The sequence below is a fragment of the Thermoactinospora rubra genome, assembly GCF_002093975.1.
GTDB lineage: Bacteria > Actinomycetota > Actinomycetes > Streptosporangiales > Streptosporangiaceae > Nonomuraea > Nonomuraea rubra_A.
Genome location: NZ_MSZZ01000034.1, coordinates 109,885 through 165,776 on the forward strand (window position 1 = coordinate 109,885; position 55,892 = coordinate 165,776).

At 73.6% G+C, this 55,892-nt stretch carries 53 protein-coding genes (1 of these 53 running past the window's edge); 31 read left to right on the top strand and 22 right to left on the bottom strand.

All coding sequences use genetic code 11. The features are described 5' to 3' along the window. Positions 1-30 precede the first annotated feature (30 nt). Positions 31-375, top strand: coding sequence for an MmcQ/YjbR family DNA-binding protein (locus tag BSB02_RS27935; protein ID WP_084963529.1), 345 nt, complete (start codon positions 31-33; stop codon positions 373-375). Here the strand turns inward: BSB02_RS27935 and BSB02_RS27940 are convergent. Continuing rightward, a complete protein-coding gene (locus tag BSB02_RS27940; protein WP_084963530.1) occupies positions 357-1,208 on the bottom strand; it encodes a D-alanyl-D-alanine carboxypeptidase family protein in 852 nt (283 codons plus the stop codon). The two genes, BSB02_RS27935 and BSB02_RS27940, sit on opposite strands and share 19 nt — an antisense overlap. 83 nt (positions 1,209-1,291) lie before the next feature. Between BSB02_RS27940 and BSB02_RS27945 the strand changes: the two genes are divergently transcribed. Together BSB02_RS27945 and gndA are read left to right on the top strand one after the other, a co-directional pair. Next, positions 1,292-1,981, top strand: a complete 690-nt coding sequence (locus BSB02_RS27945; RefSeq protein WP_084963531.1) for an HAD family hydrolase — start codon at positions 1,292-1,294, stop codon at positions 1,979-1,981. Positions 1,982-2,025: 44 nt separating this feature from the next. Next, on the top strand, positions 2,026-3,450 hold the full coding sequence (gndA, locus tag BSB02_RS27950) for an NADP-dependent phosphogluconate dehydrogenase (protein WP_084963532.1): 1,425 nt from the start codon (positions 2,026-2,028) through the stop codon (positions 3,448-3,450). Positions 3,451-3,527: 77 nt separating this feature from the next. Here the strand turns inward: gndA and BSB02_RS27955 are convergent, their stop codons facing one another. Continuing rightward, the gene (locus tag BSB02_RS27955) at positions 3,528-5,471 is read right to left on the bottom strand and encodes a sialidase family protein (RefSeq protein ID WP_084963533.1); all 1,944 of its coding nucleotides are present in this window, start codon (positions 5,469-5,471) and stop codon (positions 3,528-3,530) included. Between the two features lie 74 nt (positions 5,472-5,545). Continuing rightward, positions 5,546-5,893, bottom strand: coding sequence for a VOC family protein (locus BSB02_RS27960; RefSeq protein ID WP_084963534.1), 348 nt, complete (start codon positions 5,891-5,893; stop codon positions 5,546-5,548). A gap of 135 nt (positions 5,894-6,028) precedes the next feature. Here BSB02_RS27960 and BSB02_RS27965 point away from each other — a divergent pair, with 135 nt between their 5' ends. The 5 genes from BSB02_RS27965 to BSB02_RS27985 all read left to right on the top strand — a co-directional run bounded on the left by BSB02_RS27965 (position 6,029) and on the right by BSB02_RS27985 (position 10,300). Next, entirely contained in the window at positions 6,029-6,898 is an 870-nt protein-coding gene (locus BSB02_RS27965) for a helix-turn-helix domain-containing protein (protein WP_206184930.1), read from the top strand. A gap of 36 nt (positions 6,899-6,934) precedes the next feature. After that, a complete protein-coding gene (locus tag BSB02_RS27970) occupies positions 6,935-7,366 on the top strand; it encodes a type II toxin-antitoxin system PemK/MazF family toxin (protein ID WP_084963536.1) in 432 nt (143 codons plus the stop codon). A gap of 94 nt (positions 7,367-7,460) precedes the next feature. Then, on the top strand, positions 7,461-8,162 hold the full coding sequence (locus tag BSB02_RS27975) for a DUF3152 domain-containing protein (RefSeq protein WP_240506689.1): 702 nt from the start codon (positions 7,461-7,463) through the stop codon (positions 8,160-8,162). A 36-nt stretch (positions 8,163-8,198) separates the two neighbouring features. Then, a complete protein-coding gene (locus tag BSB02_RS27980; RefSeq protein ID WP_169729446.1) occupies positions 8,199-9,329 on the top strand; it encodes an MBL fold metallo-hydrolase in 1,131 nt (376 codons plus the stop codon). Positions 9,330-9,409: 80 nt separating this feature from the next. Beyond that, positions 9,410-10,300, top strand: coding sequence for a pirin family protein (locus BSB02_RS27985; protein ID WP_084963538.1), 891 nt, complete (start codon positions 9,410-9,412; stop codon positions 10,298-10,300). A 3-nt stretch (positions 10,301-10,303) separates the two neighbouring features. Here BSB02_RS27985 and BSB02_RS27990 read toward each other — a convergent pair whose 3' ends face one another. Both BSB02_RS27990 and BSB02_RS27995 read right to left on the bottom strand, forming a co-directional pair. Continuing rightward, positions 10,304-12,658, bottom strand: coding sequence for a serine/threonine protein kinase (locus BSB02_RS27990; protein WP_084963539.1), 2,355 nt, complete (start codon positions 12,656-12,658; stop codon positions 10,304-10,306). Positions 12,659-12,718: 60 nt separating this feature from the next. Next, positions 12,719-13,687: a coiled-coil domain-containing protein gene (locus BSB02_RS27995; RefSeq protein WP_084963540.1), complete on the bottom strand. Its 969-nt coding sequence runs from the start codon at positions 13,685-13,687 to the stop codon at positions 12,719-12,721. 297 nt (positions 13,688-13,984) lie between these two features. Here BSB02_RS27995 and BSB02_RS28000 point away from each other — a divergent pair, with 297 nt between their 5' ends. Continuing rightward, on the top strand, positions 13,985-14,404 hold the full coding sequence (locus BSB02_RS28000; RefSeq protein WP_240506690.1) for a DUF4396 domain-containing protein: 420 nt from the start codon (positions 13,985-13,987) through the stop codon (positions 14,402-14,404). On the opposite strand, the gene BSB02_RS28005 is transcribed toward BSB02_RS28000, so the two are convergent. After that, the gene (locus tag BSB02_RS28005; protein ID WP_084963542.1) at positions 14,405-15,469 is read right to left on the bottom strand and encodes an NAD(P)-binding domain-containing protein; all 1,065 of its coding nucleotides are present in this window, start codon (positions 15,467-15,469) and stop codon (positions 14,405-14,407) included. A gap of 25 nt (positions 15,470-15,494) precedes the next feature. Then, positions 15,495-16,490, bottom strand: coding sequence for an endonuclease/exonuclease/phosphatase family protein (locus BSB02_RS28010; protein WP_143591233.1), 996 nt, complete (start codon positions 16,488-16,490; stop codon positions 15,495-15,497). 159 nt (positions 16,491-16,649) lie between these two features. Here BSB02_RS28010 and menC point away from each other — a divergent pair, with 159 nt between their 5' ends. Then, positions 16,650-17,750, top strand: coding sequence for an o-succinylbenzoate synthase (gene menC / locus BSB02_RS28015; RefSeq protein ID WP_206184932.1), 1,101 nt, complete (start codon positions 16,650-16,652; stop codon positions 17,748-17,750). 203 nt (positions 17,751-17,953) lie between these two features. Next, positions 17,954-19,120, top strand: a complete 1,167-nt coding sequence (tuf, locus tag BSB02_RS28020) for an elongation factor Tu (protein WP_084963544.1) — start codon at positions 17,954-17,956, stop codon at positions 19,118-19,120. A gap of 52 nt (positions 19,121-19,172) precedes the next feature. On the opposite strand, the gene BSB02_RS28025 is transcribed toward tuf, so the two are convergent. The 3 genes from BSB02_RS28025 to BSB02_RS28035 all read right to left on the bottom strand — a co-directional run bounded on the left by BSB02_RS28025 (position 19,173) and on the right by BSB02_RS28035 (position 27,097). Continuing rightward, positions 19,173-21,206 carry a serine/threonine protein kinase gene (locus BSB02_RS28025; RefSeq protein WP_084963545.1) on the bottom strand — a complete coding sequence of 678 codons (2,034 nt, stop codon included), beginning with the start codon at positions 21,204-21,206 and terminating at the stop codon, positions 19,173-19,175. Positions 21,207-21,294: 88 nt separating this feature from the next. Then, the gene (locus BSB02_RS28030; RefSeq protein ID WP_240506691.1) at positions 21,295-24,639 is read right to left on the bottom strand and encodes a phosphodiester glycosidase family protein; all 3,345 of its coding nucleotides are present in this window, start codon (positions 24,637-24,639) and stop codon (positions 21,295-21,297) included. Between the two features lie 331 nt (positions 24,640-24,970). Further along, positions 24,971-27,097, bottom strand: coding sequence for an alkaline phosphatase family protein (locus BSB02_RS28035; protein WP_084963547.1), 2,127 nt, complete (start codon positions 27,095-27,097; stop codon positions 24,971-24,973). 252 nt (positions 27,098-27,349) lie between these two features. Here BSB02_RS28035 and BSB02_RS28040 point away from each other — a divergent pair, with 252 nt between their 5' ends. Further along, positions 27,350-28,006 (top strand): hypothetical protein, encoded by a 657-nt coding sequence (locus tag BSB02_RS28040; RefSeq protein WP_240506692.1) that lies wholly within the window; start codon positions 27,350-27,352, stop codon positions 28,004-28,006. 107 nt (positions 28,007-28,113) lie between these two features. Next, the gene (locus BSB02_RS28045; protein ID WP_084963548.1) at positions 28,114-29,283 is read left to right on the top strand and encodes a site-2 protease family protein; all 1,170 of its coding nucleotides are present in this window, start codon (positions 28,114-28,116) and stop codon (positions 29,281-29,283) included. On the opposite strand, the gene BSB02_RS28050 is transcribed toward BSB02_RS28045, so the two are convergent. The 3 genes from BSB02_RS28050 to pgi all read right to left on the bottom strand — a co-directional run bounded on the left by BSB02_RS28050 (position 29,261) and on the right by pgi (position 33,435). Further along, positions 29,261-29,599 carry a spore germination protein GerW family protein gene (locus tag BSB02_RS28050; protein WP_084963549.1) on the bottom strand — a complete coding sequence of 113 codons (339 nt, stop codon included), beginning with the start codon at positions 29,597-29,599 and terminating at the stop codon, positions 29,261-29,263. The two genes, BSB02_RS28045 and BSB02_RS28050, sit on opposite strands and share 23 nt — an antisense overlap. A gap of 38 nt (positions 29,600-29,637) precedes the next feature. Then, a complete protein-coding gene (locus BSB02_RS28055) occupies positions 29,638-31,737 on the bottom strand; it encodes an alpha-galactosidase (protein ID WP_084963550.1) in 2,100 nt (699 codons plus the stop codon). Between the two features lie 78 nt (positions 31,738-31,815). Further along, complete coding sequence (gene pgi, locus BSB02_RS28060) at positions 31,816-33,435, bottom strand: glucose-6-phosphate isomerase (protein WP_084963601.1); 1,620 nt, start codon at positions 33,433-33,435, stop codon at positions 31,816-31,818. Between the two features lie 188 nt (positions 33,436-33,623). Between pgi and BSB02_RS28065 the strand changes: the two genes are divergently transcribed. Both BSB02_RS28065 and BSB02_RS28070 read left to right on the top strand, forming a co-directional pair. After that, entirely contained in the window at positions 33,624-33,905 is a 282-nt protein-coding gene (locus tag BSB02_RS28065; protein WP_084963551.1) for a HesB/IscA family protein, read from the top strand. Between the two features lie 146 nt (positions 33,906-34,051). Beyond that, the gene (locus BSB02_RS28070; protein ID WP_084963552.1) at positions 34,052-35,224 is read left to right on the top strand and encodes an alpha/beta fold hydrolase; all 1,173 of its coding nucleotides are present in this window, start codon (positions 34,052-34,054) and stop codon (positions 35,222-35,224) included. Between the two features lie 17 nt (positions 35,225-35,241). On the opposite strand, the gene BSB02_RS28075 is transcribed toward BSB02_RS28070, so the two are convergent. Beyond that, the gene (locus BSB02_RS28075) at positions 35,242-35,838 is read right to left on the bottom strand and encodes a class I SAM-dependent methyltransferase (RefSeq protein ID WP_084963553.1); all 597 of its coding nucleotides are present in this window, start codon (positions 35,836-35,838) and stop codon (positions 35,242-35,244) included. A 46-nt stretch (positions 35,839-35,884) separates the two neighbouring features. Between BSB02_RS28075 and BSB02_RS28080 the strand changes: the two genes are divergently transcribed. Further along, positions 35,885-36,313, top strand: a complete 429-nt coding sequence (locus BSB02_RS28080) for a MerR family transcriptional regulator (RefSeq protein WP_084963554.1) — start codon at positions 35,885-35,887, stop codon at positions 36,311-36,313. Here BSB02_RS28080 and BSB02_RS28085 read toward each other — a convergent pair. Then, entirely contained in the window at positions 36,301-36,807 is a 507-nt protein-coding gene (locus tag BSB02_RS28085; RefSeq protein WP_084963555.1) for a methyltransferase family protein, read from the bottom strand. The two genes, BSB02_RS28080 and BSB02_RS28085, sit on opposite strands and share 13 nt — an antisense overlap. 94 nt (positions 36,808-36,901) lie before the next feature. Between BSB02_RS28085 and BSB02_RS28090 the strand changes: the two genes are divergently transcribed. Genes BSB02_RS28090 through BSB02_RS28105 form a run of 4 tightly spaced genes read left to right on the top strand, consistent with a single transcriptional unit; the run spans position 36,902 to position 40,052 of the window. After that, positions 36,902-37,951 carry an NAD-dependent epimerase/dehydratase family protein gene (locus BSB02_RS28090; RefSeq protein ID WP_084963556.1) on the top strand — a complete coding sequence of 350 codons (1,050 nt, stop codon included), beginning with the start codon at positions 36,902-36,904 and terminating at the stop codon, positions 37,949-37,951. Positions 37,952-37,971: 20 nt separating this feature from the next. Then, positions 37,972-39,018 (top strand): type III polyketide synthase, encoded by a 1,047-nt coding sequence (locus BSB02_RS28095; protein ID WP_084963557.1) that lies wholly within the window; start codon positions 37,972-37,974, stop codon positions 39,016-39,018. Beyond that, a complete protein-coding gene (locus BSB02_RS28100) occupies positions 39,015-39,533 on the top strand; it encodes an isoprenylcysteine carboxyl methyltransferase family protein (RefSeq protein WP_084963558.1) in 519 nt (172 codons plus the stop codon). Before BSB02_RS28095 ends, BSB02_RS28100 begins: the two co-directional genes overlap by 4 nt. Before the next feature lie 24 nt (positions 39,534-39,557). After that, positions 39,558-40,052: a metallophosphoesterase family protein gene (locus BSB02_RS28105; RefSeq protein ID WP_084963559.1), complete on the top strand. Its 495-nt coding sequence runs from the start codon at positions 39,558-39,560 to the stop codon at positions 40,050-40,052. 68 nt (positions 40,053-40,120) lie between these two features. On the opposite strand, the gene BSB02_RS28110 is transcribed toward BSB02_RS28105, so the two are convergent. From BSB02_RS28110 to BSB02_RS28120, 3 genes are all read right to left on the bottom strand, one after another. Further along, positions 40,121-40,732 (bottom strand): hypothetical protein, encoded by a 612-nt coding sequence (locus BSB02_RS28110; protein WP_084963560.1) that lies wholly within the window; start codon positions 40,730-40,732, stop codon positions 40,121-40,123. A 22-nt stretch (positions 40,733-40,754) separates the two neighbouring features. Then, positions 40,755-41,318, bottom strand: a complete 564-nt coding sequence (locus tag BSB02_RS28115) for a DUF5709 domain-containing protein (RefSeq protein WP_084963561.1) — start codon at positions 41,316-41,318, stop codon at positions 40,755-40,757. 67 nt (positions 41,319-41,385) lie between these two features. Next, positions 41,386-42,666: a serine hydrolase domain-containing protein gene (locus tag BSB02_RS28120; RefSeq protein ID WP_084963602.1), complete on the bottom strand. Its 1,281-nt coding sequence runs from the start codon at positions 42,664-42,666 to the stop codon at positions 41,386-41,388. A 93-nt stretch (positions 42,667-42,759) separates the two neighbouring features. Between BSB02_RS28120 and BSB02_RS28125 the strand changes: the two genes are divergently transcribed. Next, a complete protein-coding gene (locus tag BSB02_RS28125) occupies positions 42,760-43,716 on the top strand; it encodes an adenylate/guanylate cyclase domain-containing protein (protein WP_084963562.1) in 957 nt (318 codons plus the stop codon). A gap of 10 nt (positions 43,717-43,726) precedes the next feature. Beyond that, positions 43,727-45,391 carry a DUF885 domain-containing protein gene (locus BSB02_RS28130; RefSeq protein WP_084963563.1) on the top strand — a complete coding sequence of 555 codons (1,665 nt, stop codon included), beginning with the start codon at positions 43,727-43,729 and terminating at the stop codon, positions 45,389-45,391. Here BSB02_RS28130 and BSB02_RS28135 read toward each other — a convergent pair. Further along, positions 45,366-45,854, bottom strand: a complete 489-nt coding sequence (locus BSB02_RS28135) for a class I SAM-dependent methyltransferase (protein ID WP_084963564.1) — start codon at positions 45,852-45,854, stop codon at positions 45,366-45,368. The genes BSB02_RS28130 and BSB02_RS28135 overlap by 26 nt on opposite strands. 209 nt (positions 45,855-46,063) lie before the next feature. After that, positions 46,064-46,309, bottom strand: a complete 246-nt coding sequence (locus BSB02_RS28140) for a hypothetical protein (protein ID WP_143591237.1) — start codon at positions 46,307-46,309, stop codon at positions 46,064-46,066. A gap of 456 nt (positions 46,310-46,765) precedes the next feature. On the opposite strand from BSB02_RS28140, the gene BSB02_RS28145 reads away from it, so the two are divergent. The 5 genes from BSB02_RS28145 to BSB02_RS28165 all read left to right on the top strand — a co-directional run bounded on the left by BSB02_RS28145 (position 46,766) and on the right by BSB02_RS28165 (position 51,659). Further along, positions 46,766-47,725, top strand: coding sequence for a hypothetical protein (locus tag BSB02_RS28145; protein WP_240506693.1), 960 nt, complete (start codon positions 46,766-46,768; stop codon positions 47,723-47,725). Beyond that, a complete protein-coding gene (locus tag BSB02_RS28150; protein WP_143591239.1) occupies positions 47,722-48,858 on the top strand; it encodes a hypothetical protein in 1,137 nt (378 codons plus the stop codon). The genes BSB02_RS28145 and BSB02_RS28150 overlap by 4 nt, the downstream gene beginning before the upstream one ends. Positions 48,859-48,957: 99 nt before the next feature. Further along, positions 48,958-49,470, top strand: coding sequence for a GNAT family N-acetyltransferase (locus BSB02_RS28155; RefSeq protein ID WP_084963568.1), 513 nt, complete (start codon positions 48,958-48,960; stop codon positions 49,468-49,470). A gap of 120 nt (positions 49,471-49,590) precedes the next feature. Next, entirely contained in the window at positions 49,591-50,013 is a 423-nt protein-coding gene (locus tag BSB02_RS28160; protein ID WP_143591241.1) for a DUF485 domain-containing protein, read from the top strand. Further along, positions 50,010-51,659, top strand: coding sequence for a solute symporter family protein (locus tag BSB02_RS28165; RefSeq protein WP_084963570.1), 1,650 nt, complete (start codon positions 50,010-50,012; stop codon positions 51,657-51,659). The genes BSB02_RS28160 and BSB02_RS28165 overlap by 4 nt, the downstream gene beginning before the upstream one ends. On the opposite strand, the gene BSB02_RS28170 is transcribed toward BSB02_RS28165, so the two are convergent. Continuing rightward, complete coding sequence (locus BSB02_RS28170; RefSeq protein ID WP_084963571.1) at positions 51,639-52,493, bottom strand: 3-methyladenine DNA glycosylase; 855 nt, start codon at positions 52,491-52,493, stop codon at positions 51,639-51,641. The two genes, BSB02_RS28165 and BSB02_RS28170, sit on opposite strands and share 21 nt — an antisense overlap. 88 nt (positions 52,494-52,581) lie before the next feature. Between BSB02_RS28170 and BSB02_RS28175 the strand changes: the two genes are divergently transcribed. The 3 genes from BSB02_RS28175 (at position 52,582) to BSB02_RS28185 (ending at position 54,823) form a co-directional block, all read left to right on the top strand. Then, a complete protein-coding gene (locus BSB02_RS28175; RefSeq protein WP_084963572.1) occupies positions 52,582-53,034 on the top strand; it encodes a CBS domain-containing protein in 453 nt (150 codons plus the stop codon). A 63-nt stretch (positions 53,035-53,097) separates the two neighbouring features. Further along, complete coding sequence (locus BSB02_RS28180; protein ID WP_084963573.1) at positions 53,098-53,460, top strand: SPW repeat protein; 363 nt, start codon at positions 53,098-53,100, stop codon at positions 53,458-53,460. Between the two features lie 127 nt (positions 53,461-53,587). After that, on the top strand, positions 53,588-54,823 hold the full coding sequence (locus BSB02_RS28185) for a C39 family peptidase (protein WP_084963574.1): 1,236 nt from the start codon (positions 53,588-53,590) through the stop codon (positions 54,821-54,823). A 20-nt stretch (positions 54,824-54,843) separates the two neighbouring features. Here the strand turns inward: BSB02_RS28185 and BSB02_RS28190 are convergent, their stop codons facing one another. Further along, positions 54,844-55,638, bottom strand: a complete 795-nt coding sequence (locus BSB02_RS28190; RefSeq protein WP_084963575.1) for a helix-turn-helix transcriptional regulator — start codon at positions 55,636-55,638, stop codon at positions 54,844-54,846. Positions 55,639-55,723: 85 nt separating this feature from the next. Here BSB02_RS28190 and BSB02_RS28195 point away from each other — a divergent pair, with 85 nt between their 5' ends. Continuing rightward, on the top strand, positions 55,724-55,892 hold the start of the coding sequence (locus BSB02_RS28195; RefSeq protein WP_084963576.1) for an AMP-binding protein. The gene runs 1,445 nt beyond the window's last position; the window shows 169 of its 1,614 coding nt (coding positions 1-169); its start codon is at positions 55,724-55,726; its stop codon lies off the right edge, out of view.

Genomic DNA, 55,892 nt, shown 5'->3' on the forward strand with positions numbered 1-55,892 from the left:
CCTGTCGGACTCGGGGGCTAGGGTGAGCGCATGGTCACCGTCGAGGACGTGCGGCGGCTGTGCTCCACCCTCCCCCGCTCCTCCGAGCACCTGATCAGGGACAGGGTGAAGTTCCGCGTCGGCCGCATCGTCTATGTCGCCTTCTCCCGTGACGAGACGATCATGGGCTTCGGCTTCCCCAAGGAGGAGCGCGAGGCGCTGGTCGCCGCCGAGCCGGAGAAGTTCCTCATGCCCGGCCAGTCCGACCTGCGCTACAACTGGGTGCTGGCCCGGCTGGCCGCCCTGGAGGAGCCGGAGATGCGCGAGCTCGTGGTCGAGGCCTGGCGGATGTGCGTGCCCAAGAAGGTCTACGCCGACTACGCCAGCCGCCTGTAGAGCGCCGCCGTCAGCCGGTTGATCCGCCGGACCGAGTCGTTCCAGCCGCCGCCCGCGGGGTGGGCGGTCAGCAGCGCCATGATGTAGCGCTCGCCGCGGCCGACCAGCCCCGTGGTGTGCAGCACGGGACGGCCGAGGTCGGGCACGCGCTCCCGGGCGGCCTTGAGCGCCACCTGGCTGATCGATCCGCCGGCTCCCGCCGCGTCGCCGCCGCAGCGGGCGGGCGGCACGGTGCCGAAGCCGGACCAGCCCTGCTTGACGGCCCACGGCCGCGGCACGGCGCTGGGGATGCCGAAGGACTGGTCGAACCCGTCGGTGCCGCACTTCGTGGCCGCCCGCAGGTGGCCGAGGATCGGCTCGCGCACGCGCGGGGCGGCGGCGTCCAGCAGGTAGCGGTAGGTCCGCACCACGTCGGAGGCGCTCAGCGAGCTGTAGCCCCAAAAGCCCGGCTTGGTGGCGGGCGGCGGGGTGGTGTCGGTCAGGCCCAGCTTGCGAGCCATCCGCGTGACGATCCGCCCCTCGCCGCCCCGGTCCCACAAGGCCGAGGCGGCGTCGTCGTCGCTGGAGCGCAGCATGGCCTTCAGCAGCCTGGCGTCCGCGGCGGGCACGGTGGGGTGCCGCTCCAGGTAGTCGACGGCGATGAGGATCTTGATGACGGAGGCGGAGCGGAACCTGCGGTGCGCGTTGCCGTGCGTCACGATCTTGCCGGTCTGGCGGTCGAAGACCACGTACCCGGCCGTGGTGCCCGGCGGTGCGGCCGTCGCCGCGCCGGGCTGGAGTGCGGTCAGCAGGGGTACGGCGGCCGCCGCGGCGGCCCAGGTCGTGCGGCGCATCCCGCTTTCTTACCAGATTTGGCGATCAGTCCGGCAGCACACCCGGTGCCTTCCGGCTCAGGGCCGCGGCCGACAATGGGACGATGAGCGAGTTTCCCGAGGCGCCGTCGCCCGCGTTCCTGTTCGACCTCGACGGCACGCTGATCGACAGCGTCTACCAGCACGTCATCGCCTGGCGCGCCGCGCTGTCCGGGCTGGGCATCGACCTGTCGGTGTGGCGCATCCACCGGCGCATCGGCATGAGCGGCGGGCTGTTCGTCACCGCGCTGCTGCGGGAGACCGGGCTCAAGCTGACCCCCGAGCAGATCGAGGACCTGCAGGCCGCCCACGCCGACGCCTACCTGGAGCAGGCCGGCTCGGTCCGCCCGCTGCCCGGCGCGAGCGAGCTGCTGGCCGAGCTGAGCGACAGGGGCGTGCCGTGGGCGATCGCCACCAGCGGGTATGCGCGGACCGCCCGGCTGGCCCTGGACATGCTGGGCCTGCCGGAGGACACCCCGATGATCACCCGGGACCTGGTCCGGCGGGCCAAGCCCGACCCCGACCTGTTCCTGGCCGGCGCGGCGCTGTTGCGCGTCGATCCGCGTGCGTCCATGGTGGTCGGCGACAGCGTGTGGGACCTGCTGGCCGCCCGCCGCGCCGGGGCGCTGGGCGTCGGCCTGCTGTCGGGCGGCTACGGGCGGGACGAACTCGAACGGTCGGGGGCGTTCCGGGTCTATGCCGACCCGGCCGACATGTTGCGCCGGCTGGACGAGCTGGGCGTGCGTTTCGAGTGACGTTTTGCGTGAACTCCTGACCGACGGACTGCGTAGGAGCAGACATGGACCTTGCTGACATCGGCGTGACCGGCCTGGCCACCATGGGCCGGAACCTGGCGCGCAACCTGGCCAGGCACGGGTACGCCGTGGCGGTGCACAACCGCACGGCCGGCCGTACCGAGGAACTGGTGGCGCAGTTCGGCGGGGAGGGCACCTTCCTGCCCGCCACCGACCTGAAGAGCTTCGTCGCCTCGCTCAAGCGCCCCCGGCGGGCGATCGTCATGGTGAAGGCCGGGCCGGGGACCGACGCGGTGATCGACCAGCTCGCCGAGCTCATGGAGCCGGGCGACATGATCGTCGACGGCGGCAACGCGCTGTTCACCGACACGCGGCGGCGGGAGGCGGCGCTGCGCGAGAAGGGCATCCACTTCGTCGGCACGGGCATCTCCGGCGGCGAGGAGGGGGCGCTGCACGGGCCCTCGATCATGCCGGGCGGGTCGCGTGAGTCCTACGAGGCGCTCGGCCCGATCCTGGAGGACATCGCGGCCAAGGTGGACGGCGTGCCGTGCGCGACCTACGTGGGGCCCGACGGCGCCGGGCACTTCGTGAAGATGGTGCACAACGGCATCGAGTACGCCGACATGCAGCTCATCGCCGAGTCCTACGACCTGCTGCGGCAGGCCCTGGGCGCCACCCCGGCGGAGCTCGCCGAGATCTTCCGCGAGTGGAACGCCGGCGAGCTGGAGTCCTACCTCATCGAGATCACCGCCGAGGTGCTCGCCCACGTGGACGCCGAGACCGGCAAGCCGTTCGTGGACGTGGTGCTGGACCAGGCCGAGCAGAAGGGCACCGGCCGGTGGACCGTGCAGAGCGCGCTCGACCTGGGCGTGCCGGTCACGGGCATCGCGGAGGCGGTGTTCGCGCGCAGCCTGTCGGGGCACCCCGAGCAGCGTGCGGCCGCCCGGGCGCTGGCGGGGCCGGCGGTGAGCGGCGTCGCGGACCGGTCCTTCGTCGAGGACGTACGGCAGGCGCTCTACGCATCCAAGATCGTCGCCTACGCGCAGGGGTTCGACCAGATCACGGCCGCGTCGCAGGAGTTCGGCTGGGACATCGACCGCGGGGCGATGGCGACGATCTGGCGCGGCGGATGCATCATCAGGGCCCGGTTCCTGGACCGCATCCGGCAGGCGTTCGACGCCGACCCGTCGCTGGCGACGCTGCTGGTGGACCGGTACTTCGCCGACGCCCTGGCGCTCGCCCAGGACGCCTGGCGGCGGGTGGTGAGCACGGCGGCGTCGATCGGCGTGCCCACGCCGGGCTTCTCCTCGGCGCTGGCCTACTACGACGCGCTGCGGCGCGACCGGCTGCCTGCCGCGCTCATCCAGGGCCAGCGCGACTTCTTCGGGGCGCACACGTACCGGCGTGTGGACCGGGAGGGCGCCTTCCACACGGACTGGTCGGGCGACCGCGCGGAGCGGCCCGCCTGACGGGGCCCTCGCTCCGGGGCCGGCGGTCCCAGGTCCCTTCTTCCGCCGGCCCCGGCCGTTCCCGCCCCTGCCGGGTCTCAGGGCGAGAGCGTCGCGGTCACCACGCTCCAGCGGATGCGCGCCGCCGCGGCGTTCCCGCCCGGCGTGCCCGTCACCCAATGCGAGGCGTGCGGCTCCTCCCCGCTGTCCTGCACCACCCACGTCGCCCCCGTGTCGCGGCCATCGCGGTACAGCCGCGCCGTGCCCGCGCTGTCCACGGTCACCTTCCAGACGGCCGCGCCGCCCGGATGCGCATGCACCTGCCTCCAGCGGGCCGAACCCTTGACGAGCGCCCACACGGTCCCCCGCTGGACGGTCATCATCAGCCGTTTGGCCCCGTTGGCCGCCTTGACGCCCAGGCTCACCCCGTGGCCTGTGACAGGATTCAGCGCGCTGTCGTCCAGCACCTCCCCCAGGAACTCCACCGTCACGTCGCGCGGCTCGATCGGCAGCCGGATCCCGTCGGGCCGGGCGTCCGCGCTGCGCAGCCGTACCTCCTGGGTCCACGCCGCCAGCAGGTCGCCGACCTCCAGCCGGTCGACCAGCGCCGGGCCGGGGCCGAAGACGCGGATGCGCGGCGGGCCGCCGTCCCGGGGGACGGCCAGGCGGGTCCCGTCGTGCAGGAACGTCGCGCGGCCGTCCGCCGTCACGGCCACCCGCACCGGCCCCCGCACGTCCAGGGTGAGACGCCGCTCCCCCGTCGCCACCTCCAGCGCGTAGCCGCCGCCGGAGGCGGTCACCAGGAACGCCCCGCGCGGCGCCTGGGCCTGCGTCGCCACGCCCGGCAGGCGGATCCCGTTCCCGTCGCACACCGCTCCCTCCGCCGGCTCCCAGCCGCCCGCGTCCGCGCGGGCTCCGGTGAACGACCGCCGGACGTCCAGCGTGGCGACCTTGATGGCCGTCTGGTTGTGCTCCCACACCACGAAGAAGCGGCCGGGCGCGTACTCCTCCGCGCTGGGGTACACGTCCCAGCCCCGCGCCGCCCCGCGCGTCAGCCGTCCTCCGTCGGCGAACAGCCGGCCCGGGCCCCACGGCGAGCCGGGACGCTTGACCTTGTAGTGCAGCACCTCCCGGTACCGGTCGGGGCGCTCGCCCTGGAAGGGACCGCCCAGGGTGTTGTAGATCGCGACGTAGCGGCCTTCGCCGTCCCGGGCGAGGAGCCCCTTGACGTAGTAGTTCGGGATGTCCCGGTCGACGGCCATGGGCGACCAGGTCAGCCCGCCGTCGGCGCTCGTGGCGATCGCCGCGTACACCGCGTGCGTCCGGTAGTACGCGTCCTTCTCCCGCGGTGTCGTGCCGCCGCGCAGGTCGAGGGTCCGCGCCACCATCAGCAGCGTCGCCGGGTCGTCGTGCGAGACGACCACCTGGGGTTCCTCGACGGCCATGCCGCGCGGCGGCCGCGCGAGCCCGCCGCGCCGCCAGGCCCGCAGGTCGGCCGAGCGCAGCACCCCGGCCCCGCCCTGCTGCCAGTACGGCAGGAGCCACACGTCCCCGTGCCTGATCGGCCGGGCGGCCAGCACCACCCCGCGCGAGTTGCGCGGCACGTCGACGGTGATCGGGAAGTCCTCCCAGGTCCGGCCGCGGTCGCGGCTGCGCTTGGCGGTCAGCTCCACGGGGAAGCCGTCGACCTCGCCCTCGGCGTCGCGGTCCTCGGCGACCGTGATCCGCCCCAGGAACGCCAGCAGCGTGCCCGAGTCGTGGAGCAGGATCGCGTAGTGGTACCGGTGGGTCGCCGTCGCCTCGGCCAGCACCCCGGTCAGCCACGTCCGGCCCCCGTCGGCCGAACGGGCGTACAGGATGGACCCGCCGTCGGTCGGCGTGTCGTCGTGGGGGTCGGCCACCCCGGCCCGCCAGGCCACCACCAGCGTGTCCCGGTCGAGGACCGCGATGTCGGGCACCCGGTTGCCCTCGTGCGCCAGCTCGCCGTCCGGCCGCGTGGCCGCCTTCGCGTAGACGGTGACAGGCCTGCCCACCTCGCCCATGCGGCCCAGCGAAGCCGAGGACGATCTCGCGCGGCAAGGCCTGTCACCCGATGTTCACCGCCCGATAACCCAGCTCAACCCTCCATGACGCAGAACAGGTGGCCCTCGGGGTCCCTGAGCACGACCCAGTCGTCGCCGCCCGGCTGCTCGGCGGGCCTGGTGGCGCCGAGGGCGAGCAGTTCCTTGACGGCGGTGTCGAGGTTGTCCACGGCCAGGTCGAGGTGGACCTGCTTGGTGCCGTGGGGCCAGGCGGGCGGCTGGTAGCCGGGCACCCGCTGGAAGCTGAGACCGACGGGGCCGCCGCTGAGGGTGGCGAAGCCGGGGTCGTCGCCCGAGATGTCCCCGCCCAGGGCCTTCTGGTAGAAGGTGGCGAGCTCGGCGGGGTTGGCGCAGTCGATGACGATGCCGGAGATCCTGTTCATGGGCCCAGCCTGGCTCCCCGGCCCCGGGGCGGTCTTGAACATCCTTGCGCGCCGCCGATGTCCGGCCGGCACGAGCCGCGCGTCCCCGTCGCGCCGGCCCGGAACTGTCGGGGGCCTGCCGTACCGTTCGGTGGCGTGCGGACCTCAGTGTGCCTGTCGAGAGGGGCGGGCTTCGCCGTCCACTCGGTGACGTGCCGGGACGACCATCGCGGGTGGTCGTCGGCGGAGGCCGTGCGGGGGTATCAGGTGGTGCTGGTACGGCGCGGCCGCTTCCGGCGGCTGGCCGACGGACGGGCCGACGACCTGGACCCGACGCTGGGCTATGTGAGCGCGCCCGGCATGGAGGAGCGCTTCGCCCATCCGGCGGGCGGCGACGTGTGCACCTCGCTTCAGCTGTCGCCGTCGCTGTGGCGGAGCCTGGCGGGCGAGGCCCGGCCCGGCTCCGGCCTCTACGTCGACGCGCGGCTGGAGCTGGCGCACCGCCGCCTGCTGGCCGCCGCCGCGACGGGCGATTCCGGCTACGCGGTCGCCGAGTCGCTGCTCGGCCTCGTCGCCGCCGCGCTCTCGCGCGCCACCGGCGCCGCCGCGCGCCCGTCGTCCCCCTCGTCCCCACGCTCCCTCTCCTCCCCACGCTTCCCGTCCTCACCGGCTTCCCCGGCGTCCCGGGCCGCCTCGGTGTCGCTGGTGTCCCGGGCCCGGGAGGCGATCGCCGCCCGCCATCCGGCCGCCGACGGGCTGGTGCCGCTGGCCGCCCTGCTGGGCGCCTCGCCGTACCAGCTCAGCCGCGCCTTCACCCGCGAGCTGGGCGTCTCGCTCACCCACTACCGCAACCGGGTGCGGGTCGGGTGGGCGCTGGACCGCCTGGAGGACGGCGAGACGAGCCTGGCGCTGCTCGCCGCCGACCTCGGCTTCGCCGACCAGGCCCACCTCACCAGGACCATGCGCCACCACCTCGGCCACACCCCCACCGCGCTCCGCCGCCTGCTGTCCCGCTCCCCGGCCTGAGCGCCGCGCACGGCGCCGCCTCGCTAGGCTGTCCGCGTGCGTGATCTCGAAGGATGCCCACGGCCCCCGCGCGGCGCGGTGCGGGAGATCTACTCCGTCGACCGGGCCGCCACCCTCGGCTACGCCCCCGATCTGGACGGCCTGGCCGACCCCGGCGAGATCGTCTGGGCCTGGGTGCCGTACGAGGAGGACCCCGGCTGGGGCAAGGACCGCCCGCTGCTGGTCGTCGGCAGGACGGGGCGGCGGCTGCTGGGCATGATGCTGTCCAGCCGCGGCGACGACGGGCCGGAATGGCTCAGGCTGGGCGCGTGGGACCGCGACGGCCGCGTCTCGTTCGTGCGGATGGACCGGGTGTTCGTGCTGGAGGAGGACGACCTGCGCCGGGAGGGCGCGGTGCTGCCCGCCGACCGGTTCGCCGCGGTGGCCGCCCGGCTCAGGAGGACGTACGGCTGGGCCGCCGACGGCTGACAACGGCCCCTGAGCACGTGTAACGGGCCACGCACGGCCGACGGGATCGTTATCATCGTGCCGCTCCCCCGCAGTGATCAACCGGGGGACTCTCGTGCGTGGACTCGTGTCGCCGGGCCTTGCGCTGTGCCTGGCCCTGCTCGCCGGCTGCTCGGCCGTTCCCGCGCCGCCCGTCGCCCGCGCGCCGGAGCCGCCCGCCGTATCGGACCAAGAGAAACAAGACAGACACGAGAAGGCCCCGAAGCCGCGCAAGAAGGTGCCCATGCTCGCCTCCGGCCGCTACAGGGTGGTCGGGGGCCACGCCCCGCCGAGGCCGGGTGCCGGGCCGGTGGTGCGCTACCTGGTGGAGGTGGAGCGCGGGCTGCCCTTCCGCGGCCGGGAGTTCGCCGCCGAGGTGCACCGCATCCTCAACGACCCGCGGGGCTGGGGGCGCTTCCGCCGGGTGGATCACGGGCCGGTACGGCTGAGCGTCGCCCTGTCGAGCCCGCAGCTCACCGACCGGCAGTGCAGCCCCCTGCGCACCGGGGGCGAGCTGTCGTGCTGGAACGGCACCCGGTCGGTGATCAACGCGCTGCGGTGGGCGCGGGGCGTGCGGCAGTACCGCGGCGACCTGGCCGCCTACCGCGAGTACGTGATCAGCCACGAGGTGGGGCACGGGCTGGGCCACTCGCACCGGTACTGCCCCGGCCGCGACCGCCTCGCGCCCGTCATGGCACAGCAGTCCAAGTCGCTCGCGGGCTGCCGCCCCAACCCCTGGCCGCATCCGGGGAACACCCGCGAGCCCTCCGGGAGTTGATCCCGGTGGAGTCCAACAGTCACGAGTGGGGGCCACATGGCGGGGATGCGGACGGTGCGGCGGCTGATCGCGGGTGGCGCAGCGCTGGCGGCCGCGGGCTGGGCGGTGCGGGAGGTCCCGGCGGAGCTGGGCGTGCGGCCCCTCCAGTCAGGACCCGAGCGGGTCAAGAGGGTCATGCGCTCGCCGCAGTTCAGGGACGGGGCGTTCGTCAACCCGATGCCGGAGCCCACGAGCGTCGCCCCGCCGCCGCCCGGCCTGGTGCGTGAGCTGCTGCGCGACCGGGACAGCAGGCGCCCGGCCGGTCCGGTGCCGCTGCGCGTGCCGCCTGCCCGCGACCCCTCGCCCACGGGGGTGGGCGTGGTGTGGTACGGCCATGCGTCCACGCTGGTGGAGATCGAGGGCAGGCGGGTGCTGTTCGACCCGGTGTGGAGCCGCCGCGTCTCGCCCTCCCAGCTGGTCGGCCCCAAGCGGCACCACCCCCTGCCGGTGGCACTCAACGAGCTGCCCCAGGTCGACGCGATCGCCATCTCCCACGACCACTACGACCACCTCGACATGGCGACCGTCAAGACGCTGACCCGCACCCAGAAGGCGCCGTTCGTCGTGCCGCTGGGCATCGGGGCGCACCTGGAGCGCTGGGGCGTGCCGCTGTACCGGATCATCGAGCTGGACTGGGAGGAGGAGGCGGTCGTGGGCGGGCTGCGCTTCGTGTCCACCGCCGCCCGCCACTTCTCCGGCCGCTCGCTGCGGCGCAACGACACGCTGTGGGGGTCCTGGGTGGTCGCGGGACGCCGGCGCAGGGTCTTCTACGCCGGCGACTCCGGCTACTTCGAGGGCTACAAGGGCATCGGCGCCGCGCACGGGCCGTTCGACCTGACGCTCATGCCGGTGGGCGCCTACAGCCCGGCCTGGCCCGACATCCACATGAACCCCGAGGAGGCCGTCACCGCCCACCTCGACCTCGGCGGCAAGCTGCTGTTGCCGGTGCACTGGGCGACCTTCACGCTGGCGCTGCACCCGTGGTCGGAGCCGGTGGACCGGCTGTGGCGGGAGGCCAAGGCGCGCGACGTGGCGATCGTCGTGCCCAGGCCGGGCGAGGCGGTGGACGTGGACGACGCGCCCGCGGTCGACGGGTGGTGGGAGACCCTGGGGTGGGCGCGCCGGTGAAGCCCGCCGGTGAAGCGCCGCTGAGCTCGACCGGTGAGCTCGGCCGGTGGGCTCGCCGCGACGGGCGGTAGTGTCGCCTCGTGAGCAACCTGGAGCGGCATCCGCGTGAGGTCGTCTGCGGCGGCGCGGACCGGCACGCGAGCGAGGTGCTGACCGGCCATCCGGTGGCGCTGGGCGGCCCCCGCGCCATGACCGTCCACCGCCTGCTGCCCGGCCGGCAGCGCCGGATGATCGGCCCGTGGTGCTTCCTGGACGCCTACGGGCCCGAGGTGACCGCCATGCGGGTGCCGCCGCACCCGCACACCGGCCTGCAGACCGTCACCTGGCTGGTCGAGGGCGAGGTGCTGCACCGCGACAGCCTGGGCAGCCAGCAGGCGGTACGGCCCGGCCAGCTCAACCTGATGACGGCCGGGCGGGGCATCTCGCATTCGGAGGAGTCGGCCGAGACGCTGCTGCACGGCGTGCAGCTGTGGGTGGCGCTGCCCGGGGAGCACCGGCACGTCGCCCCGGGTTTCGAGCACCACGCCGGCCTGCCGGAGGAGGGCGGGATCCGGGTGGTCATGGGCTCGCTGGCCGGGATGGCCTCCCCGGCGACGTGCCACAGCCCGCTGGTCTGCGCCGAGATCTCGGTCGCGGGCGGGCTCGAGGTGCCCGTCGACCCGGCGTTCGAGCACGGCGTCCTGTGGCTGTCCTCGGGCGAGGAGCCGTCGGTGGCGTACCTGCCGCCGGGCCGTACCACGATCACCCTGTCCGGCCACGGCCGGGCGCTGCTGATCGGCGGGGAGCCGTTCGGCGAGGAGATCGTCATGTGGTGGAACTTCGTCGGCCGCACCCACGAGGAGATCGCCGCCTACCGCAAGGAGTGGGCCGAGGGCGAGGGCTTCGGCCGCGTCGCGGGCTTCGCCGGGGCGCCCCTGCCCGCCCCGGCGCTGCCCACGGTACGGCTCAAGCCGCGCGGGCGGGTGCGCTAGCTCTCACCGGTGGGTGTAGAAGACGGTCACCCGGTTGTCGCCGGCCGGGACCGTCGCCAGGCGCCGCACCCTCGCCCCGGTGAAGTCGATCACCACGATCTCCGAGGAGTCGCCCTGGCTCAGGCGCGCCCAGCAGATCAGGTGCGCCTCGTCGTACCACCAGGAGTCGCCGGTGCAGGAGGACTCGAAGCGCCTGACCTCCCTGCCGGTGGCGGTGTCGTAGACGCAGTGGTTGCCCGAGTCGAGCCCCGCGCAGGTGGTCTGGAAGAGCCGGCCCGACGGGGAGAACAGGAAGGACGGGATCGCGGCGCCGACGTTCGGGACGCGCCGGACGCGCTCGCCGGTCTCGGTGAAGAAGCGCATCGCCTGCTGGGTGGAGCCGGGGGCGAGCGCGACGACGCCCTTGTCCTCGTGGTCGAAGCCGTAGCGGACGTCGCGCAGCGCGCTCTCCCGCAGGGTGACGACCGAGGCGCGCCGGGCGGCCACGTCCACGATGGCGAACCCGGTGGACTGCCAGCCCTCGCCCGCCGGCTTGCCGACGTTGACCAGGACACGGCTGCTGTCGCGCGACCAGGCCTCGATGTAGGCGCTCAGCGGCTGCCTGCTGGTCTCGATGACGAAGCTCTCGCCGGAGGTCTTGTCGGTGATCCGCACGCTGTCGTAGCCGGTCTCGGTGAAGCGCTTGGCGCGCGCGGCCAGGTACCTGCCGTCGGGCGACAGCAGGCTCTCCCAGAAGTCGTCCTGGCGGGTGAACGAGCCGGTCAGGGAGTCGCGCGGGTAGTAGACCGAGGCCTTCAGGCCCTCGTCCCAGACCGTGTAGGTGGTCAGCCGGACGGCGTCCGTGGGGTGCTCGTAGATCGTGACGCCGGTGTCGGGCAGGCGCACGGTCGCCAGGCCCGTGGTGGCGATGGGCGTGGTGCTGGGGGTGGGCGTGGGCGAGGTCGTCGGGGTGGTCTGGCTGGTCGCGGCCTGGCCGCCGGTCGGGGTGGTGACGGGCGGGGTGCCGGAGGAGCCGCGCAGCGCGACCACGACGGCCACCGCCGTGGCGATGACCGCCAGCCCGGCGGCGATCCCGGCGATCAGGGGGCCGCGTCTCTTCGGCTGGGGGTACGGCTGGGCCGTACCGGGAGCGCCGTGGGGCGGCGCCCAGGGCTGCTGCGAGGCGGCCTGGGGGGTGGCCCACGGCTGCTGGGGCACGGTCCCGCTCTGGCCGGGCACCGGCGGCTGGGCGCCCCACGGCTGGTTCGGCCCGGCGGGGGTCTGGGGCTGCTGCGGGCCCGAGCCGCCCGGGATCCACGGCTGCTGACCCGAGCCGCCCGGCGTCCACGGCTGCTGACCCGAGCCGCCCGGGGTCCACGGCTGCTGGGGGCCCGAGGCGGGAGGGTGCCCGTGGGGTGGCGCGCCGGGGTCGGACCAGGCCTGGCCCTGCGGCGCCTGGAAGCCCGGCGCACCCTGCGGCGCGTGAAACCCGGGCGCACCCTGTGGCGCCTGCCGGCCGCCGGCCGCCGCCGGGCCCTGGCCTCCGGCGACCGAGGCCGCCTCGTGCAGGGGCACGGGCTGGCCGACCAGCCCCATGATCGCCTGCTCGGCCGTCGGCCGCCGGGCCGGGTCCTTCGCCAGGCACGCCGCCACCAGGTCGCGCAGCGGCCCGCCGAGCCCCGACAGGTCCGCCTCGGCGTGCAGGACCCGGTGGATGACGGTCGGCACGGAGTCCCCGGCGAACGGCGGGCGCCCGGTCGCGGCGAAGATCATCGTGCACGCCCACGAGAACATGTCCGCGGGCGGCCCCGCCGGATGGCCGAGGATCTGCTCCGGCGACATGTACGACGGCGTCCCGATCGGCGTGGAGGTGATCGAGGTCATGTCCAGCGCCCTGGCGATGCCGAAGTCGACGACGCGCGGCCCGTCGTCGGCCAGCAGTACGTTGGCCGGGCTGAAGTCGCGGTGGACGATGCCCGCCTGGTGGATGGCCGCCAGGGCGGTGACGGTCCCGATCGCCAGGCGGTGCAGCGCGGCGTCGGCGCGCGGGCCCCGCTCGGTGACCACCTGGTACAGGGACGGGCCGTCGACGTACTCGCTGACGATGAACGGCCGCTCGTCCTGCACGCCCGTCGCCACGCAGCGGGCGGTGCAGAAGGGCGCGACCCGCTGCGCCACCGCCGCCTCCCGGGCGAAGCGCTCGGCCGCCGTGGCGTCTCCGGCCAGGTGAGGGCGCAGCCATTTGATGGCGTACAGCAGGCCCTGCTCGTCGGCGCCGAGGTAGACCACCCCCTGGCCGCCCTCCCCCAAGCGGCCGCGGAGCACGTAGCCCCCGAGACGTTCTGGATCTTCCGGCCTCAGCTGCGCAATCGACGGCATGCGGGGATTATGCCGGTTAATCCTTGCACCTCGCTTACACCCGTGATTGCCGGTGCATCGTCAGTAGACGGAGACGTGCGGGTGGTCGTAGTGGTTGGCGGTGGTGCCGCCGCGGTCGGACATCCACCGCCACGAGCCGGTCCTGACGTGCCAGATCCGCTGGCGGTAGATGACGTACATGATGCCGAGGCGCCGGGCGTTCTTGACCACCCACGCCGCGATCTTGTGGCCGCGTTCCACCTGCTCCCTGGACGGCATGCGCCCGCCGCTGCTCAGCATGAAGTCGCAGGCCCGGCCCAGCGGGTGCTCGCCGCCGTCGTTGATGGGGCGGTAGCACCCGACGCCGAAGCCCTTCCCGAAGCGCTCCACGATCAGGTCGCGGACCAGGCGCATGCGCGGAGTGATGTGGTCGGGGCCGCCGGGCAGCTCGGGCACCCAGGTGCCGTCGGAGCGGCGGAACCCGGGGGCCTCGTGCGCCAGGTCGATCTTGTCCCTGATCCGCTCGATGAGCTTCTCGGCGCGCTTCTTGCGGCGTTCGAGGTCGCCCAGGGTGGTGCGCAGCTCCTCGGCGCGCCGCCCGGCCTCCGCCCGGGCCTGCGCGCGCTGGTCGCGGACGGCGGCGAACCCGCTCAGCCGGGCGCCCTCCTGCTCCACGAGGTACTGGTTGAGGGAGATGCGCCGCAGCAGCGCTTCGGGCTCGAAGCCGCCGTTGAGCATGGTGAGCGTCTGCTCCTCGGCGCCGGTGTAGCGCTCGACGGCCAGCCGCCTGAGCCACTCGGACTCCCTCGCGAACACCGCGTCCGCCTCGGCGAGCCGTTCCCTGGCCGTCTTGTCGGCCTTCTCGGCCTTCTCCAGGGCGATGCGGGAGCTGTAGTACTCGGCGATGACCTTGTCGGACTCCTTCTGGAGCTCGGACAGCTCGCGCCGCAGCTGCTTGAGCGACGGCTTGGGGTCGGCGTGGGCGGGCGCCGCGAGCAGCAGGACCGCCGTGGCCGCCGCGAGGAGGGCTCGGACCGACCCTTGCGCCACGCTCCTCCTTCGCCCGATCCTCCGCGGCGTCGTCCCGCCGGGGACGCTCATCGCCGGCACGTCCGATGGACGATCGTAGCGGTGCGCCGGCCGCCCCATGACCACGATGCCCGAATCGCCCTCCAGCATCGCCATTTGGTCTATACCCTAGTGGGGTATATGGTGGGCAGCACTGGAATTGGCACACATCGGGAGTGAACGGGTATGGCCTCGCACCACGGACATGATGGGCATGGCGGCCACGGGATGGCTCACGGGATGACTCATGGAGCGGCTCGCGGAGCGGCCACGTGGGGCATGGCGGCGTCGGCGACCCTGCACTGCCTCACGGGGTGCGCCATCGGCGAGGTGCTGGGCATGGTCATCGGCACGGCCCTGGGCCTGTCGAACCTGGCCACCATCGCCCTGGCCGTCGCCCTGGCCTTCGTCTTCGGTTACGCCCTCACCATGCGCGGCGTGCTCAAGGCCGGGCTGACCTTCGGCCGGGCGCTCAAGGTGGCGCTGGCGGCCGACACGATCTCCATCACGATCATGGAGATCACCGACAACGCGGTCATGGTGGTCATCCCCGGCGCGATGGACGCGGGCCTGGCCTCGGTGCTGTTCTGGGGCGCGCTGGCGTTCTCGTTCGTCGTCGCCTTCCTCGTCACCTGGCCGATCAACAAGTGGATCATCGGCAGGGGCAAGGGCCACGCCGTCGTCCACTCCTACCACTGATCAAGCCACTGATCGAGCCGCGGCCCGGCCGTCCAGGAGGTCCCTGATCGCCCGTGCGGCCGCGCGCCCGGCCCGGTTGGCGCCCACCGTGCTCGCCGAGGGTCCGTAGCCGACCAGGTGCAGCCGCGGCTCCCGCACCACCAGGGTGCCCTCGACCTTGATGCCCCCGCCGGGTTCGCGCAGCTTCAGCGGCGCGAGGTGGTCCAGCGCCGAGCGGAACCCGGTCGCCCAGACGATCGCGTCGGCCTCGGCCATACGCCCGTCGGCCCAGGCCACGCCGTCCTCCGTGAGCCTGGAGAACATCGGCAGGCGGCGAAGGACGCCCTTGGCCAGCGCCTCCTCCACGACGGCGGTGGCGCGCAGGCCGGTGACCTCGACCACGCTCTGCGGCGGCAGCCCGGCCCGCACCCGGGCCTCGACCATGGCCACCGCGGCCCGCCGTTCCTCCTCGCTGAAGTCGCCGGAGCGGAACACCGGCGGCCTGCGGGTCACCCACAGCACGCCGGCGGCGACGTCGGCCACCTCCGACAGCACGTGCATGGCGGAGGCCCCGCCGCCCACGACGACCACCCGGGCGCCCGCGAACTCGCCCGGCCCGCGATAGCCCGCGTAGTGCAGTTGCCTGCCCCGGAAGCCGGCCGCGCCCGGATAGAAGGGCCAGTGGGGGCGCGTCCAGGTCCCGGTCGCGTTGACCACGGCGCGCGCCGCCCACTCCCCCGCGTCCGAGGCGACCAGCAGCCTGTCCCCCGCGCGGCTGACGCGGGTGACCCTGACCGGCCGCAGCACCTCCAGCCCGGTGCGCCGCTCGTAGTCGGCGTAGTAGGCGGGCACGACCTCGGCGGCGGGCGCGCCGCCGTCGGCGACCGGCTGCCGCCGAAGGCCCGGCAGGTCGAAGATGCCGTGGATCTTGTCCATCGTCAGCGACGGCGACCGCTCCCGCCACGCCCCGCCGGGGCCTTCGGCGGCGTCCAGCACGACGTACGGCACGCCGAGCCGCCCCAGGTGGTAGGCGCTGGACAGGCCCGCCTGCCCGGCCCCGATGACCACGGCGTCGATCCGCTTCACATGCTGCTGAAACCCCGGCGCGGGCTCAGCTCTTCCCCGCCGGCAGCCGCAGGTCGGCGAAGACGGCGCGGTGGTCGGTGCCGGGCACGTCGTAGACCTCCACGCCGGCCACGCCGACCCGGCGGTCGGCGAGCACGTGGTCGATCGTGATGAGCGGCGGCAGGCGGCGGCCGTTCGGCCAGGTGGGGACCAGGCCCTTGCCGGCCTCGGCGGCGGCGTCGAGGTAGCCGCGGCCGAGCAGGTCGCGCAGCGCCCGGTGGTCGAGGCTGGCGTTGAAGTCGCCCGCCAGCACCCGGATGTGGTCGGGCGAGGCCGGCGGCAGCGCGGCCAGCGAGGCGTACCACTCGGCGGTCATCCGGCCCAGCGGCGGGTTGGGGTGGACCGCCACGACCTGGACCGAGCCGCCCCGGGGCAGGGACAGGGTGGCGGCGGGCATGTTGTGCCCGATCGGGGTGAACAGCCCCGTCAGCTCGGTCAGGGGGTGGGCGGCGTACAGGCCGCTGCCCGTCGCGCCGTACTCGGGCTGCAGGACTCGGTACGGCAGCAGCTCGCGCAGCCCGGCCGCGTCGAGCCGTTCCACCGCGCCCGGGGTGAGCTCCAGCACGCTGAGCACGTCCACGTCGTGGCGCCGCACGAGGCCGGCGACGGTCGCCGCGTCGCCGCGGCCGAAGAGGTTGACGGTCAGCACCCGCAGCGGGACCCCGGCCGAGCCACCCGGGGCGGGCAGGGCACGCGGCAGGACCACGGCGCCGAGGAGCACGCAGACCAGCAGCGACGCCGCCGCGACGGGCCAGGCCCGGCGGGCCGCCAGGACCAGCGTCAGCAGCAGGGCGGCCCCGGCCGCGTAGGGCGTCAGCGTCATCAGCTGGGTCGGGAAGGATCCCGTCTCCAGGCCCAGGACGCGGACGAGCGCCCACAGCGCCAGCAGCGCGACCAGCGTCCACGACAGCCACCGGCGGCGGCGCCGTACCGGACGCCGCGCCGCGACGCCGGGCCGGTCCACCTTGGCTGTGACGCTCACCGTGCCATCCCCCCCTGCTCGCATGTCCTCCATGGTCGCGGATCGGTCTGAGAAAAGCGTGAGAAACCCGGCCCGGCATTTGGCCGGCGCGGACGAACACCCACGCGAGCCCTCGTCATAAGGTCGGGGAAAAGGCCGGACGGGAGACGTGGAGTGAGCGTGAAGATCACTGGAGTTGAGCTGCGGCGGATCGCGATGCCCCTGGTGGCGCCGTTCCGCACCTCCTTCGGCACCGAGACGACACGCGACGTGCTGCTGGTCAGGGTGGTGACGCCGGAGGCCGAGGGGTGGGGCGAGTGCGTGGCCATGTCCCAGCCGCTGTACTCCTCCGAGTACGTCGACGGGGCGGCCGAGGTGATCCGCCGCTTCCTGCTGCCCGCGCTGCCCGACGAGGTGGACGCCCAGGCCGTCGCCCGCCACCTGGCGCCGATCAAGGGGCACCGGATGGCCAAGGCGGCGCTGGAGACGGCGATCCTGGACGCCCAGCTGCGGGCCAACGGCGAGTCGTTCGGCCAGTTCCTGGGCGCGGCGGTCGACCGGGTGCCGTGCGGGGTGTCGGTCGGCATCATGGACACCGTCCCGCAGCTGCTGGACGCCGTCGAGGGCTACCTGGAGGAGGGCTACGTCCGGATCAAGCTGAAGATCGAGCCCGGCTGGGACGTCGAGCCCGTCCGCGCGGTCCGCGAGCGCTTCGGCGAGGACCTGCTGCTCCAGGTCGACGCCAACGCCGCCTACACCCTGGCCGACGCCCGGCACCTGGCCAGGCTGGACGCCTTCGGCCTGCTGCTGATCGAGCAGCCGCTGGCCAACGACGACCTCGTCCAGCACGCCCAGCTCGCCGCCCAGCTCCAGACGCCGATCTGCCTGGATGAGTCGATCGAGTCGGCCGAGCACGCCGCCGCCGCGATCTCGCTGGGCGCCTGCTCGATCATCAACATCAAGCCCGGCCGCACGGGCGGGTACCTGGAGGCGCGCCGCATCCACGACCTGTGCCGGGCGCACGGCGTGGCGGTGTGGTGCGGCGGCATGCTGGAGACCGGCCTGGGGCGGGCGGCCAACGTGGCGCTGGCCGCGCTGCCCGGCTTCACGCTGCCGGGCGACACCTCCGCCTCCCGCCGCTACTACGCCACCGACATCACCGAGCCCTTCGAGCTGGCCGAGGGCCACCTGAGCGTCCCGAAGGGGCCGGGCCTGGGTGTGGAGCCGATCCCGTCGATCCTGGAGGAGGTCACCACCTCCAGCGAGTGGATCCCTGCCTGAAAATCCGGTTGCGGTACGGCGCCGCCGTACCCGACCATGAGGGACATGATCCGCCACGCCCAGCTCAGCGCCCCGCGCGGGCTGGCGCGTGCCTTCGACGGCCTGGAGCGCTGACCTCTTCCCGTGCGTCCACGTGACCCGGCGGGGAGAGGTCGACGACCTGCAACGGGTCACGCCCGGGACCGAACCGAAGGAAAGGACCGATGGCCAAGCAGGCCTACGTGCGCGCCAAGCCGCACCTCAACATCGGCACGATGGGGCACGTCGACCACGGCAAGACCACGCTGACCGCGGCGATCACCAAGGTGCTCGCCGAGCGGGGCGGGGCGACCTACACGCCGTTCGAGCGGATCGACCGGGCGCCGGAGGAGGCGGCCCGCGGCATCACGATCAACATCGCGCACGTGGAGTACGAGACCGCCACCCGGCACTACGCCCACGTGGACATGCCGGGGCACGCCGACTACGTGAAGAACATGATCACGGGGGCGGCGCAGCTCGACGGCGCGATCCTCGTGGTCTCCGCCCAGGACGGGATCATGCCGCAGACCCGCGAGCACGTGCTGCTCGCCCGCCGCGTGGGCGTGGAGCACGTCGTCGTCGCGCTCAACAAGGCCGACGGCGCCGACCCCGAGCTGGCCGACCTGGTCGAGCTGGAGCTGGCCGAGCTGCTGGCCGAGCACGGCTACCACGACGTGCCGATGGTGCGGGTGTCCGGGCTGCGGGCGCTGGAGGGCGACCCGGTCTGGGTGGCCTCGATCGAGGCCCTCCTCCAGGCGGTCGACGACCACATCCCCGTGCCGGTGCGCTACGTGGACGCGCCGTTCCTCATGCCGGTGGAGAACGTCCTGACCGTGACCGGCCGCGGCACGGTCGTCACGGGCGCGATCGAGCGCGGCGCGGTCCGCGTCGGCGACTCGGTCGAGGTCGTGGGCTTCCGCGAGCCGTTCACGGCCGTGGTGACCGGGGTGGAGACCTTCGGCAAGACGATGGAGCGGGGCGAGGCCGGGGACAACGCCGCCCTGCTGCTGCGCGGGGTCCGCCGCGAGCAGGTACGGCGGGGACAGGTCCTGGCGGCGCCCGGCACCCAGCGCGCCCACCGGGTCTTCACCGCCCGCCTCTACCTCCTCACCGCCGAGGAGGGCGGGCGGCGCAAGCCTGTCGGGCCGGGCTACCGGCCGCAGTTCTACCTGCGCACCACCGACGTGCCGGGACGGCTGGACCTGGACGGCGAGGCGCAGCCGGGCGACACGGTCGAGGTGCGCGTGGAGCTGGGCAAGCCCGTCGCGCTGGAGCCGGGTCTCGGCTTCGCCGTCAGGGAGGGCGGCCTGACCGTGGGCGCGGGCACGGTCCTCAAGGTCGCCGGCTGACGCCCGTGGCCTTCCCCGGGAGGGAAGGCCACGCCCCGCGTCTCCAGGGGCGTCAGGAGCCGGTTCTGCGCACGTAGTGCAGCAGGAGCCGGTCGCCGACGCTCTTGGAGAACGTGGCCATCCGGCGCACCAGGTTGCCGTCGAAGTCGACGACCCGGTAGTCCAGGTTCGTCCAGCACAGCAGGTGCGACTCGTCGTACCAGCCGTCCTGGAGGGTGCAGGCGGAGGAGAAGCGCCGGATCTCCTGGCCGGAGGCGGTGTCGTAGACGCAGTGGTCGTTGCTGGACATGCCCGGGCAGTCGGTGACGAACAGCCGCCCGGACGGGGAGAACAGCGCGTCCGCCTCGCCCTCCCCCACCTCGGGGACGGTCCGGGTGAGCTTCCCCTCCGGGGTGTAGAAGCGCAGCGGCTGCCGCGAGACCGAGTTGGTCAGGGCCACCACGCCCTTCTGCTCGTGGTCGAAGCCGTAGGAGGCGTCGCGGTGGATCCCCTTGATGGTGTGCGCGCGGAAGGGCGCCTTCAGGTCGCGCACGTCGATGATGCCGAAGCCGCTGGTGTGCCAGTCGTCGCCGACGTGCTTGCCGACGTTGAGCAGCAGGCGGGTGCCGTCGCGGGACCAGCCCTCCATGTAGGCCTCAAGCGGCGACTTGACGGTCTTGACGACGTGGGATTTGCCGGTCTTGGTGTCGTTGATCTGGATCGAGTCGTAGTCGTCGGAGGTGTAGTTGGTGGTCCGCAGGGCCAGGTAGCGGCCGTCGGGCGAGGCGTGGGCGGCCAGGTAGTTGGGGTAGGCGCGGAACGTCCCGCCCGGGAAGGAGGGCGCGTAGTCGACCCAGTCGGCGTCCTTGGCCTTCTTGTAGGAGAAGCCGGCCAGCGTGATCGGGTCGGAGGGGTGGGAGTAGACCTTGGCCCCGGCGTCGGGCAGCACGCTCTCGGTGAGCCCCTCGGCCGGGACGGGGGCGGAGGTGGCCGCGGGCGGCGTGGTGGCCGCGCTCGGGCCGGAGGTGGCGGGCGTGGTCCTGCCGCGGTCGGCCGTCGTGGCCGCCGGGAGGTCGCGCAGCGCCACCACGACGGCGACCACGGTCGCGACCAGCGCGACGGCCGCCGCGACCGCGGCGACCACCCAGGGGCGCGCCCCGCCGCGCCGGGGCGGCGGGTGGGTCGGCGCCGACCACGGACTCGCCTGCCCGTACGGCGTGCCCGCCTGCTGGGGCGGCCCGTACGGCGGGGCGGCGGGCACCCCGGGGCGGGCGGCCCCCGCCCCCTCCGGCAGCGACGCGGCCGGGTTGTGCAGCAGGCGCATGATGACCTGCTGCGCGGTCGGCCGGGCGGCCGGGTCCTTGGCCAGGCAGGCGGCCACCACCTCGCGCAGGTCCCCGTCGATGGCCGACAGGTCCGGCTGGACGTTGAGCACCCGGTTGATCACCGCGGGCACCGAGTCGGCGGCGAAGGGCGCGGTGCCGCTGGAGGCGAAGGCGATCGTGCCGGCCCAGGAGAACATGTCGGCCGCCGGGCTGACCGGGCCGCCCATGATCTGCTCGGGCGACATGTAGGCGGGCGTGCCCATCGGCGTGGAGGTGATCGTCGAGGTGTGCTCCAGCGCCCGGGCGATGCCGAAGTCGATCACGCGCGGCCCGTCGGGGGCCAGCAGCACGTTGGAGGGGCTGAAGTCCCGGTGGACGATGCCCGCCTGGTGGATCGCCGCCAGCGCGGTGGCCGTGCCGATGGCCAGCCTGTGCAGCGCGCTGCCGGTCCGCGGCCCCTCCTCCTTGACCACCTGGTGGAGCGATCGGCCCTCGACGTACTCGCTGGCGATGTACGGCCGGCCGTTGTGCACGCCCGTGCCCAGCACCTTGGCGGTGCAGAACGGCGCCACCCGCTGGGCCACCGCCACCTCGCGGGCGAACCGCTCGGCCGCCACCGCGTCGTCGGTGAGGTGCGGGTGTAACCACTTCAGCGCGACGAGCTCCCCCGAGGGGTCGGCGCCGACGTACACCACTCCCTGGCCGCCCTGACCCAGGCGGCCGCGCAGCTCGTAAGCGCCGATTCGCCGAGGATCATCCGCCCGTAGGTCAGCCCATGCCATGGAAAGATTATTCAGGATACAAAGGCGGGTCCGGCTCACCCGCGCTCGGCGGGTGAGCCGGACATCCGGACATTCTCAAGACACGGCCTCAGGCGGCGGCCTTGGCCCGCAGCGCCACCGTGGCCTGCCGCGTGACGCCGTTGACGGTCACCGCCACCACGACCTGGCCTTCCCGCAGCGCGGTCAGCACGCCGGTCGCGGGATCCAGCCAGGCCGCGTGCCACGGCCTGATCCCGAGCCGGGAGCCGACGTGCAGCGCGGGCGAGCCGGACCAGCGGGCCGACACCGGGTAGGCGACGGGCACGGTGCGGGCGCCCTGCTGGAGCGAGGCGGCGACCTGGCCGGTGGAGCCGACCGCCAGCGAGGCGGGCGCGGTGAGGGTCAGCTCGTCGACGTGCGGGCGCACCTGGGCGCCGATCCAGGCCGGCGCGTCGAGGAACCAGTCGCGCCGCACCTTGGCCGCCTCCTGCTCGGAGACCGGGTCCACGCCCCACAGCGTCCACCCGGTGAACCCGCCCTCGCCCGGCGGCGTGGCGGGGTTCTTGCCGGAGTTGCCGTTGATCAGGTACGGCACCGCGTCCACCCGCGAGGCGTGGAAGGTGCCGACGTGGGCGCCGACGAACGCCGCGCCCTTCCCGGTGGTGCGCTGGAAGTCCGCCAGCCAGCCCTCGACCAGCGCGGCCTCCTTGCGGTCGCCCAGCTGGCTGCCCTTGCCGGGGGTGGGGTCGCGGGGCGGCACGTGGAACACCACGACGACCGACCCGATCTTCGGGTCCTCGGCGGCGGCGTCGAGCCGCTCGCGCAGCATGGCGATCTGGTCGAAGCCCCCGCCGCGCAGCGTCAGCCGGGAGGTGTCGAGCGTGACGAACCTGGTCCCCTTGTGGTCGAAGGAGGCCGCGGTGTCGCCGAAGACCGCCTTGAAGTTGTCGATCTTCCCGCCCATCACCTCGTGGTTGCCCGGGACGTAGCGGTAGGGCAGCTCGCCCTTGAGCTCCTCGTCCAGGATGCGTTTGGCCAGCGCGAAGTCCTCGGGACTGGCCTCGTCCACGAGATCGCCGTTGATGAGGAGGAAGTCGGGCCGGGCGGCCTTGATCTCCTGGAGCGTCCGGCGGGCGTTGCGGACCAGGTCGCTGTCGGGCTCCCGGGCCACGAACTGGGCGTCGGACATGGCCGCGAAGCGCCATTCGGCCTCCTCCACCGACGGCCGGATCACGGGGTCGGCGACCCTGGCGGCGGGCGGGGCCTGGACGGGCGGCGGCACCTTGGCCACCAGGCCGTCGACGACGATCTCGTTGGTGTACCTGGCGTCCGCCCTGGTCTCGGCGACGTAGAAGCGGCGCAGCCGCAGCGGGTAGGCCACGCCCGGCGGCACGGTGAACTCCACCTGGCGCCAGCCGGTCCAGGTCAGGTACGGCCCGCGCAGGATCTGCGACTGGCCGAGGGCGTCGTAGAACTCCAGGCTCGGCCACTCGCCCTTGCCGGTGGAGTGGATCCACAGGCCGAAGCTCTGGGGCTGGCCGGGGATGGTCAGCTGCTGCGGCGGGCTGGCGTAGGCCGCCCGCGTGGCGGTGGACTGGGTGAAGTCGTAGGACAGCTTCAGCCCGGTGCCGCTCTGGCCCGGCGCCGCGGCCAGCGAGCCGGTGGCGCGGGCGGCGGCGAAGGTCCACGAGGCGGCGTCCTCGAAGTCGGCGACCTTGGCCTCCACCGAGCCGACGGTGACCGGGACGGCGACGGAGGCCTTGCCGACGCGGGCGGTGATCAGTCCCGCGCCCGAGGCCTGCTTGGCCTTGACGGTGAAGAAGCCGTGCGCGGAGGGCGTCACCTCCAGCAGCGTCTCGTCGAACTCCAGCCGCACGTCGGCGGGCTCGATGGGGGCGGAGTTGCCGTTGCGGTCGTAGCCGACCACGCCGAAGGTGCCGCTGTGGCCCTGCCCGGTCAGGCTCACCCGGTCGCCGGTGGTGCCGAGGCGCTCCAGCGGCTGCAGCACGGTCAGCTTCAGCTCGCCCTTGGCCTGGCCGCGCGAGGCGGTGACGGTCGTCTGGCCGGGGACCAGCGCGTGGAAGACGCCCTTGGCGTCCATGACGCCGTGGACGGCGGGCGTGGCGCGCCACAGCGGGCTGCCGGCGGCGGGGCCGTAGGTCTCGTCGTAGCCGGCGGCGGTCAGCCGCCGCGTGAGGCCGGGGAAGACGCGGTCGGGGCGGCCGCCCGCGACGGGGCCCACGCCGGGCGCCTTGGCGGGGTCGCCGGCGGTCTCCAACCAGAAGCCCTTGAGCTTGCCGCTGCCCTCGGGGGCGTACAGGGCCAGGCCGTTGGGCACGGGACGCTCGGCGCCGTCGGAGGGGCCGTTCTCCACCTGCGGCGTCGCCGAGCCCGGCTCGCGGGCCAGGAGGGTGGAGGAGCCGCCGCCGTCGAGGTTGAGGGCGTTGTGCGCGCCGAGCTCGACCATCATCGCGGCCAGCTCGTTGTAGGTGACGCCCCGGCTGTCGGCCTGGCGGCCGTCGACGGTGAGCAGGTACATCTTGCGCCCGTCGGCCGAGAAGCCCACCGCGGTGCGCGGGTGGGCGGCGTTGTCGGTGGAGGTCTGCGCCACGCCGTCCTTGACCAGGACGTGGTTGCCGCCGACGGCGGTCTGGACGCCGCCCGGCTTGGGCTCGTACTTGACGTCGACGCGGACGCCGGCCTGGAGGGCGGCCAGCTTGTCGGCCGCGGCGTCGCGGCCGAGCAGGATCGTGGTGCCGGCGGGGATGGGGCCGGCGCCGGCGCTGTGCCGTACCGCGGCGACCACCCCGTCGCGCAGCTCCACCTCGGTCACCTTGGCGGCGCCCTGGACGGCGCGGGCGCGGGTGTACTCGCCCCACAGCGGGGTGAACAGGCCGACGCCGTCGGGCTGGACCATCTGGTTGAACTGGGTGAGCGGGATGGGCTGGCCGCCCTCGGGCGTGGCGGTGCCGTCGAAGCCCGCGGTGATCACGCTGCCGATCCCGTCGGGGCTGATGGCCACGGCCTTGTCCCAGCCCTGGACCGGCGACTGGACGAGCTCGCCGTCGCGCACGCCGATGCCGCGGGCGGCGCCCGACTGGTTGATGTCGAAGAAGTCGCCGTTGACGGCGGCCACCGCCTTGGCGCGGCCGGCCGGTCCCGACAGCGGTTCGGTCTTGGCGACGGCCCCGGGGAACAGGTAGCCGGCCTTGGCGCTGCCCAGGTCGGCCGTCAGGGCGTCGGCGCGCAGCCAGCCGGCGGCGTCGAAGCGGTCGAAGGAGGTCAGGGTGATGCCCGGGGCGACGGGCCGGGTCTTCCTGTCGGTCTCGAGGTGGCGCGGCGCGGGCGCGACGAGCAGCGTCGACGGCTCGTGCGCGGAGGACGCCTCGGGCGCGTCCTCCACGGGCGGCCCTAACGCGAGCGCGGCGACCAGAGCGATGGTGAGGGTCTGCACGACCGAACTCAACATCGGGATGGTTACAACTTTCAAGACCTGACGGTGTACTAAAAGAAAATTTCACCTTTGCGGCCACGGGCAGACGATCGAGATGGAGCCGTGGACGATCCCCACCTCCTGTACCGGGCCGCGCGCCGGGCCTGACCTTCGTGCCGCGGCTGGACCCGCTGCCGGAGCGCGGCGAGGTGGAGTTCGTCTCCTACGGCTCGGCAGGCCGGGACCTGGGCGAGGACTTCGACGTCACCCGGCCGCCGGCGAGGCACCTGTCGTCCCGGGCACGGCGTGCACGGCTGCCCCGGCGCCCGGCTGGCCCGCGAGCAGGCGCGCGTCACGCTGGAGGAGCTGACGCGCCGCCGGCCCGGGCCGCGTCTGGCACGGCCACAGGCGCCGATGACGGCGACCTTCCACCGCCGCGGCCCGGCGCGGCTGCGTCTGCGCTGGTGATGCCGGTGTAGAGCACCAGCGGCACCGCCAGCGCCACCGCCATCGACAGCACGGCGGTGCCGGAGTCGTTGACCAGCATGCCGACCACGCCGCTGACCAGCGTGCCGATCAAGCCGGCGCGGAGCATCGGCGCGCGGGCGAAGGCCTCCGGCACGGCGCCGGCGCTGACCTTGGCGGGCCGCAGGACGGCGAAGACGAGGAAGGCCAGCCCGGCGACGACGATGGGCATGAGGTTGGGCGAGAGCATCGTGCGCAGCATCGCGCCGAGCTTGCGCTCGATCAGCGGCCAGAACGTCCCGTCGAGCACCTGCCCCACGAACCGGCCCAGGTGGGTCTGGGAGCCGCCCACGTAGTCGAGGATCGCGAGGGCGCTCACCGTCACGCCGCCCAGCACGCAGAACAGGCCGAGCTTGACCACCGACACCCGCCGCCCGGCCACCAGCAGGGCGGTCACCGCGATGCCCGGCACGAACGCGATCACGCCGCCGAAATCGCTGCCGACGCCCGGCCAGCCGGCCAGCAGCATGGCCGCCACGCCCAGCGCGGCCACCAGCGCGACCGCCGCCCTCCTGCGCCCGGCGCGGACCAGCCCGTCGGCGGCCACCGCGGTGACCATGAGCACGGCCGTGGCCAGCAGGGCGAAGGGGATGTTGGCCAGGCCGTGGTAGCGCCCGCCCACCACGGCGGTGTAGCCCATGAGGCTGTTGAACTGCATCGTCGTGCCGGTCAGCAGGTCGGCCAGCAGCACGGCCCCGGTGACCCCGGCCACGACGGCGGGCGGGCCGAGCGGGTGCCGCCGCCACGGCCCGGCCAGCGCCGCCAGCAGGATCAGCGCCGCGCAGCCGAGCACGCCCGCCACCAGCGCCGTGACCGGCTGGCCTGCGTGGTTCCACGGCAGCAGGTTCACCAGGTACGTCGCGGCCGGGATGGAGGCCAGCCCGAGCCCGGCCGCGGCCACTCCCCTCCCCCGCCGGCCCCGCGACAGCAGCAGGAAGGTGACCAGGTAGAAGCCGACCTGCAGGACGGCGAAGCAGCTGAAGAAGATCCCGGTCAGGCCGCGCACGGTGGTGCCGGTCAGGTCGGAGCGGCGCAGCTGCGCCACCGCCTCCTCCAGCCCGGCCGCCCGGCCGGACGTCCACGGCACGCCGACCACCTGCTCGGGGATCGGGACGCCGAGCGCGGTAAGGACGGTGGGGGCGATGTCGGGCAGGATCACGATGTCCTCGCGGCGCGTGGAGCCGCTGCCCAGCAGGGCGCCCCTGGCCTCCTCGGCCCGCCACATCGCCACCCGCAGGTGCGGCACGCTGCCGTGGTCGCCCACGCCGGCCAGCAGCACCTGGGTGCCCTGCGGCAGCCTGGCCAGGATCTCGCCGACCTCGGCGTCGGCCGCCCGCACGGCCTGCCGGCGCCGGTCCGCGCCGAGCTGCTCGGGCTGCCGGGGCAGCCGGCCGTCCACCAGGTAGGGCTGGATCAGCTCGTCCACGTCCGCGGCGATGACCGGGCACCGGGCCCAGTCGGCGAGCCGGGCGGGCGCATCGGCGTAGAGGTCGACCCTGCCGGTCCTGTCGGCGAGGGCGAGGGCCGCTCCCCGGCCGATCGCCGCCGTGCACAGGCCCTTGTCGTGGAGGGCCGAGCCGAGCGTGCCGGCGTGGACGGCTTCGCCGTACCGGCGCAGGGTGTCGAAGCCGGGCACCACGGCGCCCTCCCCCGCGGGCACGGGCTCGGGCGGCAGCCCGCAGGTGCCGCCTACGGCCGCCCTGCGGCCGGCCGACACGGTCAGCCATGCGTCGTAGGGGCAGGTGACGGTGCCGACGGCCTTGACGGAGATCGAGCCGACCCCGCTGTCGGCCGCCATCCGCCACAGGTTCGGCGTCACGGCCGGGTCCAGGTCGTTCCAGTGCAGGCCGGGCACGCCGATCAGCGCGACGCGCTCGGCGGCCTGAGCGGAGGCCGCGGGTGGCGCCGTGACCCACAGGGCCGACATCACCAGCAGCAGCAGCGCCCACCTCACCGTCGGCCCCCATACGGTTCAGCCCAGCCCATGCCTGGGACGTGTTGACGCCGTGTTGACGACGTGACTGACATGGTCGCCCCGGGCGAGGCGATCCGGCGGCTTTCCGCGTCGCCGACCGGCGCCCGGCCGGCACCGCGCGAGCGACACCCTACCGGATCGTGGGTCGCCGCGTGTCTAACGTCTGGCGCTCGGGGAAGGGGCAGCGCAGACTGGAAGGACAGGCGACATCACGGCGCAGTGGAGCACTCCGTGGACACTCACGACCTCGATCACATGCCGGTTCTGTCCCGCGGCAAGCACCGCAACCCCAAGCGCGGGGCCTGCTTCATGGAGCTGGCCTCCTACCTGGCGGGAGAGCGGTGGAGCGATCACCCGGCCTGCACCCACCCCTTGCTGGCCGCCCTGGCCCGCCTCGTCAACGACAACATCTCCGACGCCCGGCGGGGCGAGCTGGTCACGATGGTGCCTTCGATCATCGGGCTGACCGGGGACGACCTGCGCATCGACGCGACGATCGCGCTGCGCTGCGCCACCACGGCGCTGCCGGTGGCGGCTTCCGAGCGGCAGCTCGCGCTGGCCGTGTCGGTGCTGGCGGCCGAGGAGATTTTCGCCCGGCTGGAGGGCAGGCCCGCGCGGCTGAGCGAGCCCAGCAGGCTGGCGCTGGAGCAGGTGCCGCTGGCCGCCGAGTACGCGCGCAAGTTCAGCCGGGCGGCGCGGATCACGGAGAAGGGCTTCCGGCGCTACGCCGCGCCGAACGCGGTGCAGTTGTCGGTGGTGGGCATCGCCCAGGCGTGCGTGTCCGACCCCGACTCGATGCTGCGCGACCTGCTGGCGGGCGCGATCGCCGACTGCGCGGCGCTGGTCAAGGCCCCGCCGGCGCGGCGGCCGGTCGCGGCGCGGGCCTGACACGTGCGTGGGCGGCCCCGGGGCCGCCCACGCACCCCGGCTTCCGGCGCGGTCGCGGGCCGTGAGGTCCGCGGGGTCCGCGCCGTCGCTCTCGCGGGAGGCCATGCATGAGACCAACCATCCGTCTGGGCCGGGTCGGCGGGATCGAGCTCGGGATGAACGCCTCGGTCCTGGTGATCGTGGCGATCCTGGTCTTCGGGCTGGCCTTCGGCCGCTTCCCGGCCGCCCACCCCGGCGCCTCGCCGGTCCTGTACCTGCTGGCCGGGCTCGTGGCCGCCGCGCTGTTCCTGGCCAGCCTGCTGGCCCACGAGCTGGCGCACGCGCTGGTGGCCAGGCGCGAGGGCGTGGAGGTGGCCGGCATCACGCTGTGGCTGCTCGGCGGCGTGGCCGAGCTGCGCGGGGAGGCCCGCACGCCCGGCGCCGACCTGCGGATCGCTGCGGTCGGCCCGCTCACCAGCCTCCTGTGCGGCCTGGTGTTCCTGCTGTTGTCGCTGCCGTTGCCGGGCCTGGCCGGCGCCACGCTGCTCTACCTGGCGGGCGTCAACGTCCTGCTCGCCGTCTTCAACCTGATTCCCGCCGCCCCGCTGGACGGCGGGCGGGTCCTGCGCGCCGCGCTGTGGGCCTGGCGCAAGGACCGGGCCTCGGCCGCCGTCACCGCCGCCAGGGCCGGGCGGGTCTTCGGTTACGCGCTCATCGCGCTGGGCTTCCTCCAGGTCGTCACCGGTCTGGGGTTCCAGGGGCTGTGGCTGGCCCTGATCGGCCTGTTCCTGGTCAACGCGGCCACGGCCGAGGAGGCGCAGGCCGTGGCCGGTTCGGCCCTCCACGGCCTGCGCGTCGGCGACGTGATGTCGGCCCCGGTGGTGACGGCCCACCCGGAGGAGAGCGTCTTCTCCTTCGTGGGCCGCGTCCTGCTGCACTCCCGCTTCTCCGCCTACCCGCTGGTCGACCACGACGGGCACCTGCGCGGGCTGGTGACGCTCAACCGGATCCGCGCCCTGGACCCCGGGCGGCACGCGACCACGCGCCTGGCCGACATCGCCTGCCCGCCGGACGAGTTGCCGCGCGCCCGCCCGGAGGAGCCTCTGGTCGACCTGCTGCCCCGCATGAACGGCTCGCCCGACGGCCGCGCCGTGGTCCTCGACGGGGAGGGGCGGCTGGTCGGCATCGTCACCCCCAGCGACATCAGCAGGGCGATCCAGACCAGCGACCTGCGCTCCTACGCCCAGCACGGCGCGGACCTGCACCGGCCGCCGGCTAACCCCGGCGCCGCCTCCTGAAGATCGCCCGTATCGTCAGCAGCAGCACCACGCTCACCAGCTGGCCGCCCACCACGATGCGGTTGACGTCCACGGCGGGCTTCCAGTGCACCTCGCCGTTCTTGATCACATATACCCCGGCGGGCTTGGCGGCCACCGCGTACCCGCCGCCCCCGCCCGGCTCGTCGATTCCCGCCTTCCCCGTCCCGCCGCCGCCGGCCTGCGCGACCCGGGCCACCGGGATGATCGTGACGCCGTCGTGGGTGACGGGCTGGCCGAAGACCCTGCCGACCGTGGCGGCGTCGGTGGTCTGCTCCAGCAGCTCCATGATGTTCATGGCACCAATGTGGCCGCACGCCCGGCTGGAAGTCCAGTTCAGCGGACTCGCGTCAGCACGATGAGCGCGCTGCGGTAGTCCGCGCCGCGCTCGGCCCACACCGGAACGGCCATGCCGTGGTCGGTGAGCGTGCGGCCGTGCCAGACGGTCCCGTCCTCGGCCGCGTAGCGGGCCTCGGGGTCGAGCCCGGCCAGGCGCAGCCGCCACGGCCCCTGCCGGTCCTCGGTGAAGGGGTTGTAGGCCAGCACCACGACCTGGTCGTCCAGGGTGTACTGCACGGCCGACGCCTCCAGGCCCGGCCTGCCGCCGAGCCGGTCCAGCCGCCCGTGCTGCACGGTCCGCCTGATCCGCTTGTAGGCGGCGATGTGCTCCCCGGCCTCGGCCAGCTCCTGCGGCGTCCATTCGCGCAGGTCCCCGCCCACGCCCAGGACCCCGGCCATGGCGACGTGGAAGCGGTAGCCCAGCGGCACCCGCCTGCCGGTGATCGGGTTGGGGCTGTCGGTCACCCAGCAGGACATGACCCGCGCCGGGTACAGCTGCGAGAAGCCGTCCTGGATGCGCTGCCGGTCGCGGGCGTCGGTGTTGTCGGAGGTCCACACCTGGTCGGTACGGCGCAGCACGCCGAAGTCCACGCGCCCGCCGCCGCCCGAGCACGACTCGATCCGCAGGGCGGGATGCCGGCGGCGCAGCTCGTCCATCACGGCGTAGACGCCCCTCGTGTGCCCGATCCACAGCCAGTCGCCCCGCTCGGCCCAGCCGGCCTGGCTGAAGCTGCGGTTCATGTCCCACTTGAGGTACTCCAGGCCGTGGTCGCCCACGAGGCCGTCCAGCCAGCCCAGCGCCCACTCGCGCACGTCGTCGCGGGCGAAGTTCAGCACGAGCTGGTTGCGTGCGGTGTCGCGGCGGCGGCCCGGGTAGTGCAGCACCCAGTCGGGATGCTCGCGGTACAGGTCGCTGTCGGGGTTGACCATCTCCGGCTCCACCCACAGCCCGGCCTTCATGCCCAGCTCGCGGACGGTGTCGAAGAGGCGGCCCATGCCGTGCGGGAAGCGCTCGGGGTTGGGCCACCAGTCGCCCAGGCCCCTGGTGTCGCCGGTGCGGGCGCCGAACCAGCCGTCGTCCACGACGAACAGCTCCACGCCCAGCTCGGCGGCGCGGCGCGCGAGGTCGAGCTGGCCCTCCTCGGTGACGTCGAACCAGGTGGCCTCCCAGGAGTTGTACAGGACCGGGCGCACCTCCTCCGGGTACGGCAGGACGTGGCGCAGAGCGTAGTCGTGCCAGGCGTGGCTGGCGCCGCCGTACCCGCCGTCGGACATCAGGCCCAGCGAGAGCGGCGTCTCCAGCGACTCGCCGGGCTCCAGCCGCCACGACAGGCCCTCGTGGCCGAAGCCCGTGGTGACCGCGAGGTCGCCTTCCGGGCGGCGCTGGGCGGTCAGCCGCCACGACCCGCTCCAGGCCAGGGCCACGCTCCACAGCCGGCCGTGGCGCTCGGCGGCCTCGCCGATCATGATCCACGGGTTGGCGGAGTGCGAGGTGGCGCCGGTGCGGCTGGTGAAGGTCGTCTCGCCCACCGGCAGGACGCCGCGCTGCGGCTGGGTCTCGCGGCCCCAGCCGCCGGCCACCGCCGAGTAGGCGTGGCCGGCCTGCTCGGGGACGAGCCAGCTGGCCGAGTCCAGGCGCCGCAGCTCCACCGGGCCCTTGGTCGCGGTGACGGTGGTGCGGCGCTCGATGACGTCGGTGTCGTCGTGGACGCGCAGGTGGAGGGTGACGCGCAGGCCGTACCCGGGGTCGTGGAGGGCGATGTCCAGCTCGCCGCCACGGACCTGGGCGGAGGCGAAGGCCAGCTCCACCGAGCGGACACCGCCCTCGTAGACCGCCTGCAGGGAGGGCACGCCCCACCGGCGGCCGCCGTCCACGGGCAGGGCCTCGGCCAGGTCGCCGTCGGCGGAGAAGACGGTCTCCATGCGCCAGGGGCGGGCGCGCGTCACCTCGGCCGCCGCCTCGTCGGGCAGGCGCGGGCCCCAGTACCACTGCACCACGCGGGCCTCCTCGCCCTGCTCGACGGACAGGACGTAGGTGGTGCGGGGCGTGTGGAGGGCCCAGGTGTGGTCACGGCCCTGGACGGCGACGACGGGCATGGCGGGGTCCCTTCGGGGGTGGGGGCGTGGCGCGCCGCCGTCCTCCGGAGGGCGCGAGGAGGACGACGGGCGGGGGTGTCAGACGGCGCGGCCGCGCAGGGCGCGGTAGCGGGCGACGAGGCGGGCCGTGGACGGGTCGGGGAAGGAGGCGACGGGCTCCTGCGAGGTCAGCGCGGGCGCCAGGTCGAGCGCCATCTTCTTGCCCAGCTCCACGCCCCACTGGTCGAACGAGTCGATCCCCCAGATCGTCCCCTCGACGAACACCACGTGCTCGTAGAGGGCCACCAGCTGCCCCAGCGTGCCGGGCGTCAGCTTGGGGGCCAGGATGGTGGAGGTCGGCCGGTTGCCGGGCATGACCTTGTGCGGCACGATCGCCTCGGGCGTGCCCTCGGCGGCGATCTCCTCGGCCGTCTTGCCGAACGCCAGCGCCGAGGTCTGCGCCAGCAGGTTCGCCGTCAGCAGGTCGTGCATCCCCGCCCGGTCCTCGAACGGCTCGGCGAAGCCGATGAAGTCGGCGGGGACCAGCCGCGTGCCCTGGTGCAGCAGCTGGTAGAAGGCGTGCTGCCCGTTGGTGCCGGGCTCGCCCCAGAAGATCTCCCCGGTCGGCGCCGTCACCGGCGTGCCGTCGGCCTTGACCGACTTGCCGTTGGACTCCATCGTCAGCTGCTGCAGGTAGGCGGGGAAGCGGTGCAGGCGCTGGCTGTAGGGCAGGACGGCCCGCGTCTCGGCCCCGAAGAAGTCGGCGTACCAGATGCCCAGCAGCCCCATCAGGACCGGCATGTTGGCCTCGAAGGGGGCGGTGCGGAAGTGCTCGTCGACGGCGTGGAACCCGGCGAGCATCTCGCGGAAGCGCTCGGGCCCGACGGCGATTATCAGCGACAGGCCGATGGCGGCGTCGTAGGAGTAGCGCCCGCCGACCCAGTCCCAGAACTCGAACATGTTGGCCGTGTCGATGCCGAACTCGGCGACCTTGCCGGCGTTGGTGGACACGGCCACGAAGTGCTTGGCGACGGCCTGCTCGCCGAGCGCGCCGACGAGCCAGTCCCTGGCCACGCGGGCGTTGGTGAGGGTCTCCAGCGTGGTGAACGTCTTGGAGCTGATCACGAACAGCGTCGTGGCCGGGTCCAGGTCGCGCAGCGTGCCGAGGATGTCGGCCGGGTCGATGTTGGACACGAACCGCGCGCCGATCCCGGCGTCGGCGTAGTCGCGCAGCGCCTCGTAGGCCATGGCCGGGCCCAGGTCGGAGCCGCCGATGCCGATGTTCACCACGGTCGAGATCGGCTGCCCGGTCTGGCCGCGCCACTGCTTCTCACGCACCCGCGTGGCGAAGTCGCTCATCTTGTCCAGTACGGCGTGCACGTCGGCGACCACGTCCTGCCCGTCCACAACCAGCCGGGCCTCGCGCGGCAGCCGCAGCGCCACGTGGAGCACCGCCCGGTCCTCGCTGACGTTGATGTGCTCGCCGGCGAACATCGCCTCGATCCGCTCGCGCAGCCCGGCGCGCTCGGCGAGCGCCACCAGCAGGCGCACGGTCTCGTCGGTGACGCGGTGCTTGGAGTAGTCCAGGTACAGCTCGCCCGCGGTGAGGCTCATCCGTTCGGCGCGCCCGGGGTCCTCGGCGAACAGCTCGCGCAGGTGGCGTCCCGCGATGTCCTCGTAATGCTTGTTCAGTGCCGCCCACTCGGGGGTCTGCGTCATGTCGGCCACGATTCCTCCATATCCCCTATCGCCTTACCCAACGGGTAGGCCACCGTCACTCTGCCACGCCGGGCCCGTGAAGATCGCCCGCTGGGTGACACGGGTCACGAAGTCTCCGCAAGAGGATTGGCTCGCCCCTGTGGGGGAATGGCAGCGGCTTTGAACGTCGACAGGGAGGAGGAGCCGCCGTGCTCACCCTGACACCGAACGCCGCCCAGGCCATCCGCGACCTGACCGCCGGCTCGCCGCAGCCCGGCAACAGCGGCATCCGCATCTCGGCCAACACCCAGGACGCCGCCTCGCTGGTGCTGTCCATCGCCGACGGGCCCGAGCCCGCCGACCAGGTCGTCGAGCATGAAGGGGCGCGCGTCTACCTCGACCAGACGGCCGCGGCCGTCCTGGAGGACAAGCAGCTGGACGCCGGCTCCGACGCCCGGGGCTCCGTGTCCTTCACGCTGAGCGAGCAGTGAGCCCTGTCATGTGACTCGGGGGTGACCCGGAGAGCCTCGTGCCGGCCGGTACGGCTCCCGCCGTGCCGGCCGGCACAGGGCGGCACGAGGGGCGGTAACGCCCGGAATTTCCCGGCATGACAGGACAGACGCGGTAGTTTCGCCACATGCGCACCCTCCTGCGCTGCCTGGCCGGATTAGGGGTGCTGGCGCTCGCGCCGGTGCTCGGGCTGGCCACGCTCGCCGGCACGACCTCGCTGACCGGCGATCCGGCCTTCTTCACCGTCGCCGGGCTGGCCGTCTTCGGCGCGATCTGCCTGCTGGGCCTGTTGCTGTGCCTGCCGCGCCCCTCCCGCCCGCTCCCGCGCGGCCTGCGGGCGCTGGCCGTGCTGGGCGCCGCGGGCCTGGTCGTCTGGAAGGCCACGGCCGCGACCCTCCCCCCCGCCGCACCGGCGGGTCCCCTGCCCGAGGTCCCGGGCCAGCGGGAGTGGGTGCTGCCGACCGGCTCGCGCCTGGCCTACCTGCGCCACGCGCCCGACGCCGGCCCGCGCCCGGAGCCGGTCATCGTCCTGCACGGGCGGCCGGACCTCGCGGGCGACTCCGCCGTCTTCGGGGTCCTGCGCCGGGACCGTCACGTCGTCTACCTGTACGACCGGCTCGGCACCGGCCGCTCGGCGCGGCTGGCCGACCCGCGCGGCTACGGCCTGGAGCGCGACGTGGCCGACCTGGAGGCGGTACGGCAGGCGATCGGCGCCCCGCGCGTGGTGCTCGTCGGGCACTCGGCCGGCGCCCAACTCGCCGCCGCTTATATCGCGAAATATCCGGATCGTGTGGTGAAGGCGGTGTTCTCCTCACCCACCGGGCTGCGCACGCCCCCGGCCACGGCCGCCCTGTCCCGGCTCGACGCCCGCCGCCTGACCGTCTCCGCCCTTCACCCGCGCTCGCTGGTCATCGAGACGCTGGCCAGGACCGACGCCGCGGCCCTGCGCTCCTTCGCCGGCGACGCCGAGCTGGACGCCCGCCAGGACGCCTGGAACCGCCTGGCCTGGCCCACCCTCCACTGCCCGGGCGCGACCGTGCGGGTGGCCCCGGGCGCGGGCGGCCTGGCGACGCTCCTGCGCCGCCCCACCCCCGGCTGGGTCGCCTCCGGCCTCGCGCGCACGCCCGTGCCCGCGCTGATCATCCGCGGCGCGTGCGACCCGCTGACCGCGGCCGCCGACGAGTACCGCGCCGCCCTGCCCCACGCCACGGTGGCCGAGCTGCCCCGCGCCGGGCACGACAGCTACCGGGACCAGCGGGAGCCGTACCTGAAGGTCCTGCGCGCCTTCCTGGACCGCTGAGCCCGGACCGTCAAGCGCTACGTCGCGGTCGCGACGAAGGCGGTCAGCGTGGTGAGCTCCTCGCGGCGGACCGAGCCGAAGCTCTCGCCCAGCGCCCGCTCGATCCTCGCCAGCTTGTCCTCCGGCAGCCGCAGCCGCCTGTCCAGCCGCGACGGGCGCGTCCCGCCGTGCCAGGCGATCACCGCCAGCCCTCCGGGCCGCAGCACCCGCCGCAGCTCCCGCACCCCGGCCTCCAGGTCCGGCCACAGCGGGGCGTTGTTGACCGACACCACGCGGTCGAAGCTGCCGGGCGGGTAGCCGGTGTCCTCCGCGGTGCCGACCTTGAGCTCCACGCGCTCGTCGGCCTGCCGCATGGCCATGGCCCGCATGTCCGGCGAGGGGTCCACGCCGCAGATCCGCCCGGCTCCGGTGCCCCTCAGCAGCCTGACCAGCCCGCCTGGGCCGTACCCGACCTCCAGCACCTCCTGCCCGGGCTCCACCCGCAGCAGGCGCAGGACCTCCTCCTGACGGTTGGTCCACAGCATCACGCGCCCCATGAGCCGCCCCAAAGGGCCGTGCGGGAGCGCCGCCTGCGAACGTATGGGCCGGTCGACGGCCCACGATGTGATCTCCATGCCTTCCAGCAAAGCGGTTCAAGCCGACTTGAAGTCAAATGGAGGAATGGAACGGCTTCCCATCGGCGAGGCGGCCCGGCGGCTCGGCCTGGCCCCCTCGACCCTGCGCTACTACGACGAGAGGGGCCTGGTGCGCCCGGCGGGCCGGGTCGGCGGCAGGCGGGTGTACGGCAGGCAGGAGCTGCGGCGCCTGGCCTTCCTCCAGATCGCCCAGCGGCTGGGCATCCCCCTCCAGGCCGCCGGCGAGGTGCTCGACGCGCCCGGCGAGCGGTGGCGCAAGGGGCTGGAGGAGCAGATCGCCGCGCTCGACGAGCTCATCGCCCGCGCCCGCGGCGCCCGTGACTTCCTGGTCCACGCCCGGGACTGCCCGGCCGAGCATCCGGCCCGCGAGTGCCCGGTGATGGTCGGGCTGCTGGACCGCATGGTCGACGGCACGCCGTTCGAGCAGATCGCCGCCGAGCATCACCCCTCGTAGGGGTGCAGCCGGGGCCACCAGCCGGGCACCTGCGAGCGGTACCTGTCGTAGTCGGCCCCGAAGCGCCTGCGCAGGGCCGGCTCCTCGTACCAGTGGACGAACGCCCACACCGGCACGAACAGCACCAGCATGTAGACCAGGACGGACGCCTGCCCCAGCAGCAGGGCCTGGCCGAGCAGCGCGGCGAAGACGGACACGTACATCGGGTTGCGGACGTGACGGTACGCCCCGCCGACGACGAGCCGCTCGGGCGGCGCGACCGGCACCGGCGTGCCCAGCCCCTCGGCCGCGAAGCGCACGAAGGCGTCGACCAGCCCGGCCAGGCCCGCCAGCAGCAGCACCGCGCCCGTCACGCGCGCCGGGATCATCACCCACGCGGGCAGCGGGTCGAGCACCTCCCAGCGCGTCAGCAGCCACGGCACCAGCCCCGCCACGGTGCCCGGTCCCGCCAGGAAGAAGACCGCCGACCCGAGGGCGGCCACCGGCTTCCGCATAAATTCATCATGTAATGAATTAAGGTGACGGTCAATGCTCGCCACCCGGTTCGACGCCCGGTTTGGGAGGCAGGCGGCTGGGCAGCGGACGCCAATGCGAGTAGTCGTCATCGGCGCCACCGGCAACGTCGGCACCAGCGTGGTGTCCGCGCTGGCGGCCGACCCCGGCGTCACCTCGATCCTGGGGCTGGCCCGCCGCACGCCCGACTGGCACCCCGACAAGACAACCTGGCGGACCCTCGACGTCGCCACCGGCGACCCGGCCCCGCACCTGGAGGGCGCGGACGCGGTCGTGCACCTGGCCTGGCTGTTCCAGCCGACCCGCGACCCGCTGACGACCTGGCGGGCGAACGTGCTCGGCAGCCTGCGCGTCTTCGCGGCGGTGGCCAAGGCCCGCGTGCCCGTGCTGGTGTACGCCTCCTCCGTGGGCGCGTACTCCCCCGGCCCCAAGGACCGGCCCGTCACCGAGGACTGGCCCACCCACGGCTGGCCGAAGGCCGCCTACGGGCGCGAGAAGGCGTACGTGGAGCGCGCGCTGGACACCTTCGAGCGCGACAACCCCGGTGTCCGCGTGGTACGGCTGCGCCCCGGCTTCGTGTTCAAGCGCGAGTCGGCCACCGAGCAGCGGCGGCTGTTCGCCGGGCCGTTCGTGCCCGAGCGCCTGGTGCGTCCCGGCCTGATCCCGGTGGTCCCCGACCACCCCCGGCTGCGGCTGCAGGCCCTGCACGCCGACGACATGGGCCAGGCGTACCGGCTGGCCGTCACCAAGGAGGTCTCCGGGGCCTTCAACGTCGCCGCCGACCCGGTCATCGAGCCCCGCACCCTGGCCGAGCTGCTGGGCGCGCGCCTGGTGCCGGTGCCGGGCTGGATGCTGCACGGCGCCGCCGCGGCGGCCTGGCGGCTGCACCTGGTGCCCGCCTCACCGGACCTGGTCGACATGGTACTCAACCTGCCGATCATGGACACCACCCGCGCGCACACCGAGCTGGGCTGGACGCCCGCCTACACGGCCGTCGAGGCGGTCCAGGAACTGCTGGAGGGCATGCGCTCGGCCGAGGACATGCAGACCCCGCCGCTGTCGGCCCGCACCAGCGGCCCGGCCAGGATCCGCGAGTTCCTGACCGGCGTCGGCCGGCGGCCCTGAGCCACCCCGGGAGCGGACTCATGCGCATCGAGGCAGTCCGGACGGTCCTTCCCGAGCACCGCTACGAGCAGGGCCGGATCACCGAGGCGGTCGCCGAGTGGACCGACGCCGACGCCGAGCAGCTGCGCCGCTTCCACGCCGCGACGCGGGTGCGCGGCCGGCACCTGGCACTGCCGCTGGAGGAGTACGGCAGGCTGGACGACTTCGGCGAGGCCAACGACGCCTACGTCACCGCGGCGCTCGACCTGGGCGAGAAGGCCATCCGGGCCGCGCTGGAGGAGGCCGGCCTCGCCCCGCAGGAGGTCGACCACTTCGTGTTCTGCTCCTCCACCGGCGTGGCCACGCCGTCCCTGGACGCCCGCCTCGCCCAGCGCGTCGGCCTGCGCGAGGACGTCAAGCGCGTGCCGATCTTCGGGCTGGGCTGCGCCGCGGGCGCGGCCGGGCTCGCCAGGCTCCACGACTACCTGCGCGGCTGGCCCGATCAGGCGGGCCTGCTGCTGTGCGTGGAGCTGTGCTCGCTGACCATGCAGCGTGACGACACCTCGATCGCGAACGTCGTGGCCAGCGGCCTGTTCGGCGACGGCGCCGCCGCGGTCGCGGCCCTCGGCGACCGGCGGACCGGCGCGGGCCGGGGACCGCGGGTCGTGGCCACCCGCAGCCGCCTGTACCCGGGCACCGAGCGCCTCATGGGCTGGGACGTGGGCGGGTCCGGCTTCCGCATCGTGCTGGCCGCCGACCTGGTCGACCAGGTGGCCGCCACCCTGGCCGACGACGTCAAGGGCTTCCTGTCCGACCACGGCCTGGCCCCCGAGCAGGTGACCTCGTGGGTGTGCCATCCAGGCGGCCCCAAGGTCATCGACACCATCGCCGACTCGCTCGACCTGCGCCACGGCGAGCTGGACCTGACCTGGCAGTCGCTGCAGCAGGTGGGCAACCTGTCGTCGGTGTCGGTCCTGAACGTGCTGGAGGAGCACCTCGCCCGGCGCCGGCCCGCCCCCGGCGAGCCGGCGCTGCTGCTCGCGCTGGGCCCCGGCTTCTCCGCCGAGCTGGTGCTGATGGCCTGGTGAGCGCCTACGCCCTGCTCATCGCGCTCGTGGCCGCCGAACGGGGGGCCGAGCTGGTGCTGTCGCGCCGCCACCTGGCCTGGGCGCGGAGCCTGGGCGGCCGGGAGTACGGCAGGGGGCACTACCCGTGGATGGTGCTGGCCCACGCCGGGCTGCTGGTCGCCGCCCCGCTGGAGGTCTGGCTGCTGGGCCGGCCGTTCCTGCCCGCCCTCGGCTGGAGCATGCTCGCGGTCGTCGTGCTCGCCCAGGCCCTGCGCTGGTGGTGCATCGCCACGCTGGGCCGCCAGTGGAACACCCGCGTGGTCGTCGTCCCCGGGCTGCCGCTGGTGCACCGGGGACCGTACCGGTGGCTGCGGCACCCCAACTACGTGGCGGTGGTCGCGGAGGGCATCGCGCTGCCCCTGGTGCACACGGCGTGGCTGACGGCGCTCGTGTTCAACGTGGCCAACGCGGTGCTGCTGACGGTGCGGATCAGGGTGGAGAACGCCGCCCTGGAGACCACGGGAGACCCCGCATGAAGGCCGCCGTATGAGAGCCGCCGCATGAAAGCCGTCGTCCTGTCGGACACCCACGCGCCGCGCCGCTGGCGCTCCTGCCCGCCCCGCGTGGCCGCGCACCTGCGCGACGCGGACGTGATCCTGCACGCGGGCGACGTGTGCGTGCCGTCGGTGCCGGCGGAGCTGGCCGCCTACGCGCCGGTCCACGTGGTCAGGGGCAACAACGACGAGCCTGATCTCGACGCCCCCGAGACGCTGGAGCTGGAGCTGGAGGGGCTGCGGGTCGGGATGATCCACGACAGCGGGCCGGCCCGAGGGCGGCTCGCGCGGATGCGCCGCCGCTTCCCCCGGGCCGGGCTCGTGGTGTTCGGCCACTCGCACATCCCGCTGGACGAGAGCGGCGACGGCCTGCGGATCTTCAACCCCGGCTCGCCGACCGACCGGCGGCGCCAGCCGTACGGGACGATCGGCGTGCTGACCATCGAGCACGGCCGGCTCGTCGAGGCGGCGATCGTCCCGGTCACCGACCCGGCCCGATAGATCCGGTAGATCCGGCCCAGTGGACCCGGCCCGCTGGACGCGGCCCGCCGCTACGGGGCCGATACGGGCTAGTACGGGCGGCCCATGCCCTCGCCGGGCAGGTAGCCGCCGTCGTCGGCGTCGGTGCGGCCCGAACCGGCGTCCGGGTCGTCCTCGTCGGAGGGCACCCAGTCCACGTCGGCCGAGACGTGCTCCCCGGCTCCCGTGGCACCGGCCGTGCCCGGCCGGGAGGCGCCGGTGACCGCCGTGCCCTCCTCCACGATCTCGCCGTGGCGGTCCTCGTCCACGGGGCCGCGGACCCGGAACCCCGGATCGCCGCCCTCGCCCTGCGTCTCGCGCCGGGCCTCGCGGTCCTGCGGCGGCGTCGGGTGCGGGCTCGGACCGGCCGCGTCGGCGTGGTCGATCTCGTCGGTCCTGGCCGCCACGGCCTTCTCGTCCGACCCGGCCGTCGCGGGAACCTCGTCGTCGCGGCCCGTGACGTTGCCCATGGGGCGGGCGTAGCCGCTCTTGGGCTCGGCGTCGTCGCCGGCCCGCTGGCCGGGCCCGAGGTTCGAGCCGCGGATGGACGCGGGCCCGACGTCGCCGCCCATGTTGTGCAGGCCGGCGTCGAAGGTCGTGCCCCTGTCCCGCTCGCGGCGCTCCTCGCGCTCCTGGTCCGAGCGGTCCTGTTCACTGGTCACGGGTTGCTCCTCTTCCGGCTCGCTACTCGGGCTCGACCCGCATGGCGGACTCCTCGGCGGAGTAGCCGCCGGCGTCCGGCCCGACCTCCCGGGCGACCTCGTCCGGCTCGGTGTCGGCGCGTCCGCCCTCGTCCGGCGCGACCAGCCGGCCGGCCGGTCGAGGCTCCCCCCAGACCTGCCCGGAGGGCTCCTCCGGCTGGGCCGGCCAGTCCTGGCCGACGCCGGCGTCCGGCTCCCGCTCGGTGTCGAGGTCGGAGCCGACGCCCAGGCCGCCGGTCTCGGTCAGCGGCGGCTCCTCCGGCTCCTCCAAGGCCTGCTCGGGCATGCCGCCCGGCTCCTCCCCGCCCCCGAAGACCGGCTGCTCCTCCGGCTCCTCACGGTCCAGGCGGCTGTTGAGCGGCTCGCCCTGGATCTGCTCGTCGACCGTGGTCCCGTAGTCGTCGACCGCCGTCGGCTCGTCGGCCGGCAGCGGCGCCTCCTGCGGGTCGACGGCCCACTGCTGCTGCGGCGTGCCGTCCTGCAGGTCGGGGATCCCCTCGTCCTCGAATCGGGAGCGCGGATCGTGCTCCGGTCTGTTCTCGCTCATCACGGCTTCCCTCCTCTCCCCGCGTCCGCTGCCCCCTTCGTCTGGGGGATAACGCCCGGCCGTGGCGTCAGCTCCGCCTGGGGGTGGCGCGCAGGCCGAAATAGACGTACGGCGTGCCGTTCCCGAGCGTGAAGAAGACCACGCGATGCCAGACCGGATCGCCCTCGCGCCTGGCCAGGGCGTGGCCCTCGTCCTCGAAGACCAGGTCGAAGGCCATGGGCGAGGCGAGGTCGGTCAGCGGGCCGGTGTTCTCCACCGTCATGCGGGTGCCTGACAGCGTGATGCGCACCCCGGTGCGCTCGTAGACGCCGTCGTGGCGGCCGCCGGCGGGGAACGGCTCGGCGGGCGGGCGCGGGGCGGCGGGCGGGCGCACCCCGGCCAGGCGCGGGAACAGCTCCTCTGCCAGCTCCTGGAAGAACGCGCGGGTGTTGCCGCCGTTGGCCAGGACGGCGACGGTCGTGCCGGTGTCGGGCAGCACCCACAGCATCGCCGCCTGCCCGACGGTGTTGCCGCCGTGCGTCCAGACCGCCCTGCCGTCCCAGGTGTCCAGGATCCAGCCCAGCCCCCAGTGGGTGCCGAGGGTCCGCTCCGGCAGCTCCACGTGCGGGCGGGCCATCTCCTCGACGCTGGAGCGCCGCAGCAGCGTGCCCTCCAGGAAGGAGCGGCCGAAGCGCACCACGTCGGCGGCCGTCGAGCAGATCAGCCCGGCCGGGCCGACCGAGCGCATGAGCCCCCACCGCGGCGAGGGCTCGGGCGTCCGGCCCGGCTCGCCGAGGTGCCCCAGGGCCGCGCGGAAGCGGATCACGTCCTCGGCCAGCGTCCAGGTGTGGGTGAGCCCCAGGGGCTCGACGACCTGCTCGCGCAGCGCGGCGTCCCACGCCCGGCCGGTGACGACCTCCACGATGCGCCCGGCGACGACGAAGCCGGCGTTGCAGTAGGAGTGGGCCGCGCCGGGCGGATGCGTGGCGGCCAGGTCCCCGGCGTCCTCGACGTAGCGCGCCAGGCAGTCGTCGCCGCGGCCGGTGTCGTGGAAGAAGTCGCCGTCGATGCCGCTGGTGTGGGTGAGCAGGTGGCGGATCGTCACGCCCCTGCCGATCGAGGGGAGGATCTGCGCCACGGGGGCGTCCAGGTCGAGCCTGCCCTGCTCGGCCAGGAGCATGATCTGGACGGTGGTCCAGACCTTGGTGATGGAGCCGATCTGGAACAGCGTGTCGGGGGTGGTCTCGACGCCGGTGCCGAGGTTGAGCACGCCGGTGACCTCCTGGTGGAGCCGCCCGTCGTGCCAGTAGGCCAGGGAGGCTCCCGGCACCTGGAATCGTTTGCTGAGGTCTGCCAGCGCGATCGTCATGATCGGCACCCTAGGGCCGGCGGCCGCATTCCGGGGGATGCCCGGCGAAATAGTGTTATGTTGCCGCCCATACCCGGGAAGCGGGCAGGTGGCATGGCATTCGAAGATCGCCTCGCCGAGGCGTTCATGGGGCACCGGCGCCGGTACACCAGCCATCAGGTGGCCGAGATGGCCGGGGTGCCGGTCTACCGGGCGCGGCGGTACTGGCGCGCGCTCGGTTTCGCCAACGTGGCCGACGACGCGGTGGAGTTCACCGACGCCGACGTGGCGGCGTTGAAGACCATGCTGGCGCTGGTCAGCGAGGGCGTCTACGACGAGGAGCACGTGCTGCTCATGGCCAGGTCCCTGGGCAGGGCCACCGCCCGGCTCGCCGAGTCCCAGGCCGAGCTCGGCGCCGAGATGCTCGACCAGGCCGGGGTGCCGATCGCCCGGCGGCCCGCCGCGTGGGCCAGACGGGCCCGGCGCGTCGTCCCCGACCTCGAACAGCTGATGGTCTACGCCTGGCGCCGCAACCTGGCCGCCTCCGCCGGGCGGCTCGTGGACCAGGACACGCATGCCGTACGGCAGGCGATCGGGTTCGCCGACCTGGTGGGCTTCACCCGGCTCAGCCGCCAGCTCACCGAGACCGAGCTGGCACGGCTGGTGGAGCGGTTCGAGGGCAGGTCCGCCGACGTGGTGACCTCCGGCGGCGGCCGCGTGGTCAAGACGCTGGGCGACTCGGTGCTGTTCTGCGCCGACAAGGCGCACGACGCGGCCGAGATCGGGCTGCGGCTGGTGGAGACCCACCGGCGCGTCAAGGGCATGCCCGACCTGCGGGTGGGGCTGGCCATCGGGCCCGTGATCGCGCGCATGGGCGACGTGTTCGGCACAACGGTGAACCTGGCCAGCCGCCTGACCGCGCTGGCCCACCCGGGCACGATCCTGGCCGATCCGGCGATGGCCGAGGAGCTGGCCGGCGACGAGGCCTTCCAGGTGCGGGCGGTCGACCGCCTGACCGTGCGGGGGCTGGGCGAGCTGGCACCCTTCACCGTGCAAAGATCATCGCCGTAGGGTGGGGCGCATGACGATCAGCGACGATCTCGCGAAGATCGCGGAGCGGTACTTCGACCGGAAGATGGCAGCCGAGCCGTTCACCGCGACCATCTACGGCGTCCCCGGCTACGACGACCAGGTGGGCGACCCGAGCCGGGAGGGCGACCGGCGGCGCGCCGCCGAGCTGGAGGAGACCGGGCGGGAGCTGGCCGCCCTCGACCCGGCGGAGCTGATCGGCCAGGACCGCGTCACCCACTCGATGCTCACCCGCCTGGCCGGGGACGAGCGGGCGATGCTGGAGGCCGCCCTGGCGGAGGTCGGGGTGACGGCCGGGATCGCCGGCGTGCACACGACCGTCCTGAGCCTGATGCCCTCCACCCCGCTGACCACGCCGGAGCGCGCCGCCGACTACCTGACCCGCCTGCGCGCGCTGGAGGGCTACTTCGACGCGGCGCTGGAGCGGTACCGCCAGGCCGGGCGCGACGGCCGCCACCAGGTGGCCCGCCTCGTGCGCCAGGCGATCGCCCAGCTCGACGGCTACCTGGCCAGTGACGTGGACGCCGACCCGCTGCTGCAGCCCGCCCCCGACGACGCCTGGCGCGCCGAGGCGGCCGAGATCGTCGCCGGCCGGGTGCGGCCCGCCCTGGCCCGCTGGCGTACGGCTTTCGCCGAGGAACTGCTGCCCGCCGCCCGCGACGACGACCACGTCGGCATCCGCCACGTCCCCGGCGGCGCGGCGGGCTACCAGGCGGCGATCCGGCACTACACCACCACGGACCTCACCGCCGAGGAGATCCACCGGATCGGCCTGGACGTGCTGGCCCGGCTGCGGGAGGAGTTCGCCGAGATCGGCGGACGGGCGCTGGGCGTGTCCGACCCCGGCGAGGTGATGCGGCGGCTGCGGGAGGACCCGTCGCTGCGGTTCGAGAGCGCCGATCAGATCGTCGCCAGCGCCACCGAGGCGCTCGCCCGCGCCGAGGCCGCGCTGGGCGACTGGTTCCCGCCCTACGACATCGCCCCGTGCGAGGTCAGGGAGATCCCCGCGCTGGCCGCCAAGGACTCGGTGCTGGCCTACTACACCCCGCCCGCCGCCGACGGCTCCCGACCGGGCATCCACTGGATCAACACCTACGACCCGGCCTCGCGCGCCCGCTACGAGTACGAGGCGCTCGCCTTCCACGAGAGCGTGCCCGGCCACCACCTGCAGCTGGCGGTCGGCCAGAGGCTGCACGGCCTGCCCGCCTTCCGCCGCTTCGGCCACGTCACCGCCTACGGCGAGGGCTGGGGCCTGTACACCGAGCGCCTGGCCGACGAGATGGGCCTGTACAGCGGCGACCTGGAGCGCCTGGGCATGCTGTCGTTCGACGCCTGGCGGGCCTGCCGCCTGGTGGTGGACACCGGCATGCACCACCTGGGCTGGCCGCGGTCGCGGGCGGTGGAGTTCATGCTGGCCAACAGCGCGCTGTCGGAGACGAACGTGGTCAACGAGATCGACCGCTACATCGCCTGGCCCGGGCAGGCGCTCGCCTACATGATCGGCCGCCTGCGCATCCTGGCGCTGCGCGAGCAGGCCGCCGCCGCGCTGGGCCCCCGTTTCGACATCCGGACGTTCCACGACAAGGTGCTGTCCAACGGGTCCGTCCCGCTGGACACGCTGGAGGAGATCATCACGGAGTGGACGGCCGCGCCCTGACACACAGGAAGGGGCCTTCGACGAGGGCGGTGGCCGTGTAGCCGTTCTCGGTCAGGGCCCCGGTCACCTTCCCGGCGATCTCCTCGGTACGGCCCGGCGGCTCGTAGCAGATCGACAGCGCGCCGCCGGGTGCGAGGAGCTCCCGGATCCTGTCCAGCTCGCGGGCGGGTGACCGTACCCAGAAGAGGTTGACGTTGACGGCCAGGATCTTGTCGTAGCGCTCGTCGGTGACGTAGTCCTCGAGCGCGGCGACGTGGAAGGCGGCCCTGGGGGAAGTGACCCGTTTGCGGGCCCGGTCGATCTGCGTGGCGGACCGGTCGATGGCGGTGATCGTCCCGGTCTCGAGCCTGGCGGCGATGAGCTCGGCGGCCACCCCGCCGCCGCAGCCGACCTCCAGGACCCGGTCACCGGGCCGGACGTCGAGCCGGTCCACGGCCCATCGCAGGCGCTCGGGAACAGTCATGGAGACATCATCCCTCGCGGCGGCGGGCTCGGAGGACTACAGTGCGAGGACGGCCCGCGGCGGTGACGCCCGGTGGGCCTGACGAGTGCGGGCACTCCCGGTGATCGTTTGCCCCGGCCTGGGGGTGCCTGCGTCCCTGCCGACGCGCCCCTTGCAGGAGATGGGCGCCCCGTCGCGCCCATCTCGCGGTGCCTGATCAGGATGCATGGTCAGGTTGTGCCCACGAGGAGCTGGGCGATGATCGCCACGGCGGCGCCGCTGAGAGCGGCGGCGGCCACCAGGACGAGGAAGAGGCGGGCCAGCAGGCCGGCCGCCTTCGCGAGCGTGCGCAGAGCGCAGCCGAGCGCCCACAGGGCGATGACGGCGAACAGCGAGAAGACCGCGCGCGCGGCCATCACGCCCTCGGGTGAGGGCTTCACGTCCGTGACCATGGTGGAGAGGACTAGAGTGAGCATGTGTGGCTCCTGAGGGGGTTGGCGCCGGTGAGCCTGACGAGGTGCGGGCGCTCCCAGTGATCGTCTGCCCCGGCCTCCAGGAGTGCCTGCGTGATGCGCGGAAGGTGCCTGCTCGTCCCCCGCTCCGGCGGGCGGGGCACGTGCCTGTTTCGTGTCGCGCTTCATGTCGCCTCGATTTCACTGTAATTCCTGGAATTTCACCTGAAGTCAGGTTGCTTCAGTGAAAGGAATTCCCGGCAGGACTTGCGTTTAATCCGCCCCTACGCCATGATCCTCTGCTTAGAATGAGGGCTTTCAGGCGAAGCACCTCTCCACCAGGTAAATTTCCATGCCGTTCAGCCAATTTCAGTGGAATACTGGAACCCGAGGGAAGGCGGCACCATGGCTGGACAGGCTCTGGCGAGGCGGCTGAGAGCGCTTCGCACCGGACGATGGCCAGGAAAGAAGATCACTCAGATGCAGCTGGGAAAGGCTCTCGGCGGGCTCAGCGTCTCGCTGGTGTCCTCCTGGGAGTCCACCAAGGACCCGGCGGCGCCCACCGACGAGCGCCTCGAGGCCTACGCCAGGCTGTTCTGCACCGACCGCTCGCTGCAGGGAGACTCGCTGCGCCTCCTGGAGATCGCGGAGCTCACGCCCGACGAGCTGCGCCGGCGCGACGGCCTGCTCACGGAGCTGAAGGAACTGCGGAGCGGACGGGACGCCACGGATGCCTCCCCCGCGTCCGCGCCCACCGGGTACTGGCACTTCCCCGACGGCAACACGGTCACCATCATCTGCGCGAAGATGCCCAAGGCCCTGCTCGGCGATCCCAAATACACCGACCGGGCCAGCCCCGACTTCGTCGAGCTGTCCCACTACGCCGACCCCGACGCCCTGATCGAGTTGTTCGGCCACATCCGCGCGACCAATCCGACGAGCTACGTGCGGTTCAGAACCACCGAGACGGTCGCCCCCGACAACCTCACCGACCACATCGTCCTGCTCGGCGGCGTGGACTGGAACACCACCACGACCATGATCCTGGAGCGGATCCAGTTGCCGGTGCGGCAGGTCAACGACTGGGAGGGCGAGAAGGGCCCGTACTTCGAGGTGGGCGAGGAGCGCTTCCACCCGCGGCTCGACGAGCAGGGCAGGCTGCAGGAGGACGTGGCGCTGTTCTACCGGGGCCCGAACCCGCTCAACCACAAGCGGACCCTCACCATCGCCAACGGCATGTACGGCCGCGGCACCTACGGCGCCGTCCGGGCGCTGACCGACCGGAAGTTCCGCGACCGCAACACCGAATACCTGCACAAGCGGTTCGCCGGCCAGCCCGCCTTCGCCGTCTTGACCAAGGTGCTCGTGGTCAACAACGTCACGGTGACCCCCGACTGGACCGTCGAGTCCTACCGGCTCCACGAATGGCCGGCGCCGTGAAGCGCCCCCGCCCCTGGGTCTCCCCCGACCATCACGCCTCCCACGAGCATCTGCTGTGGTTCGCGACCCCGGCCGGCGCGGTCGATCCCGACGCCATCATCGTGCCGACCATCCGCCCGCCCATGGCGCTCAAACACGTCGTCGGGCTCGCGGCGGACCTGCGCCGCCCCCTGGTGGTGCTGTGCAGCGGGAGGTGGACCAGTGCCCGGCGGATGACCGAGTTCGCCGACTGGGGCGCGGAGATCGTCGCGATCGACGTGCCCGAGCGGCGACGTCTCGCGCTGCCGGACTTCCAGACCACCAACCTGCTGGCCGGCACCCGGTTCGAGCGGCGCGAGGACACCTCCGTCAAGCGCAACGTCGCCCTGGCGCTCGCCAGGCTGCTGAGGTGGAAACGCATCCTGTTTCTCGACGACGACATCGAGGTCGACAGCTCGGAGGATCTGCGCCGCGCCGCCGGGCTGCTGGACGACGACTTCAGCGCGGTCGGCATGCGCATCGACGGTTTCCCCGACAACTCCGTGGTGTGCCACGCATATCGGGCGGTCGGGGGGCCCCAGCAGTCCTTCGTCGGCGGCGGAGCGCTGGCGGTGGCGACCGGCAAGGACGCCTCGTTCTTTCCCGCCATCTACAACGAGGACTGGTTCTACCTGCTGGAGGCCAGGAAGCTGCGACGGCTTGGCGTGACAGGGAAGGTGTTCCAGGCTCCCTACGACCCCTTTCGCACCCCCGACAGGGCGCGGGCGGAGGAGCTGGGAGACGTGCTGGCGGAAGGGGTCTTCTGGCTGCTGGACGAGGGAAAGACGCTCCAGGAGGCGGACGAGCGCCATTGGACGGAGTTCCTCGCGCGCAGGAAGCGCTTCATCACCGATGTCCTCACCCGCGTGCCGTTCTGCGATGAACCGCCGGATGTGCGGCAACGCATGCAGGATGCGTTGCGCGCCGCCCGGGGCAGGCTGGACCTGATCTCTCCCGAGCTCTGCGTGGCCTACCTGGCCGCCTGGCGTGCCGACAGGGACGAGTGGCGGGCCTTCCTCAACAGGCTCAAGCCCGTCCGGCGGTGGAAGGAAGCGCTTGCCCGCCTGGGTGTGACGGATCACGAGCACATAAATCCTCATCTGTCACAAATGTGACACCGTTTTGCCAACAAATCGGCATATGTTTCGTCTGGTGCTGACAGACTTCCTTGACCCGCTTGTGACTTTCGCCGGGCCCCCCGGATCGTAGAAGCCATGCGCGTCCAGATTCGGCGGGCTTCGGAGTCGGATCTGCCCGCGTTAGTCGAGGCTTTCGGGCACCGCGAATACTTCAGGACGCATCTCGCCAAGCAGGACGAGGGCCGCGGGATGCTGCTCGTCGCCTTCAACGACCGCAGGCCCGTCGGGCACGTCTACGTCTGGCTGGGCCCGCCCGAGGAGCCCGACCTGCGCAAGGGCCTGGACGACGTGCGGCTGCTCACGCGCCTGGAGGTGGCCCGGCCGTACCGCGGGCGCGGGATCGGCACGGAGCTCGTGCGCGCGGCCGAGGACGTGATCGGCCGGGTCGGCTCCTGGGTGGCCCTCGGCGTCAGCCCGGAGGAGGGCCACCTGCACGCCTTCTACGAACGGCTGGGCTACCGGCTCTGGCGTGAGGAGCTGCTCGCCACGTGGCGGGAGGTCTACCACCGCGACGGGCGGGTCGAACGCATCCCCGACCTGTGCCGCGTGTTCGTCAAGCGCGTACGGCGGGCCAACGGGACGCCCTAGGGACGGCCCGCCGGCGTCCGCGGCGAGGGCTTTCCGGAATTTCCCGGACATGCCACAGCGGGAGCCCCTATCGTTTTGGAGTCGGACCAACACGGTGCGTAATCTCAGGGAGGGGCCCGCATGGGGAGCACGCCAAGCTATGCGGGGTTGGCGCAGGATCGGCGCTTCCGGTTGCTCAAGACGCGGTTCCGGCGCCTGGCGCTGGGCATCGTCGTGTCGTTCCTGAGCTGGTACTTCCTCTACATCCTGCTGTCGGTCTTCGCCCGCGACCTCATGTCCCGCCCGCTGGCGGGCACCGTCAACGTCGCCCTGCTCCTCGGCGTGCTGCAGTTCGTCTCCACCTTCGCCCTGGCCTGGCGCTACACCCGCTATGCCCGCCGCATGCTGGACCCGCTGTCCCGGCAGCTGCGCGAGGAGGCCGAGCGGCAGCAGGCCGAGACGGAGCGGATCGAGCAGATCATGGCCCAGCGGCGGCGCATCGAGGCCTGGACGCCGGCGCCGCGCCGGGCACGGCACCGGCGCACGTCCGGAGGGGTGCGATGAGCGAGGGCCGGCTGCTGACGTTCGGGCTGTTCGTGGCGTTCATCCTGATCACCCTGGCGATCACCTTCTGGGCGCGGGCCACCACCAGGAACGCCGAGGACTTCTACGCCGGCGGCCGGGCCTTCTCCGGCCCCCAGAACGGCCTGGCGCTCGCGGGCGACTACATGTCCGCCGCCTCCTTCCTGGGCATCGCGGGGCTGATCGCCCTGTCGGGCTACGACGGCTTCCTGTACTCCATCGGCTTCCTGGTCGCCTGGCTGCTGACGCTGCTGCTGGTGGAGCTGATGCGCAACGCCGGGCGTTTCACGATGGCCGACGTGCTGTCCCACCGGGTGCGGCGGCAGCCCAGGGTCCGCACGGCCGCGGTGATCTCGACGGTGACCGTGTCGGTGTTCTACCTGGTGGCCCAGATGGTCGGCGCGGGCGCGCTGGTCTCCCTCCTGCTCGGCCTGTCGGGCGGTACGGCCAAGGCCGTCACGATCGTGGTCGTCGGCGCGATCATGATCTTCTACGTGGCCTTCGGCGGCATGAAGGGCACCACGTGGGTGCAGATCATCAAGGCGATCCTGCTGATGACGGGCACGGTCGTGCTGACGGCGCTGGTGCTGGCCCGCTTCGGGTTCAACGTCAGCGACATCCTGGCCGCGGCGGCACGGGCCAGCGGCAGGACCGACTACCTGCACCCGGGCGGCGGCTTCGCCAAGGAGGTGGCGGGCGACCCGGTCAGGACGCTGATCAACAAGCTGGACTTCATCAGCCTGGCGCTCGCCCTCGTGCTGGGCACCGCCGGTCTGCCGCACATCGTCAGCCGCTTCTTCACCGTGCCGGACGCGCGGGCCGCCCGCACGTCGGTGAACTGGGCGATCGGGCTGGTCGGGGTGTTCTACCTGATGACCCTCGCCCTCGGGTTCGGCGCGACCGCGCTGGTCGGGCAGGCCAGGATCGCCGCGGCCGACCCGAGCGGCAACACCGCGGCGCTGCAGCTCGCCTACGTGCTGGGCGAAGGGCTGGGCGGCCCGGTCGGCGGCGACCTGCTGCTGGCCTTCGTCGGCGCGGTCGCCTTCGCCACGATCCTGGCGGTCGTGTCGGGCCTGGTCATGGCCTCCTCCACGTCGCTGGCCCACGACTACTTCGGCCACGTGCTGATGTTCGGCCGGCCGCGCGAGTCGCAGGAGGTGGCGGTGGCGCGCTTGTCGGCGCTGGTCATCGGCCTGCTGGCGGTGGTGCTGGCGGTGGTGGCGCGCCACCAGAACGTCGCCTTCCTCGTGGCGCTGGCCTTCGCGATGGCGGCCTCGGCCAACCTGCCCGCGATCGTGCTGACGCTGTTCTGGAAGCGGTTCAACTCCGCGGGCGTGGTCGCGGGCGTCTACGGCGGCCTGGGCGCCTGCCTGCTGCTGGTGGCGCTCTCGCCGGTGGTGTCGGGCAAGACCGACCCGGTGACGGGGGCCGGCCTGTCGCTGCTGCCGCCGGGGATCGACTTCCACGTGTTCCCGATGGAGAACCCTGGCCTGGTGTCCATCCCGTTCGGCTTCCTGTGCGCCTGGCTGGGCACGCTGCTCAGCCGCGAGAAGGCCGACCGGGAGCGCTACGACGACCTGGCGGTCCGCTCCCTGACGGGGAGCGGGTCACACGCGCAGCGCCAGTAGCCGCTCGCACTCCTCCAGCAGCCGGGCCCGCAACGGCTTGGCGCGCTCGGCGAAGACGCGCTGCGCCGCCGCGTACTCGGCCCGGCCCGCCGCGGTCTCGATCCGGATGGGCGGGTAGCCCAGGGCGCTCAGGTCGTAGGGGCTCGCCCGCATGTCCACGGCCCGGATGTCGCGCGCCAGCTCGAAGCAGTCGGCCACCAGCTCGCTGGGCACCAGCGGGGACAGCTTGTAGGCCCACTTGTACAGGTCCATGTTGGCGTGCAGGCAGCCCGGCTGCTCCAGCTCCACCTGCCGCTCCCGGGTGGGCTGCAGCGCGTTGAGCGGCCGGGCGGGCTCGGTGAAGAAGCGGAAGGCGTCGAAGTGGCTGCACCGCACGCCCCGGCGCTCGACGACCTCGGCGATCTCCTCGGGGGGCAGGCGCAGCGGCTGGGCGGCGTGCCGTACCTCCCTCTGGGGCAGCTTGTAGACCATCGCCCACTCGTGCATGCCGAAGCAGCCCAGGTGCGGCGGACGGGAGGCGGTGGCCGACAGCAGGGCGGCCGTCCACTCCAGGGTGGCCTTGCGGCGCGGCAGCAGCGTGGCCAGGTCCAGCACCGCGCCCTCGTCGGTGTCGAGGTACTCCTTGCCGAACCCCCGCGCCCCGGCCAGGACGACGCCCGCGCCGGGATGCCAGCGGCGCAGCCTGGCCGGGCGGTGACCGTAGTAGATGAACATGAAGTCCTCGACGGGATGGGAGCGTCCGGCCTCGCGGCGCCGCAGGTGCGGTGCCACCCAGGCGTCGACCCGGCGCTCGTGCGCCGCCGCCCGCTCCTGCCACTCCCGCCGGTCCAGCATCGTCACCGATGCATGGTAAGCAATCTTCCCGCCGCGCGCCGACCGCGGGAGTTAGGGTGAGGGCACACCGTACTTCCGGAGGCCAGGGATGCGTGCTCGAGACCTCGCCGGTGAGTTTCCCACGGTCGGGCTCGACACCCCCGCGGTGGAGGCCGCCCGGCTCCTGGCCGAGCAGGACCTGCCGGGCCTCATCGTCGTCGACGAGCAGGGCCGGCCGTTCACGATCCTGCCGGGCACGCAGGTGCTGCGGCTGGCCGTGCCCCGCTACTGCCAGGACGACCCCGCCCTCGCCCGCGTCGTCGACGAGGCGCACGCCGACGTCTTCCTGCGCACGCTCGGCGAGCGGACCGTCCGCGAGTGCCTGCCCGAGCAGCCGCGCGAGCTGGCCATCGCCGAAAGCCGCGCCACCGTGCTGGAGATGGCCGCCCTCATGGCCCGCACCCGCAGCCCCGTCGTCGCCGTGGTCGAGGACGGGCGGCTGATCGGCGCGGTGACGCTCCAGGCGTTGCTGGACCACACGCTCGCCCAGCAGGCGGGTTGACCGAGCGGTCAATCGTCCTATTATCGGACTATAGGGTTCCTTCATTGCCGATGGAGGTGCTCCATGGACAAGAAGTGGGTTCGCTGGCAGGACTGGGTGGCGCTGGTCGTCGGCGTCGTAGCGGCCCTCACCCCGCTGTGGTACACGCCCGACACGACGATGGGCACCTGGGCCATGGTGATCCTCGGCGCCCTGCTGGCGGTCGGCGCGCTGTGGTCGCTGGCCGTCCCCACCGCGCTGATGAGCGAGTGGACCCACGTCGTCCTCGGCGTCCTGCTGTTCGTCTCGCCCTGGGTGTTCGGGTTCCAGGACGTCATGGGCGCCGCGTGGACGGCGTGGATCGCCGGCGCCGTCGCGGTGATCGCCGGCCTGTGGGTCGCCGTCCCGCAGACCCGGGCCCACGGCCGCCCGCACCTGACGACCTGAAGGCGCGACCTCGAAGGCGCCCGGCCGGGGAGCCGCCGATGCGGCGGCTCCCCGCCTTATGCGGATACGTAACTCCTCCGATGCGCGGCCCGGCCCTCGCCTCTACAGTCCAGCCGAGGTGAGGCCCATGCGCAGGCTCGTCGTACTGCTGTCCGCCGCTTTGCTGACCACCCTCCCGGCCACGGCGCACGCCGCGGCGGGCAAGCCCGCGTCCGGGACCGCCCAGGTGGTCTACCAGCGCGCCGCCTTCGCCTCCGGCACGCCGGAGGGCGTGTCCGCCGGCGAGGTGCTGTCCTTCTCCACCCCCGCGGGCACCCTCCAGTACGGCGGCGCCACCTGGGAGTACGCCCGCTGGACGGGCGCGGAGACGCAAGTCGGCTTCGGCGCGACCGAGCTGGTCGCCTCCTGGACCGCCGACACCCCGGCCGGGACCTGGATCGAGGTCGAGATGCGCGGCACCGCGCCCGGCACCAAGTGGTACGTCATGGGCCGCTGGGCCTACGGGGACGGCGACATCCAGCGCACCTCCGTGCCGGGCCAGGGCGACGCGGACGGCCACGTGGCCGTCGACACCTTCGTCGCCGCCGCCGGCCGGCCGCTGGACTCCTACCAGCTGCGGGTGACGTTGTACCGCAAGCCGGGCACGGCCACCGGCCCCACGGTCAGGACGCTGGGCGCCATGGCCTCGGCTGTGCCCGAGCGCAAGACGGTCCCGGTCAGCCCGGGCGGCGAGGCGTGGGGCGTGGAGCTGGCCGTGCCGCGCCGTTCGCAGAGCATCCACCAGGGCCACTACCCGGAGTGGGACGGCGGCGGCCAGGCGTGGTGCAGCCCGACCTCCACGACCATGGTGCTGGGCTACTGGGGCAGGTGGCCCAGCGCCGAGGACATGGCCTGGGTGGACCCCTCCGACCCCAACCCCGAGGTGGACTACACGGCGCGCCACGTCTACGACTACGCCTACCAGGGCGCGGGCAACTGGCCGTTCAACACCGCCTACGCCGGCAGGTACGGCCTGGACGGGTTCATCACCCGCCTGCGCTCGGCCACGGAGCTGGAGAGGTTCATCAAGGCCGGCATCCCGGTGATCACGTCGCAGTCGTTCAAGAAGGGCGAGCTGCCCGGCGCCGGCTACGGCACGGACGGCCACATCTTCGTGGTGATCGGCTTCACCGCCACCGGCGACGTCATCGTCAACGACCCCGCCAACGCGCCCGCCAACGACCACGTGCGCAGGGTCTACCCGCGGGCGGACTTCGAGAAGGTGTGGCTGCGCAGCTCCAGCAGCGGCGGCATCGCCTACGTCATCCGCCCGCCCGGCCACCCCCTGCCGCCCGGCATGCCGGGGCTGCCCGCCAACTGGTGAGCCGCGGGCGGGATCCCGGGTCAGGGCAGCAGGCCGGTCCGGCGGGCGGCCACCACGGTCTCGTGCCGGTTGTGGGTGCCCAGCTTGCGCATGGCGCTGCGCAGGTAGCTCTTGACGGTCTCCGGCAGCAGGCCGAGCCGCTGCGCGGTCTCCGCGTTGGTGCAGCCGAGGGCGATCCAGGCCAGCACGTCCAGCTCGCGGGGCGACAGCCGTACGGCGGGCTGGGCGCGGGGAGGGCCGCCCAGCCGCTCGCACACCGCCAGCAGCCGCTCGCGCAGGGCGGGGTCGGCGACCTCCTGGGCGATGGCCCGCAGCTCGGCGTGCGCCTCCCGGATGTCCTCGCGCCGCTCGTGCTGCCCGGCCCTGGCCAGCCGCCGCTCGACCTCGTCGCGGACGGCCAGCTCGGTGGCCAGATCGGCGCCCACCCGGGCGGCCACGCCCAGCGTCCGGTCGCCGAAGGCCAGCGGCTGGCGCAGGGCCGCGTACAGCACGGCCCGCACCACCCGGTCGACGACGACGGGCACGGCGAGCACCGAGCGCAGCGCCTCGGCGCGGACCGGCCGGTCGTACTCGTGGCTGATGTCGCAGGCGCTGGCGTAGTCGCCGACCGCGGCGGGCCTCGCCAGCGCGACGACCTTGCCGCCCAGTCCCCTGCCCGCGCTGATGGCGAGGTTGCGCAGCGCGGTGGTGCGGGTGCCGCGCATCTCGGTCAGCCGGATCTGGCGGCGGGCGCTCACCGCGCCGCCGAAGACCACGGGCACGCCGGTCGCGCGGCGTAGCCTTCCCAGGGCCTGCTGTAGCGCGTCTGCCTCCACGAGGCGATCCAATCACCGGCCGCGGCCGGAGCTCTACCCCCGTTCGGGGGTGGCCGCCCGCGCGGGGCGGTCGCAGACTGGGCATATGTTGTCGTACTCCAGCGCCACAGCCGACACCCCGCTGCTCGGGGAGACGATCGGGGAGAACTTCGAGCGGACCGTGGAGCGGTTCGGCGACCGCGAGGCGCTCGTCGAGGTGCCGACCGGCCGCCGCTGGACCTACGCCGAGCTCGACGCCGAGGTCGACACCGTCG

Coding starts and splice junctions, on each gene's coding strand:
- BSB02_RS28045 (WP_084963548.1), top strand. CDS start 28,114: ATGAGACCAACCATCCGTCTGGGCCGGGTCGGCGGGATCGAGCTCGGG.
- BSB02_RS28160 (WP_143591241.1), top strand. CDS start 49,591: ATGGGGAGCACGCCAAGCTATGCGGGGTTGGCGCAGGATCGGCGCTTC.
- BSB02_RS27980 (WP_169729446.1), top strand. CDS start 8,199: ATGGCGGGGATGCGGACGGTGCGGCGGCTGATCGCGGGTGGCGCAGCG.
- BSB02_RS28180 (WP_084963573.1), top strand. CDS start 53,098: ATGGACAAGAAGTGGGTTCGCTGGCAGGACTGGGTGGCGCTGGTCGTC.
- BSB02_RS28145 (WP_240506693.1), top strand. CDS start 46,766: ATGCAGCTGGGAAAGGCTCTCGGCGGGCTCAGCGTCTCGCTGGTGTCC.
- BSB02_RS27955 (WP_084963533.1), bottom strand. CDS start 5,471: ATGGGCGAGGTGGGCAGGCCTGTCACCGTCTACGCGAAGGCGGCCACG.
- BSB02_RS28165 (WP_084963570.1), top strand. CDS start 50,010: ATGAGCGAGGGCCGGCTGCTGACGTTCGGGCTGTTCGTGGCGTTCATC.
- BSB02_RS27945 (WP_084963531.1), top strand. CDS start 1,292: ATGAGCGAGTTTCCCGAGGCGCCGTCGCCCGCGTTCCTGTTCGACCTC.
- BSB02_RS28175 (WP_084963572.1), top strand. CDS start 52,582: ATGCGTGCTCGAGACCTCGCCGGTGAGTTTCCCACGGTCGGGCTCGAC.
- BSB02_RS27935 (WP_084963529.1), top strand. CDS start 31: ATGGTCACCGTCGAGGACGTGCGGCGGCTGTGCTCCACCCTCCCCCGC.
- BSB02_RS28085 (WP_084963555.1), bottom strand. CDS start 36,807: ATGCGGAAGCCGGTGGCCGCCCTCGGGTCGGCGGTCTTCTTCCTGGCG.
- BSB02_RS28025 (WP_084963545.1), bottom strand. CDS start 21,206: ATGGCATGGGCTGACCTACGGGCGGATGATCCTCGGCGAATCGGCGCT.
- BSB02_RS28080 (WP_084963554.1), top strand. CDS start 35,885: ATGGAACGGCTTCCCATCGGCGAGGCGGCCCGGCGGCTCGGCCTGGCC.
- tuf (WP_084963544.1), top strand. CDS start 17,954: ATGGCCAAGCAGGCCTACGTGCGCGCCAAGCCGCACCTCAACATCGGC.
- BSB02_RS28070 (WP_084963552.1), top strand. CDS start 34,052: ATGCGCACCCTCCTGCGCTGCCTGGCCGGATTAGGGGTGCTGGCGCTC.
- BSB02_RS28105 (WP_084963559.1), top strand. CDS start 39,558: ATGAAAGCCGTCGTCCTGTCGGACACCCACGCGCCGCGCCGCTGGCGC.
- BSB02_RS28075 (WP_084963553.1), bottom strand. CDS start 35,838: ATGGAGATCACATCGTGGGCCGTCGACCGGCCCATACGTTCGCAGGCG.
- BSB02_RS28135 (WP_084963564.1), bottom strand. CDS start 45,854: ATGACTGTTCCCGAGCGCCTGCGATGGGCCGTGGACCGGCTCGACGTC.
- BSB02_RS28125 (WP_084963562.1), top strand. CDS start 42,760: ATGGCATTCGAAGATCGCCTCGCCGAGGCGTTCATGGGGCACCGGCGC.
- BSB02_RS28055 (WP_084963550.1), bottom strand. CDS start 31,737: ATGCCCGTCGTCGCCGTCCAGGGCCGTGACCACACCTGGGCCCTCCAC.
- BSB02_RS28090 (WP_084963556.1), top strand. CDS start 36,902: ATGCGAGTAGTCGTCATCGGCGCCACCGGCAACGTCGGCACCAGCGTG.
- gndA (WP_084963532.1), top strand. CDS start 2,026: ATGGACCTTGCTGACATCGGCGTGACCGGCCTGGCCACCATGGGCCGG.
- BSB02_RS27960 (WP_084963534.1), bottom strand. CDS start 5,893: ATGAACAGGATCTCCGGCATCGTCATCGACTGCGCCAACCCCGCCGAG.
- BSB02_RS28050 (WP_084963549.1), bottom strand. CDS start 29,599: ATGAACATCATGGAGCTGCTGGAGCAGACCACCGACGCCGCCACGGTC.
- BSB02_RS28140 (WP_143591237.1), bottom strand. CDS start 46,309: ATGCTCACTCTAGTCCTCTCCACCATGGTCACGGACGTGAAGCCCTCA.
- BSB02_RS28170 (WP_084963571.1), bottom strand. CDS start 52,493: ATGCTGGACCGGCGGGAGTGGCAGGAGCGGGCGGCGGCGCACGAGCGC.
- BSB02_RS27990 (WP_084963539.1), bottom strand. CDS start 12,658: ATGCCGTCGATTGCGCAGCTGAGGCCGGAAGATCCAGAACGTCTCGGG.
- BSB02_RS28155 (WP_084963568.1), top strand. CDS start 48,958: ATGCGCGTCCAGATTCGGCGGGCTTCGGAGTCGGATCTGCCCGCGTTA.
- BSB02_RS27940 (WP_084963530.1), bottom strand. CDS start 1,208: ATGCGCCGCACGACCTGGGCCGCCGCGGCGGCCGCCGTACCCCTGCTG.
- BSB02_RS28120 (WP_084963602.1), bottom strand. CDS start 42,666: ATGACGATCGCGCTGGCAGACCTCAGCAAACGATTCCAGGTGCCGGGA.
- BSB02_RS28095 (WP_084963557.1), top strand. CDS start 37,972: ATGCGCATCGAGGCAGTCCGGACGGTCCTTCCCGAGCACCGCTACGAG.
- BSB02_RS28130 (WP_084963563.1), top strand. CDS start 43,727: ATGACGATCAGCGACGATCTCGCGAAGATCGCGGAGCGGTACTTCGAC.
- pgi (WP_084963601.1), bottom strand. CDS start 33,435: ATGACGCAGACCCCCGAGTGGGCGGCACTGAACAAGCATTACGAGGAC.
- BSB02_RS28000 (WP_240506690.1), top strand. CDS start 13,985: ATGGCGGCGTCGGCGACCCTGCACTGCCTCACGGGGTGCGCCATCGGC.
- BSB02_RS28115 (WP_084963561.1), bottom strand. CDS start 41,318: ATGAGCGAGAACAGACCGGAGCACGATCCGCGCTCCCGATTCGAGGAC.
- BSB02_RS28185 (WP_084963574.1), top strand. CDS start 53,588: ATGCGCAGGCTCGTCGTACTGCTGTCCGCCGCTTTGCTGACCACCCTC.